Annotated in this window: 50 protein-coding genes and 1 pseudogene (1 of these 51 cut by a window edge); 43 read left to right on the forward strand and 8 right to left on the reverse strand. The window is 66.0% G+C overall.

Going from position 1 to position 53,850, the window contains the following annotated elements:
* On the forward strand, positions 1–5 hold the 3' portion of the coding sequence (gene zapE / locus C6P61_RS00235) for a cell division protein ZapE (protein ID WP_105727915.1). The gene continues 1,126 nt to the left of window position 1, outside the view; the window shows 5 of its 1,131 coding nt (coding positions 1,127–1,131); its start codon lies beyond the left edge, outside the window; it ends in the stop codon at positions 3–5.
* 76 nt (positions 6–81) lie between these two features.
* On the opposite strand, the gene C6P61_RS00240 is transcribed toward zapE, so the two are convergent.
* Positions 82–897, reverse strand: a complete 816-nt coding sequence (locus C6P61_RS00240; protein WP_105727916.1) for an outer membrane protein assembly factor BamD — start codon at positions 895–897, stop codon at positions 82–84.
* A 77-nt stretch (positions 898–974) separates the two neighbouring features.
* On the opposite strand from C6P61_RS00240, the gene C6P61_RS00245 reads away from it, so the two are divergent.
* From C6P61_RS00245 to C6P61_RS00390, 30 genes are all read left to right on the forward strand, one after another.
* Positions 975–1,979 carry an RluA family pseudouridine synthase gene (locus C6P61_RS00245; protein WP_244908693.1) on the forward strand — a complete coding sequence of 335 codons (1,005 nt, stop codon included), beginning with the start codon at positions 975–977 and terminating at the stop codon, positions 1,977–1,979.
* 99 nt (positions 1,980–2,078) lie between these two features.
* Positions 2,079–2,735 carry an SMC-Scp complex subunit ScpB gene (scpB, locus tag C6P61_RS00250; RefSeq protein ID WP_105727917.1) on the forward strand — a complete coding sequence of 219 codons (657 nt, stop codon included), beginning with the start codon at positions 2,079–2,081 and terminating at the stop codon, positions 2,733–2,735.
* Positions 2,732–4,063, forward strand: a complete 1,332-nt coding sequence (locus C6P61_RS00255) for a pseudouridine synthase (protein WP_105727918.1) — start codon at positions 2,732–2,734, stop codon at positions 4,061–4,063. The genes scpB and C6P61_RS00255 overlap by 4 nt, the downstream gene beginning before the upstream one ends.
* Positions 4,064–4,161: 98 nt before the next feature.
* Positions 4,162–4,587, forward strand: coding sequence for a nucleoside-diphosphate kinase (gene ndk / locus C6P61_RS00260; RefSeq protein ID WP_105727919.1), 426 nt, complete (start codon positions 4,162–4,164; stop codon positions 4,585–4,587).
* Positions 4,588–4,594: 7 nt separating this feature from the next.
* Complete coding sequence (rlmN, locus tag C6P61_RS00265; protein ID WP_105727920.1) at positions 4,595–5,728, forward strand: dual-specificity RNA methyltransferase RlmN; 1,134 nt, start codon at positions 4,595–4,597, stop codon at positions 5,726–5,728.
* Positions 5,728–6,531, forward strand: coding sequence for a type IV pilus biogenesis/stability protein PilW (gene pilW, locus C6P61_RS00270; RefSeq protein WP_105727921.1), 804 nt, complete (start codon positions 5,728–5,730; stop codon positions 6,529–6,531). Before rlmN ends, pilW begins: the two co-directional genes overlap by 1 nt.
* Positions 6,532–6,556: 25 nt before the next feature.
* On the forward strand, positions 6,557–7,459 hold the full coding sequence (locus C6P61_RS00275; RefSeq protein WP_170067296.1) for a helix-turn-helix domain-containing protein: 903 nt from the start codon (positions 6,557–6,559) through the stop codon (positions 7,457–7,459).
* Between the two features lie 3 nt (positions 7,460–7,462).
* A complete protein-coding gene (gene ispG, locus C6P61_RS00280; protein WP_105727923.1) occupies positions 7,463–8,740 on the forward strand; it encodes a flavodoxin-dependent (E)-4-hydroxy-3-methylbut-2-enyl-diphosphate synthase in 1,278 nt (425 codons plus the stop codon).
* A gap of 37 nt (positions 8,741–8,777) precedes the next feature.
* A complete protein-coding gene (hisS, locus tag C6P61_RS00285; RefSeq protein WP_105727924.1) occupies positions 8,778–10,073 on the forward strand; it encodes a histidine--tRNA ligase in 1,296 nt (431 codons plus the stop codon).
* A gap of 90 nt (positions 10,074–10,163) precedes the next feature.
* Positions 10,164–10,832: a YfgM family protein gene (locus C6P61_RS00290; protein ID WP_105727925.1), complete on the forward strand. Its 669-nt coding sequence runs from the start codon at positions 10,164–10,166 to the stop codon at positions 10,830–10,832.
* A 5-nt stretch (positions 10,833–10,837) separates the two neighbouring features.
* Positions 10,838–11,980, forward strand: a complete 1,143-nt coding sequence (gene bamB / locus C6P61_RS00295; RefSeq protein ID WP_105727926.1) for an outer membrane protein assembly factor BamB — start codon at positions 10,838–10,840, stop codon at positions 11,978–11,980.
* Positions 11,977–13,305, forward strand: coding sequence for a ribosome biogenesis GTPase Der (gene der / locus C6P61_RS00300; RefSeq protein ID WP_105727927.1), 1,329 nt, complete (start codon positions 11,977–11,979; stop codon positions 13,303–13,305). The genes bamB and der overlap by 4 nt, the downstream gene beginning before the upstream one ends.
* 65 nt (positions 13,306–13,370) lie before the next feature.
* On the forward strand, positions 13,371–13,643 hold the full coding sequence (hfq, locus tag C6P61_RS00305; RefSeq protein ID WP_105727928.1) for an RNA chaperone Hfq: 273 nt from the start codon (positions 13,371–13,373) through the stop codon (positions 13,641–13,643).
* A 6-nt stretch (positions 13,644–13,649) separates the two neighbouring features.
* Complete coding sequence (gene hflX / locus C6P61_RS00310) at positions 13,650–14,834, forward strand: GTPase HflX (RefSeq protein WP_202428292.1); 1,185 nt, start codon at positions 13,650–13,652, stop codon at positions 14,832–14,834.
* A 28-nt stretch (positions 14,835–14,862) separates the two neighbouring features.
* The gene (hflK, locus tag C6P61_RS00315) at positions 14,863–16,197 is read left to right on the forward strand and encodes an FtsH protease activity modulator HflK (protein WP_105727929.1); all 1,335 of its coding nucleotides are present in this window, start codon (positions 14,863–14,865) and stop codon (positions 16,195–16,197) included.
* A 19-nt stretch (positions 16,198–16,216) separates the two neighbouring features.
* A complete protein-coding gene (hflC, locus tag C6P61_RS00320; RefSeq protein WP_105727930.1) occupies positions 16,217–17,113 on the forward strand; it encodes a protease modulator HflC in 897 nt (298 codons plus the stop codon).
* A 68-nt stretch (positions 17,114–17,181) separates the two neighbouring features.
* Positions 17,182–18,342, forward strand: a complete 1,161-nt coding sequence (locus C6P61_RS00325) for an ATP phosphoribosyltransferase regulatory subunit (RefSeq protein ID WP_105727931.1) — start codon at positions 17,182–17,184, stop codon at positions 18,340–18,342.
* A gap of 27 nt (positions 18,343–18,369) precedes the next feature.
* A complete protein-coding gene (locus tag C6P61_RS00330) occupies positions 18,370–19,758 on the forward strand; it encodes an adenylosuccinate synthase (protein WP_105727932.1) in 1,389 nt (462 codons plus the stop codon).
* A gap of 90 nt (positions 19,759–19,848) precedes the next feature.
* Complete coding sequence (locus C6P61_RS00335) at positions 19,849–20,376, forward strand: phosphoribosyltransferase (protein ID WP_105727933.1); 528 nt, start codon at positions 19,849–19,851, stop codon at positions 20,374–20,376.
* Between the two features lie 140 nt (positions 20,377–20,516).
* Positions 20,517–21,626 carry a hypothetical protein gene (locus C6P61_RS00340; RefSeq protein WP_105727934.1) on the forward strand — a complete coding sequence of 370 codons (1,110 nt, stop codon included), beginning with the start codon at positions 20,517–20,519 and terminating at the stop codon, positions 21,624–21,626.
* Between the two features lie 22 nt (positions 21,627–21,648).
* Positions 21,649–23,277, forward strand: coding sequence for a dynamin family protein (locus tag C6P61_RS00345; protein WP_105727935.1), 1,629 nt, complete (start codon positions 21,649–21,651; stop codon positions 23,275–23,277).
* An 18-nt stretch (positions 23,278–23,295) separates the two neighbouring features.
* Complete coding sequence (locus C6P61_RS00350; RefSeq protein ID WP_105727936.1) at positions 23,296–23,775, forward strand: hypothetical protein; 480 nt, start codon at positions 23,296–23,298, stop codon at positions 23,773–23,775.
* 96 nt (positions 23,776–23,871) lie between these two features.
* Positions 23,872–25,371, forward strand: coding sequence for an AAA family ATPase (locus tag C6P61_RS00355; protein WP_105727937.1), 1,500 nt, complete (start codon positions 23,872–23,874; stop codon positions 25,369–25,371).
* On the forward strand, positions 25,368–26,921 hold the full coding sequence (locus C6P61_RS00360) for an ATP-binding protein (RefSeq protein ID WP_105727938.1): 1,554 nt from the start codon (positions 25,368–25,370) through the stop codon (positions 26,919–26,921). Before C6P61_RS00355 ends, C6P61_RS00360 begins: the two co-directional genes overlap by 4 nt.
* A complete protein-coding gene (locus C6P61_RS00365; RefSeq protein ID WP_105727939.1) occupies positions 26,914–28,134 on the forward strand; it encodes a PLP-dependent transferase in 1,221 nt (406 codons plus the stop codon). Before C6P61_RS00360 ends, C6P61_RS00365 begins: the two co-directional genes overlap by 8 nt.
* Positions 28,135–28,379: 245 nt before the next feature.
* Positions 28,380–29,201: a mechanosensitive ion channel family protein gene (locus tag C6P61_RS00370; RefSeq protein ID WP_105727940.1), complete on the forward strand. Its 822-nt coding sequence runs from the start codon at positions 28,380–28,382 to the stop codon at positions 29,199–29,201.
* A gap of 112 nt (positions 29,202–29,313) precedes the next feature.
* The gene (locus C6P61_RS00375; protein ID WP_146114940.1) at positions 29,314–29,697 is read left to right on the forward strand and encodes a hypothetical protein; all 384 of its coding nucleotides are present in this window, start codon (positions 29,314–29,316) and stop codon (positions 29,695–29,697) included.
* Positions 29,698–29,854: 157 nt separating this feature from the next.
* A complete protein-coding gene (locus C6P61_RS00380; protein ID WP_105727942.1) occupies positions 29,855–30,556 on the forward strand; it encodes a Bax inhibitor-1/YccA family protein in 702 nt (233 codons plus the stop codon).
* An 82-nt stretch (positions 30,557–30,638) separates the two neighbouring features.
* Positions 30,639–31,964: a hemolysin family protein gene (locus tag C6P61_RS00385; protein ID WP_105727943.1), complete on the forward strand. Its 1,326-nt coding sequence runs from the start codon at positions 30,639–30,641 to the stop codon at positions 31,962–31,964.
* 56 nt (positions 31,965–32,020) lie between these two features.
* Positions 32,021–32,449: a hypothetical protein gene (locus tag C6P61_RS00390; protein ID WP_105727944.1), complete on the forward strand. Its 429-nt coding sequence runs from the start codon at positions 32,021–32,023 to the stop codon at positions 32,447–32,449.
* A 62-nt stretch (positions 32,450–32,511) separates the two neighbouring features.
* On the opposite strand, the gene C6P61_RS00395 is transcribed toward C6P61_RS00390, so the two are convergent.
* Positions 32,512–33,189, reverse strand: a complete 678-nt coding sequence (locus C6P61_RS00395) for an arylesterase (RefSeq protein WP_105727945.1) — start codon at positions 33,187–33,189, stop codon at positions 32,512–32,514.
* Between the two features lie 49 nt (positions 33,190–33,238).
* On the opposite strand from C6P61_RS00395, the pseudogene C6P61_RS00400 reads away from it, so the two are divergent.
* The 3 genes and pseudogenes from C6P61_RS00400 to C6P61_RS00410 form a co-directional block, all read left to right on the forward strand.
* Positions 33,239–33,877, forward strand: a pseudogene (locus C6P61_RS00400) (ABC transporter ATP-binding protein); the annotation flags it as partial.
* A gap of 51 nt (positions 33,878–33,928) precedes the next feature.
* Entirely contained in the window at positions 33,929–34,672 is a 744-nt protein-coding gene (gene rlmB, locus C6P61_RS00405; RefSeq protein ID WP_105727947.1) for a 23S rRNA (guanosine(2251)-2'-O)-methyltransferase RlmB, read from the forward strand.
* A gap of 14 nt (positions 34,673–34,686) precedes the next feature.
* Positions 34,687–35,025, forward strand: a complete 339-nt coding sequence (locus tag C6P61_RS00410) for a hypothetical protein (protein WP_105727948.1) — start codon at positions 34,687–34,689, stop codon at positions 35,023–35,025.
* Between the two features lie 48 nt (positions 35,026–35,073).
* Here the strand turns inward: C6P61_RS00410 and C6P61_RS00415 are convergent, their stop codons facing one another.
* Genes C6P61_RS00415 through fabG form a run of 3 tightly spaced genes read right to left on the reverse strand, consistent with a single transcriptional unit; the run spans position 35,074 to position 37,047 of the window.
* The gene (locus C6P61_RS00415; RefSeq protein WP_105727949.1) at positions 35,074–35,667 is read right to left on the reverse strand and encodes a chromate transporter; all 594 of its coding nucleotides are present in this window, start codon (positions 35,665–35,667) and stop codon (positions 35,074–35,076) included.
* Positions 35,664–36,281: a chromate transporter gene (locus C6P61_RS00420; protein ID WP_105727950.1), complete on the reverse strand. Its 618-nt coding sequence runs from the start codon at positions 36,279–36,281 to the stop codon at positions 35,664–35,666. The genes C6P61_RS00415 and C6P61_RS00420 overlap by 4 nt, the downstream gene beginning before the upstream one ends.
* Positions 36,282–36,303: 22 nt before the next feature.
* A complete protein-coding gene (gene fabG, locus C6P61_RS00425; protein ID WP_105727951.1) occupies positions 36,304–37,047 on the reverse strand; it encodes a 3-oxoacyl-[acyl-carrier-protein] reductase in 744 nt (247 codons plus the stop codon).
* Positions 37,048–37,245: 198 nt separating this feature from the next.
* Between fabG and C6P61_RS00430 the strand changes: the two genes are divergently transcribed.
* From C6P61_RS00430 to C6P61_RS00440, 3 genes are all read left to right on the forward strand, one after another.
* Positions 37,246–37,785: a metal-dependent hydrolase gene (locus C6P61_RS00430; protein WP_105727952.1), complete on the forward strand. Its 540-nt coding sequence runs from the start codon at positions 37,246–37,248 to the stop codon at positions 37,783–37,785.
* An 84-nt stretch (positions 37,786–37,869) separates the two neighbouring features.
* Positions 37,870–38,886: an asparaginase gene (locus tag C6P61_RS00435; RefSeq protein ID WP_105727953.1), complete on the forward strand. Its 1,017-nt coding sequence runs from the start codon at positions 37,870–37,872 to the stop codon at positions 38,884–38,886.
* A 60-nt stretch (positions 38,887–38,946) separates the two neighbouring features.
* Positions 38,947–39,981 (forward strand): ketopantoate reductase family protein, encoded by a 1,035-nt coding sequence (locus C6P61_RS00440; protein ID WP_105727954.1) that lies wholly within the window; start codon positions 38,947–38,949, stop codon positions 39,979–39,981.
* Between the two features lie 85 nt (positions 39,982–40,066).
* On the opposite strand, the gene C6P61_RS00445 is transcribed toward C6P61_RS00440, so the two are convergent.
* Positions 40,067–41,065, reverse strand: coding sequence for a Bug family tripartite tricarboxylate transporter substrate binding protein (locus C6P61_RS00445; protein WP_105727955.1), 999 nt, complete (start codon positions 41,063–41,065; stop codon positions 40,067–40,069).
* 348 nt (positions 41,066–41,413) lie between these two features.
* Here C6P61_RS00445 and C6P61_RS00455 point away from each other — a divergent pair, with 348 nt between their 5' ends.
* Positions 41,414–42,595: an isovaleryl-CoA dehydrogenase gene (locus C6P61_RS00455; protein ID WP_105727957.1), complete on the forward strand. Its 1,182-nt coding sequence runs from the start codon at positions 41,414–41,416 to the stop codon at positions 42,593–42,595.
* 16 nt (positions 42,596–42,611) lie between these two features.
* Here the strand turns inward: C6P61_RS00455 and C6P61_RS00460 are convergent, their stop codons facing one another.
* Positions 42,612–43,712 carry an AraC family transcriptional regulator gene (locus C6P61_RS00460; protein ID WP_105727958.1) on the reverse strand — a complete coding sequence of 367 codons (1,101 nt, stop codon included), beginning with the start codon at positions 43,710–43,712 and terminating at the stop codon, positions 42,612–42,614.
* 110 nt (positions 43,713–43,822) lie between these two features.
* Between C6P61_RS00460 and C6P61_RS00465 the strand changes: the two genes are divergently transcribed.
* From C6P61_RS00465 to C6P61_RS00485, 5 genes are read left to right on the forward strand one after another with little or no spacing between them, the layout of a single operon-like run.
* Positions 43,823–45,547: an AMP-binding protein gene (locus C6P61_RS00465; RefSeq protein WP_105727959.1), complete on the forward strand. Its 1,725-nt coding sequence runs from the start codon at positions 43,823–43,825 to the stop codon at positions 45,545–45,547.
* Positions 45,548–45,598: 51 nt separating this feature from the next.
* Positions 45,599–47,206: a carboxyl transferase domain-containing protein gene (locus C6P61_RS00470; protein ID WP_105727960.1), complete on the forward strand. Its 1,608-nt coding sequence runs from the start codon at positions 45,599–45,601 to the stop codon at positions 47,204–47,206.
* Positions 47,207–47,213: 7 nt separating this feature from the next.
* Complete coding sequence (locus C6P61_RS00475; RefSeq protein WP_105727961.1) at positions 47,214–47,993, forward strand: enoyl-CoA hydratase/isomerase family protein; 780 nt, start codon at positions 47,214–47,216, stop codon at positions 47,991–47,993.
* 11 nt (positions 47,994–48,004) lie between these two features.
* Positions 48,005–50,032 (forward strand): acetyl/propionyl/methylcrotonyl-CoA carboxylase subunit alpha, encoded by a 2,028-nt coding sequence (locus C6P61_RS00480; protein ID WP_105727962.1) that lies wholly within the window; start codon positions 48,005–48,007, stop codon positions 50,030–50,032.
* A gap of 18 nt (positions 50,033–50,050) precedes the next feature.
* Complete coding sequence (locus C6P61_RS00485) at positions 50,051–50,962, forward strand: hydroxymethylglutaryl-CoA lyase (RefSeq protein ID WP_105727963.1); 912 nt, start codon at positions 50,051–50,053, stop codon at positions 50,960–50,962.
* Between the two features lie 136 nt (positions 50,963–51,098).
* On the opposite strand, the gene C6P61_RS00490 is transcribed toward C6P61_RS00485, so the two are convergent.
* A partial coding sequence (locus tag C6P61_RS00490) for a beta strand repeat-containing protein (RefSeq protein ID WP_146114941.1) occupies positions 51,099–53,850 on the reverse strand: 2,752 nt, incomplete at its 5' end.

The raw sequence follows: 53,850 nt of genomic DNA on the forward strand, positions 1-53,850 counted from the left end.
GCTGAACCAGACCAGCGCGCTCGCGCTGGCTGGCGGCGCGCGCTGCGCCGCCAAGGGTTTCAGTGTTTCAGTTGCGCGGCGTCAGAACAGCTTCCACCAGGGAGCCTTGCGCGGCTGGTCGGCCTGGGGTGCGTTGGCCGGGTAGTTCTTCTCGAGCACGCGGCGCGCATCCTGTGCCAGATCCTGCATCCCCATCGCCTCGTAGGACTTGACCAGCAGGGTCAGGGCTTCCTTGGCGGCAGGCACGCCCTGGTATTCGGTCAGCGCGAGCTGGGCCCGGTTGACCGCCGCCACATAGGCGCCGCGCTGGTAGTAATAGCGCGCCACATTGACCTCGGACTCGGCCAGCGAATTGATCACATAGGTCATGCGCAGGCGGGCGTCGGGCGCGTATTTCGAATCGGGGAAGCGCTGCACCAGTTCACGGAACGACTCGAACGACACCTTGGCCGCCTTCTGGTCGCGCTCGGACAGGTTCTGCTCCGACAGGCTGCTGAACAGGCCCAGGTTGTCGTTGAAGTTCACGATGCCCTTGAGGTAGAGCGCGTAGTCGAGTGCCGGACTGGCCGGATGCAGCTTCATGAAGCGGTCGAGCGTCGCGACCGCCTGCGGCTGCTCGCCGTTGCGGTAATGCGAGTAGGCCTTCTCGAGCTGGGCCTGCTGGGCCAGCGGCGTGCCGGCGGCACGGCCCTCGAGTTTCTCGAACTGCTGGATCGCTTTTTCGAACAGGCCGTTGCTGCGGTTGTCCATTGCCTCGGCGTAGATCTTCTCCGGGCTCCAGTTCGCCGTCTCGTCGATCGGCTTCGGGCTGGCGCAAGCGGTCAGCAGCGCGGTGGCCAGCAAAACCGTTAGGCGCGGGCGCAACGGGAACACAGCGGATAATCGGGGCAGAAACATCGTGCGTACACCTTTGCAGCAGCAGGAAAATCGGATTGACTCAGGAAATTATATCGACCCCCCTACAGGAGCCCGGCTTGCCGGCCTGGAGCCCCACCGACGAAATCGACGAGCTCGAGCAGGCGCCCGAGCGGCGCTGCTTCGTCGTCGACGCGCATGAGCATGGGCTCAGGATAGACAAGTTGCTGGCCCTGCGCTGTCCCGAATTCTCGCGCGGCTATTTTCAGCATTTGCTGCAGGAAGGCGCCGTGCAGTTGGCCGGGCGCGTGCTGTCCAAGGCCGCGGCCAAGGTCAGGGCTGGCGAGCCGGTCGAGGTCGAGCTCAGGCCCACCGCCCAGGCGATGGCCTTCTTGCCCGAGGCGATGGCCTTGCAGGTGGTGTACGAGGACGAGCATCTGTTGGTGATCGACAAGCCGGCGGGCCTGGTGGTGCACCCGGCCGCCGGCAACTGGACCGGCACCTTGCTCAATGGCTTGCTGGCCTATCATGCCGCTGCCGCGCGCCTGCCGCGCGCCGGCATCGTGCACCGGCTAGACAAGGACACCAGCGGGCTGCTGCTGGTCGGCAAGACGCTGCCGGCCTGCGAGGCGCTGGTGCGCCTGATCGCGCAACGCAGCGTGCACCGGATCTATGTCGCGCTCGCGCATGGCGCCTGGCGCGGTGGCGACGAGATCGAGGTCGAGCGCTGGGTTGGCCGCGACCCGCGCAACCGCCTGCGCATGGCGGTGCTGGCGCCCAACAGCGGCGGCGCCAAGGAAGCCAGGACCACGATCCGGCGCCTGGACGCCGGCGATGACTACTGCTGGGTCGGCTGCAAGCTGCACACCGGCCGCACGCACCAGATCCGGGTCCACATGACCAGCCTGAACCATGCGCTGGTCGGTGACGTGACCTATGGCGGTCGTCTGCTGCTGGGCATGCAGCGCCAGGCCTTGCATGCGCACCGGCTCGCGCTGCCGCATCCGATCACGGGGCAGGCGCTGCATTTCGAGTGCGCGCTGCCGGCCGATCTGGCGCAGGCGGTCGAAAACGCCGGACTGCACTATAATCTCGATCACCTATGGCAGGTGAGCGATACCTGACCGACTTTTTATTACGCCATTAGCCGCCTCGCCGGCCTGCGGTCCCGGAGCTTTCCCGGCCGACCTCCTTGATCAGTTCCGGACCTCGGACCCAACACCATGAACACCGCGGATGCGCGTCGCATCCTCGAGACTGCATTGCTTTGCGCACAGGAACCCCTGAGTCTGCGCGAGATGGCTGTGCTTTTCGAGGGCGCGCTGTCATATGACACCTTGCGCCGGCTATTGACCGAGCTGCAGCGTGCCTGGGACAATCGTGGCCTGGAACTGGTCTGTCTGGCCAGTGGCTGGCGCTTCCAGAGCCGGCCGGAGCTGCGGCCGTTCCTGGAGCGGCTGCATCCTGAAAAGCCGCCCAAGTACAGCCGGGCCGTGCTCGAGACACTGGCGATCATCGCCTATCGCCAGCCGGTCACCCGCGGCGATATGGAGGAGATCCGTGGCGTCACGATCAATTCGGCCATCATCAAGCAGCTCGAGGACCGCGGCTGGATCGAGGTCATCGGTTACCGCGAGACGGTCGGGCGACCGGCGCTGTTCGCGACCACGCGGACCTTCCTGGATGACCTGGGACTGGCCGCGCTGGACGCCTTGCCACCGCTCGAGGCGGTGTCAGCACCCGTCGACGCCCTGGCGGCGCTGACGCTGCAAGCGCCGAGCCCCAGCCCGACCGGGCCGCATGCCGATGAAGGCGCTGCGCCGGTCCCCCCCAATATGCCCAACGAAGGCCTGCAAAGGCCTGCAGAATCAGAAACATGAACCAGATGCCACAAGCCCCCTCCGACGCCGAACCTTCGGTTGCCACCGCTGCCGCCGCGCCCGCCGAGGGTCAGTTCGACCTGGAGCAGGAGCAGCAGCTGTTCGCTGACCTGGTCTCGGGCGAATTCGATGCCGAGCAGGACGCCGAGCTGCCCGACGAGGGCAAGCGCGTGCTGCTGCCGCAGGCCGACGCGCCCAAGCTGCACAAGGTGCTGGCCCAGGCCGGCCTGGGTTCGCGCCTCGAGATGGAACGCCTGATCCAGGACGGCCGGGTCACGGTCAACAATGAGCCGGCCCATGTCGGCCAACGCATCCAGCACGGCGACCAGATCAAGATCAACGGCAAGCTGGTCCGGGTGCGCATCGCGCCGCCGCCGCCGCGCGTGCTGGCCTATCACAAGCCGGCCGGCGAGGTCGTCACCCATGACGACCCGCAGAACCGCCCGACCGTGTTCCGCCGCCTGCCGCGCCTGTACAACGGCAAATGGCAGTCGGTCGGACGGCTCGACCTCAACACCGAAGGCCTGCTGCTGTTCACCGATTCGGGCGAACTGGCCAACAAGCTGATGCACCCGCGTTTCGGCCTGCAGCGCGAATACGCGGTGCGCGTGCTCGGCGCCCTGAGCAACGACGAGAAGGCACGCCTGCTCGACGGCGTGCGCCTCGATGACGGCATGGCGCAGTTCCAGAGCATCGAGGACGGCGGTGGCGACGGCGCCAACTGCTGGTATCGCGTCACGATCGCCGAGGGCCGCAACCGTGAGGTGCGCCGCATGTTCGAGGCCGTCGGCCACGCCGTCAGCCGCCTGATCCGTATCCGCTACGGTGCCGTCGTGCTGCCGCGCGGCCTGCGTCGTGGCGTCTGGACCGAGCTCGACTACCGCGACATCGAGCGCCTGACCCTGGCCGCCGGCATGCGCCGCACCGACGAGCAGGCGCAGGACTCGGCGCGCAAGGCCGCCAGCCGCAACCCGCCGCCGCGCCGCAACAAGGGATCGGGCCCGCGCCCGAGCGCGCCCAAGCTGGTCGAGGGTCCGGCGATCTCGCGCAGCAGCGGCCGCGCCATCCGCGAGCCGCGCTACGGCCATGACGAGCAGGGCTACGGCGAACAGCAAGCACCGTTCGGCCGCCAGGCCGATCCGCGCGACCTGCGCGATACACGCGGTCGCGGCCTGGGCCAGCCCGACCCGACCCAGACTGGCTACGGCTACATCGGCGCCGAGGCCGGCCAGAAGCGCAAGGGCCCCGGCCTTTACGCCGGCGGCAAGAGCGGTCGCCCGGGTTCGCCGGGCGGGCAGGGCGGCCCGCGCAAGGGTCCGCGCCGCTGAGCAGGCAAAGCCCCGACACCCGGCCCTGTGCGGCCGGGCGCAGTCATGACTAACAGTTAGAATCAGCGACTTTCCAAACCAACCCACAAGGTATAAAAATGGCTATCGAACGCACCCTGTCCATCATCAAGCCCGACGCCGTCGCCAAGAACGTCATTGGCCAAATCGTCAGCCGCTTCGAAAACGCCGGCCTGAAGATCGCTGCCGCCAAGCTGGTCCAGCTGTCGCGCGCCGAAGCCGAAGGCTTCTACGCTGTTCACGCTGCACGTCCCTTCTTCAACGACCTGGTCAACTTCATGATCTCGGGTCCGGTCTTCGTGCAAGTGCTCGAAGGCGAAGGCGCGATCCTGAAGAACCGTGAACTGATGGGCGCTACCGATCCGAAGAAGGCTGAAGCCGGCACCATCCGCGCTGACTTCGCCGAGTCGATCGACGCCAACGCCGTGCACGGCTCCGACGCTCCGGAAACCGCAGCCGTCGAGATCGCCTACTTCTTCCCGGCCCTGAACGTCTACGCACGTTAATTGGCATATGACGGCCAATCTGCTCGACTACGACCTCGAGGGCTTGGCCGCCTTCTGTGAACGGCTCGGAGAGAAACGTTTCCGAGCCGTCCAGCTTTACCGCTGGATCCACCAGAAAGGCGTGGCCCGCTTCGAGGACATGACTGACCTGGCGCGCAGCCTGCGGGAAAAGCTCCCCGGGGTGTGCGAAGTGCGCGGCCTGCCCGTGCTGACACAACAGATTTCGACCGACGGCACCATCAAGTGGCTGTTCGATGTCGGCGGCGGCAATGCCGTCGAAACCGTATTCATTCCGGAAGACGACCGGGGCACGCTGTGCGTGTCCTCGCAGGCGGGTTGTGCCGTCGGCTGTCGCTTCTGTTCCACCGGCCACCAGGGTTTTTCCCGCAACCTGGGAACGGGCGAGATCATCGCCCAGCTCTGGTATGCCGAGCATTTCCTGCGCCAGCGCTTCAAGACCAGCGAACGGGTGATCTCGAACGTGGTCATGATGGGCATGGGCGAGCCGCTGCAGAACTACGGCGCCCTGGTGCCGGCGCTCAAGACCATGCTCGACGACCATGGCTACGGCCTGTCGCGCCGGCGCCTGACGGTCTCGACCTCGGGCGTGGTGCCGATGATGGACCGCTTGAGCCAGGACTGTCCGGTCGCGCTCGCGGTCTCGCTGCACGCGCCCAATGACGAGTTGCGCGACCACCTGGTGCCGCTGAACCGCAAGTACCCGCTGGCCGAGCTGATGGCGGCCTGCAAGCGCTACTTGCCGGCGGCGCCGCGCGACTTCATCACCTTTGAGTACTGCATGCTCGAGGGTGTCAACGACCAGCCCGAGCACGCGCAGCAACTGGTCGCGCTGGTGCGCGCACATGGCGTGCCGTGCAAGTTCAACCTGATTCCGTTCAATCCCTTCCCGGATTCGGGCCTGAAATGCTCAGGCAAGGCGGTGGTCAAGGCCTTTGCCGAGCAGCTCAACGCGGCCGGCATCGTGACCACGGTGCGCAAGACCCGAGGTGACGACATCGACGCCGCCTGTGGCCAGCTCGCAGGCGACGTGCTCGACCGCACCAATGCGGCCGAGCGCATGGCGCAGCGCCGTGGCGAGGTCGAGCAGGTCGTGGTCTGGCAACCCCGGGAGAAGACCTGATGAAGTCGATCCTGACCTGGCTGTTGCTGGGCGCTGCTGCGGCCAGCCTGTTTGGCTGTGCCTCCCGTCCGAGCGAACCCGAAGTGGCCGCCAGCGGCAAGGAATGGGTCACCGAGTCGGATGAACCCGAAGCGCAGCGGCGCGCGCGCCTGCGGATCGAATTGGCCTCGGGCTACTTCGAGAAGGGCCAGGTCACGGTCGCGCTCGACGAGGTCAAGCAGGCGCTGGTGGCTGATCCGAACTACGCTCCGGCGCACAACCTGCGCGGCCTGATCTACCTGCGGCTCAAGGAGCCCAAGCTGGCCGAGGCCAGCTTCCTGCAGGCGATCAAGCTGGCACCGCGCGACGGCGACAGCTGGCATAACCTGGGCTGGATGCATTGCGAAGCCGGCAAGCATGCCGAGGCGATTGCCGCCTTCGGCAAGGCCTTGCAGACGCCGCAATATGCGGCCGCCTCCAGGACCTGGATGAGCCAGGGCATCTGCCAGGCGCGCGCCGGTCAGCCGCTCGAAGCCGAGCGCAGCCTGTTGCGCGCCTTCGAGCTTGATCCAGCCAATCCGATCGTCAGCTACAACCTCGCCTCCCTGCTGATGCAGCGGCGCGAGTATCAGCGTGCCCAGTTCTATATCCGGCGCCTGAACAATTCCGAGCTCGCCAATGCCGAGTCGCTCTGGCTTGGGGTCCGGGTCGAGCGCAAGCTCAACCAGCTCGGCACCGCACGCCAGCTCGGCGAGCAATTGCGCAGCCGTTATCCCGAATCCCAGGAGGCCGCCAACTACGAGCGCGGCGCTTTCGATGACTGAAGACTCCTCCCCAACGTCCGCCCCCTTGCCCGCATCGGCTGGCCCGTCCGAGGCTGCGCCGCCTGGCGAGCTGCTGCGCCAGGCGCGCGAGGCCGCCGGCTTGCAGATCGCTTCGCTGGCCGCCATGCTCAAGGTGCCGGTCGAGCGCCTGCAGGCGCTCGAGGCGGGCCGCTATCAGGAGCTGCCCAACCTGACCTTCGCGCGGGCGCTGGCTTCCAGCATCTGCCGCGTGCTCAAGATCGATCCGGCACCGGTGCTGCAGGGCTTGCCGCATGGCGGCGAGGTCAAGCTCGGCACCGACCGGCCGATCCAGGCCAGCTCTTTCGACTCGCACCGGCGCGGCCTGTTCCGCCTGCCAGGCGGCCTTCATCTGGGCTCGCCGCTGGTCCTGTCGCTGCTGGTGCTGGTGCTGGCGGTCGCGCTCTGGTGGTGGTTGCCCCAACGTGAGGCCGAGCCGGCTGCCGATGTCGATACCGCGGCCCAGGTGGACGAAGCACCGCTTGAATCGGTGGTCATCGAGCCCCCGCTGCCGGCTGTCGCCGACTCTCCAGCCGTGGTGACGCCGGCGGCCGAGCCTGTGCCGGCTGCGCCCACCGCTGTCTTGCCTGCACCGGTCGCGCCAGCTCCTGCTGCCTCTGTCCCGGTGGCTGCCATCCCCGCAGCGGCTGCTGCGGCCCAGCCCGCCGTCGGCCAGCCCCTGCTGCAGCTGCGCGCGCGTTCGGCGACCTGGATCCAGCTCAAGGATGGCGCCGGCAAGGAATTGCAGCAGCGCACGCTGCAGCCCGGCCAGACGCTGGACTACGACGGCGCTGCGCCGTTGCAGGTCGTGCTCGGTCGAGCCAGCGGGGTCGAGGTGATCGTGCGGGGCCAGGTCTTCGATACCTCGGCCTACGCTCCCAACAAGGTCGCGCGTTTCGAGGTCAAGTGAAGCATGAGCGAATTCGATTCAACGGTTGAGCCGCAGCCCCCGGTCCTCTCGGGCATCCCGCGGCGCAAGTCGCGCCAAGGCGTGGTCGCCTGGGGCGACAATCGGGTCACGGTCGGCGGCGACGCCCCGGTGCGGGTGCAGTCGATGACCAACACCGACACCGCCGATGTGATCGGCACCGCGATCCAGGTCAAGGAGCTGGCCCAGGCTGGCTCCGAGCTGGTCCGGATCACGGTCAACAACGAGGAAGCCGCGCGCGCGGTGCCGCATATCCGCGAGCAGCTCGATCGCATGGGCATCGATGTGCCGCTGATCGGCGACTTCCACTACAACGGCCACACGCTGCTGAGCGAATTCCCGGACATGGCGCAGGCACTGTCCAAGTACCGCATCAACCCCGGCAACGTCGGCCGTGGCGACAAGAAGGACCGTCAGTTCGCGCAGATGGTCGAAGCCGCCGTGCGCTGGAACAAGCCGGTGCGCATCGGCGTCAACTGGGGCAGCCTGGACCAGGACCTGCTGGCCGGCATGATGGACGAGAACGCCCGCCGCGCCCAGCCCTGGGACGGCAAGCAGGTGATGTACGAGGCGCTGATCGCCTCTGCGCTCGGTTCGGCCACGCGCGCCGGGGAACTCGGCCTGGCGCCCGAGAACATCATCCTGTCGTGCAAGGTCAGCGGCGTGCAGGACCTGATCGCGGTCTACCAGCAGCTGCACCAGCGCTGCGACTATCCGCTGCACCTGGGCCTGACCGAGGCCGGCATGGGCACCAAGGGCACGGTGGCGTCCAGCGTGGCGCTCGCGGTGTTGCTGCAGCAGGGCATCGGCGACACGATCCGCGTCTCGCTGACGCCCCAGCCGGGCGAGGCTCGCACGCAGGAAGTGGTGGTCGCGATGGAGATCCTGCAGGCGCTCGGCCTGCGCAGCTTCGTGCCGAGCGTGACGGCCTGTCCGGGCTGCGGTCGCACCACCAGCACCACCTTCCAGGAGCTGGCCAAGCAGATCGACGACTATCTGCGCGGCTCGATGCCGCAATGGCGCGAGCGCTATCCCGGGGTCGAGAACCTCAAGGTGGCGGTCATGGGCTGCATCGTCAACGGCCCGGGCGAGAGCAAGCATGCCGACATCGGCATCAGCCTGCCCGGCACCGGCGAAGCGCCGGCCGCGCCGGTCTTCATCGACGGCGAGAAGGCGCTGACCTTGCGCGGTGCCGGCATCGCGCAGGAGTTCCAGCAGGTCGTCGAACAGTACATCCAGAAGAAATTCGGCGTGTCGGCCTGATCCGGCGCGCCCTGCAAGCAGCTTAGCAAAAGAATCCATGGCAGAAAAACTCAGTGCCGTCAAAGGCATGAACGACATCGCGGCGCCCGAATCGGCGCATTGGGAATGGCTCGAGGCCAAGGTCCGTGCGCTGATGAGCCGCTACGGCTACCGCAACATCCGCACGCCGATCGTCGAGCCGACCGGCCTGTTCGTGCGCGGCCTGGGCGAGGTCACCGACATCGTCGAGAAGGAGATGTATTCCTTCGAGGACCGGCTCAACGGCGAGCAGCTGACCCTGCGCCCCGAGGCGACTGCCGGCGTGGTGCGTGCCGCGATCGAGCACAACATGCTGTACGACGGCCCCAAGCGCCTCTACTACATGGGCCCGATGTTCCGCCACGAGCGCCCGCAGCGCGGCCGCTATCGCCAGTTCCACCAGATCGGCTCCGAGGCGCTGGGCTTTGCCGGCCCCGATGTCGACGCCGAGCAGATCACCTTGGCCTGCGACCTCTGGGCCGAGCTGGGCCTCGGCGACGTGACGCTCGAGATCAACAGCCTGGGCCAGCCGGCCGAGCGCCAGCTGCACCGCGCCGCGCTGATCGCCTATCTGGAGCAGCACCAGCAGCAGCTCGACGAGGACGCCAAGCGCCGCCTCTACACCAATCCGCTGCGCATCCTCGACACCAAGAATCCGGCCATGCAGGCGCTGGTCGAGGGCGCACCGAAGCTGATGGACTACCTGGGCGCGGAGTCGCTGGCGCATTTCAACGGCCTGCGCGCGCTGCTCGATGCCCAGGGCATCAGCTACCGCATCAACCCGCGCCTGGTGCGCGGCATGGACTACTACAACCTGAGCGTGTTCGAGTTCGTCACGACCTCGCTCGGCTCGCAGGGCACGGTCTGTGCCGGCGGTCGCTATGACGGCCTGATCGCGCAGATCGGCGGCAAGCCGGCGCCGGCGGTCGGCTGGGCGCTCGGGGTCGAGCGCATCCTCGAGCTGCTCAAGGCACAGAGCCTGCTGCCCGCGGTTCCGGTGCCCGACTGCTATGCGGTGGTGCCGCAGGTCGAGGCCATGCCGCAGGTGATGCCGGTGCTGCGCGCGCTGCGTGCGGCCGGGGTCTCGGTCCAGATGCATGCCGGCGGCGCCGACGGCCACGGCAGCATGAAGTCGCAGTTCAAGAAGGCTGATGGCAGCGGCGCGCGCTATGCGCTGATCTTCGGTGCCAGCGAGCTCGAGGCCGGCCAGGTCGCGGTCAAGCCGCTGCGCGAGGGTGCCGGCGCCATCAGCGAGCAGACCCAGTTCGCGCTGGCGCAGGTCGCACAATGGGCGGCGCAGCTGCGCCAGGCCTGAGCGCGGCCGCATTTCGGCCGCATCGGCCTACAATGCCCGTCGAGGGTCCGCCTGGCGGGCCCTCTCGTATCACCCTTTTCGATTGAGCCCATGGCCTCCCATCTCGACCTGGAAGAGCAGGAACAGCTCGCCAACTTCAAACATTTCTGGTCCCAGTACGGCAACCTGATCAGCTGGGTGCTGATTGCTGCTCTGACGGGCCTGGCCGCCTTCAACGGCTGGCAGTACTGGCAGCGCAAGTCGGCCCAGGAAGCCGCCGCGCTGTATGACGAGCTCGAGCGCGCAGTCCAGGCCGGCGAAGCCGACAAGGTGCAGCGCGTCTGGGCTGATGTGCAGGCCAAGGCCGGTCGTGCCCAGCAAGGCCAGCAGGCCGGACTGCTGGCGGCCAGTTCGCTGCATGGCGCTGGCAAGAGCGAGGAAGCCCGCAAGGCGCTGGCCTGGGTCATCGACCAGTCGTCCGATTCGGCCTTGATCGCCGTCGCGCGCCTGCGCCTGGCCGGCCTCGAACTCGAGGCCAAGGACTACGAGCGCGCGCTCAAGACGCTGGATTTCAAGGCCAGCCCCGAATTCGCCCCGCTGCTGGCTGACCGCCGCGGCGACGTGCTGCAGGCCCAGGGCCAGTCCGACGCGGCGCGCACCGCCTACCGCAGCGCCTGGGACGGGCTGGCGAGCGCGCCTGAATACCGCCGCATCGTCCAGGCCAAGCTCAATGCGCTGGGCTTTGATCCCGAGTCGGCTTCCACCCCCACCCAGGAGTAAGTTCCGTGACGTTCAGCCTCAGTCGCGCCACCCCGCGCCTTGCCGTCGCCACCGCTGCGGTCCTGCTGGCCCTGGCCGGTTGTTCCTCCAGTCCGACCAAGCCCAAGCCCGCGGCGTTGAAGTCCTTCGATGCCAGCCTGCCGGCCCGCCAGGCCTGGAAGGTCCAGCTCGGCGCGCCCGCGCCGCAATCGGTGCCGGTGCTGGCCGGGCGCGAACTGGCGCTGGCCAGCGCCGCCGGTCGGGTGCTGGTGCTCGATGCCGACAGCGGCAGCGAGCGCTGGCGTGCCGAGCTCGGCACGGCCGTGTCGGCTGGCGTCGGCTACGACGGTGAAACCGCTGCGGTCGTGACCCAGGACAACGAACTCGTCGCCATCGCGCTGGGCAAGGTGCAGTGGCGCGTGCGTCTGGCTGCGCGTGCCTTCAGTGCGCCGCTGGTGGCCGGCCGGCGCGTCTTCGTGCTGGCGGGCGACCGCAGCGTCTCGGCCTATGACGCGCGCAACGGCGCCAGGCTCTGGACTCAGGCCGCGCGCGGCACCGAGCCGCTGGTGCTGCAGCAGCCCGGCGTGCTGCTGGCGGTTGGCGACACCCTGGTGGCTGGCATGGGCGCGCGCCTGAGCGGCCTCAACCCGGGCAACGGCCAGCCGCGCTGGGAGGTCCCGGTGGCCTCCGCGCGTGGCGTCAACGAAATCGAACGCCTGCTCGACCTGGTCGGTCCGGCGGCCCGCGTGCAAGGCAATGTCTGCGTGCGCGCCTTCCAATCGGCCATCGGCTGCGTTGACGCCCAGCGCGGCGCGCTGCGCTGGACCAAGCCGGCCAACGGTGCGGTCGGCCTGGCCGCCGATGGCGACCGCGTCTACGGTGTCGAAAGCAACGGCCGCCTGCTGGCCTGGAAGCTCGACAACGGTGAAGTCCAGTGGCAATCCGACCTGCTGCTGAACCGTGGCCTGAGCGCCCCGCTGGTGGCTGGCCGCTCGCTCGCGATCGGCGACGCCCAGGGCTATGTGCATGTGCTCGCTCGCGAGGACGGCAAGCTGCTGAATCGACTGGAGACTGACGGCTCGGCCATCGTCTCCGCCCCCCTGCTGGCGGGTCAAAACCTGCTGGCCCTGACACGCAAGGGCGTTCTCTACGCCTGGCGCCCCGAATGAAACCTGTGATCGCCCTGGTGGGCCGACCCAACGTCGGCAAATCCACCCTTTTCAACCGCCTGACCAAGACGCGCGACGCCATCGTTGCCGACTTTCCCGGCCTGACGCGCGACCGCCACTACGGCAACGCCCGTCTGGGCAAGCGCGAATTCATCGTGATCGACACCGGCGGCTTCGAGCCCGATGCCGGCAGCGGCATCTTCAAGGAGATGGCCAAGCAGACCCAGCAGGCCGTCGCCGAGTCCGATGTCGTCGTGTTCGTGCTCGACGCCCGTGGTGGCCTGAGCGCGCAGGACCACGACATCGCGAACTACCTGCGCCGCCTCAACAAGCCGACGCTGCTGGTGGCCAACAAGGCCGAAGGCATGAAGGAGGGCTCGCAACTGGTCGAGTTCTACGAGCTCGGCCTGGGCGATGTGCTGCCGGTCTCGGCCGCGCACGGCCAGGGCGTGCGCCCGATGCTCGAGGCCGCGCTCGACAAGCTGTCCTGGCCCGACGAGGAAGACGCCGTCGCGCCCGACGAGAGCGTGATCAAGCTGGCCGTTGCCGGTCGGCCCAACGTCGGCAAGTCGACGCTGATCAACGCCTGGCTCGGCGAGGAGCGCCTGGTCGCCTTCGACATGCCGGGCACGACGCGCGACGCGATCTCGGTGCCGTTCGAGCGCAACGGCCAGAAGTTCGAGCTGATCGACACCGCCGGCCTGCGCCGCAAGGGCCGTGTCTTCGAGGCGATCGAGAAGTTTTCGGTCGTCAAGACGCTGCAGGCGATCGAGAACGCCCATGTCGTGCTGCTGCTGCTCGACGCGACCGAAGGCGTGACCGACCAGGATGCGCATATCGCGGGCTTCGCGCTCGAGAGCGGTCGCGCCGTGGTGCTGGCGATCAACAAGTGGGACGCGATCGACAGCTACCAGCGCGAGACGCTGCAGCGCTCGATCGAGAGCCGGCTCGGCTTCCTGAAGTTTGCGCCGCTGCACATGATCTCGGCCAAGAAGCGCCAGGGCATCGGTCCGCTCTGGACCTCGATCGCCAAGGCCTACGCCTCGGCCATGGTCAAGATGCCGACGCCGCTGCTGACCCGTCTGCTGCAGGAGTCGATCGTGCTGCAGGCGCCCAAGCGCGGCGGCATGTACCGCCCCAAGATGCGCTATGCGCACCAGGGCGGCATGAACCCGCCGGTGATCGTGATCCACGGCAACTCGCTCGACAACGTCGACAACGCCTACAAGCGCTTCCTCGAGGGCCGCTTCCGCAAGGCCTTCGACCTGGTCGGCACGCCACTGCGCATCGAGTTCAAGACCGCGGCCAACCCCTACGACGAATGACCCCAGCCGCCGCCGGCCCGCAGCAAGCGGGCGGGCTGTGGTAAGGTCGCCATCCCTCAACTCTTTTGAACACGGAGCATATCGTGAGCAATAACAAAGGCCAACTCTTGCAAGATCCTTTCCTGAACCAGCTGCGCCGCGAGCACGTGCCGGTGTCGATTTACCTGGTCAACGGAATCAAGCTGCAAGGCCAGATCGAGTCGTTTGACCAGTATGTCGTGCTGCTGCGCAACACCGTGACCCAGATGGTCTACAAGCACGCGATCTCCACCATCGTTCCGGGCCGTCCGGTCCAGTTCAGCGCTGCCGCGCCTGATCAGCCTGTTGCTGCTGCCTGATCCTCCTTGAACGACAGTCAGAAATCCCCTTCCGCGCTGCCCGGCGTCGTGCTCGTCGGAGTCGACCTGGGCCTGCCGCATTTCGACGCCGAACTCGAGGAGCTGGCCCAGCTCGCCGAGACCGCTGGCTACCGTGTCGTTGACCGGGTGGCCTGCAAGCGGCGCGCCCCCGATCCGGCCCTGTTCATCGGTTCTGGCAAGGCCGACGAGATCAAGGCGCTGGCGCTGGGCCATGGTGCGACCGAAATCCTGTTCGACCAGGCACTGAGCCCGTCGCAGCAGCGCAACCTCGAGCGTCACATGGGGCTGCCGGTCAACGACCGCACCCTGCTGATCCTCGAGATCTTCGCCCAGCGCGCGCGCAGCCACGAGGGCAAGTTGCAAGTCGAGCTCGCGCGCCTGCAGTACCTGAGCACCCGCCTGGTGCGGCGCTGGTCCCACCTCGAGCGCCAGAGCGGCGGCATCGGCATGCGTGGCGGCCCGGGCGAGACCCAGATCGAGCTCGACCGCCGCATGATCGGTGACTCGATCAAGCGCACCCGCGAGCGACTCGAAAAGGTCAAGCGCCAGCGCAGCACGCAGCGGCGCCAGCGCGAGCGGCGCGAGACCTTCACGATCTCGCTGGTCGGCTACACCAACGCCGGCAAGTCCTCGATCTTCAACGCGCTGGTCAAGGCACGCGCCTATGCGGCCGACCAGCTGTTCGCCACGCTCGACACCACGACGCGCCAGCTCTACCTCGGCGAGGTCGAACGCACGGTGTCGCTGTCCGACACGGTGGGCTTCATCCGCGACCTGCCGCACGGCCTGGTCGAGGCCTTTGCCGCCACGCTGCAGGAAGCGCGCGACGCCGACTTGCTGCTGCATGTGGTCGACGCCTCGAACCCCGACCATCCCGAACAGATCACCGAGGTGATGCGGGTGCTGCGCGAGATCGGTGCCGACGACCTGCCGCAGATCCTGGTCTTCAACAAGCTCGACGCGGTCGAGCCCGAACGCCAGCCGCTGCAGCGCATCGACCAGATCGAGCTCGACGGCCAGACGGTGCCGCGCATCTTCCTGAGCGCACACACCGGCGACGGGCTGTCCGACCTGCGCGGCCTGCTGGCTGAGCGGGTGCGGGCCCGCTTCGGTGTTCGCCCGCCCGAGTCTCCCGACAGCGGCGTCGGCCTCGAGGATTCGGCACAATAGCCTATTTCCACCGCAAGCCAAAACCTACATGAACTTCAATTTGTTGAGCCTGCGTGCGGTCCGCTGGGACCGGCTCAAGGGCATGTTCAACCTCAACGATCCCCGCTGGGGCCGTGGTGACGAGAGCAAGCCCGATGCCGGTGGCTCCGGCGAGGAACAGCGTTCCAAGCGTCCGGCCGGTCCGAACCAGGGGCCGCCCGATCTCGATGAGCTCTGGCAGGACTTCAACCGCAAGTTGTCGGGGCTGTTTGGTGGCGGTGGCGCAGGCGGTGGCAAGCCGGGTGGCCAGTTCCCAGGCTTCAAGCCCGGACCCAAGGGCACCGGCATCGGCGTGGGCGTGATCGCTGGCGGCTTGCTGCTGGTCTGGCTCGGTACCGGCTTCTTCATCGTGCAAGAAGGCCAGCAGGCCGTCATCACCCAGTTCGGCCGCTACCAGAGCACGGTCGGCGCCGGTTTCAACTGGCGCCTGCCTTATCCGATCCAGCGCCACGAGACCGTCAACGCGACCCAGATCCGCTCGGTCGATGTCGGCGGCGACGCCGTCATGCGCGCCACCGGCCTGCGCGAGTCGGCGATGCTGACCGAGGACGAGAACATCGTCGAGATCAAGTTCGCGGTCCAGTACCGCCTGAGCGACGCGCGTGCTTTCCTGTTCAACAGCCGCGACCCCGAGGACGCGGTGCGCAAGGCCGCCGAGACCGCCGTGCGCGAGGTGGTGGGCAAGATGAAGATGGATGCGGCCCTGGCCGAAGAGCGCGACCAGATCGGTCCGCGCGTGCGCACTCTGATGCAAGCCATCCTTGACCGCTACGAGATCGGCATCGAGGTCGTCGGCATCAACCTGCAGCAAGGTGGCGTGCGTCCGCCGCTGGAAGTGCAGGCCGCCTTTGACGATGTGCTCAAAGCCGGCCAGGAGCGCGAGCGCTCGAAGAACGAGGCCGAGGCCTACGCCAACGAGGTCGTGCCGCGCGCCAAGGGCACGGCTTCGCGCCTGTTCGAGGAAGCCGAGGGCTACAAGGCCCGCATCGTCGCGCAAGCCGAGGGCGATGCCCAGCGCTTCAAGCTGGTGCAGGCCGAATACGCCAAGGCGCCGCAGGTCACGCGCGAGCGCATGTACCTCGACACGATGCAGCAGGTCTACGGCAACGTCAGCAAGGTGCTGGTCGATACCAAGCAGGGCTCGAACATGCTGTATCTGCCGCTCGACAAGGTCATGCAGCTGAGCGCCCAGGCCGAGCCGACTGCCGCAGTCGCCGCTCCGGCGGCGCCCGCTGCCGTTTCCAATGGTTCGCCGGCGAACGCGGGCGCTGCCGCCTCGCGCAGCCGCGAGAGCGATCGCTCGCGCGACCGCGACGTCCGCTGAAGGCCCTGAGGACCAGAATATGAACAGAATCGGATTCATCCTGTCTTCCCTGCTGGTGGCGCTCGCGCTGGCCAGCTCGATGCTCTTCGTGGTCGACCAGCGCCAGTTCGGCGTGGTCTATGCGCTGGGCCAGATCAAGAGCGTGATCACCGAGCCCGGCCTGCATGTCAAGCTGCCGCCGCCGTTCCAGAACGTCTCCTACGTCGACAAGCGCCTGCTCACGCTGAAAAGCAGCGACACCGAGCCGACGCTGACGGCCGAGAAGCAGCGCGTCGTGATCGACTGGTATGTGCGCTGGCGCATCTCCGACCCGCAGGCCTATATCCGCAACGTCGGTCTCGACGAGCGCGCCGGCACCGACCAGCTCAAGCGCGTGGTGCGCAACAGCTTCCAGCAGGAAGTCAACAAGCGCACCGTCAAGGAGCTGCTGTCGAGTCAGCGCGAGCAGCTGATGGCCGACGTCAAGCGCGAGGTGCTGGCGGCCGTGCGCGGCGCCGACAAGCCCTGGGGCATGGACGTGGTCGATGTCCGCATCACCCGGGTCGATTACGCCGAGACCATCACCAAGTCGGTCTATGACCGGATGGAGGCCGAGCGCAAGCGGGTCGCCAACGAGCTGCGCTCGACCGGTTCGGCTGACGGCGAGAAGATCCGCGCCGACGCCGACCGCCAGCGCGAGGTGCTGGTGGCACAGGCCTTCCGCGATGCGCAGAAGATCAAGGGCGAGGGCGATGCCGAGGCGTCGCGCATCTATGCCCAGTCCTTCGGCAAGGACCCGGCCTTTGCCCAGTTCTACCGCAGCCTCGAGGCCTACAAGTCCAGCTTCGCCAACAAGTCCGACATGCTGGTGCTCGACCCGTCGAGCGAATTCTTCAAGGCCATGCGCTCGAGCGGATCGGCCGCCGCGGCGCGCTGAGCGCTCCTTTTACCGGGTGCCTCGCCGCACCCGGTAAAATCCCTTTTTTAACAGCTCCCGATACCCTCATGTCTGCCTGGCTACTGCCGGATCAAATTGCCGACGTCCTGCCCTCCGAGGCCAGGCATATCGAAGACTTGCGCCGGGCGCTGCTCGATACCGCGCGCGCCTACGGCTACGAGCTCGTCATCCCCCCGATGATCGAGCACCTGGATTCCCTGCTGACCGGTACCGGTGAAGCGCTCGACCTGCAGACCTTCAAGCTGGTCGACCAGCTGTCGGGCCGCTCGCTGGGCTTGCGCGCCGACACGACGCCGCAAGTCGCGCGCATCGATGCCCATCTGCTGAACCGCAAGAGCCTGACGCGCCTGTGCTATTGCGGCCCGGTGCTGCATGCCCGCGTCGACCGGCCCTTCGGCACGCGCGAGCCGCTGCAGCTCGGCGCCGAGATCTACGGCCACGCCGGCCGCGAAGCCGACCTCGAGATCCTCGAGCTCGCGCAAGCCAGCCTGGCCGCCGCCGGCCTGCAGCAGCAGACCATCGACCTGGGCGACGTGCGCATCGTCGACTCGCTGCTGGCGGGTCTGGCGCTGGAGCCGGCTGCGGTCGCCCGCATCCACGCTGCGCTGGCAGCCAAGAACAGCGCCGAGCTCGACCTGCTGAGCCGCGAGTTGCCGGCCGAGGTGCGCAGCAGCCTGCTGGCGCTGCCCGAACTCTATGGCGGCCCGGAAATCCTGGCCGAGGCCGCCCGCCGCCTGCGCCCGAGCCCCTTGCTCGAGCGCGCGCTGGGCGACCTGCGCTGGCTGGCCGACCAGCTGTCGGGCGCCAACCTGTCGTTCGACCTGGCCGACCTGCGCGGCTATGCCTATTACACCGGCGTGCGCTTTTCGCTCTTCGGCGGCCAGACCGGTCGTCTGCAGGAGCTGGTGCGCGGCGGCCGCTACGACGAAGTCGGCGGCGTGTTCGGGCGCAAGCGTCCGGCCGTCGGCTTCAGTCTGGACTTGAAGGAACTGGTGTCGGCAGCCGCCGCACCGGCGCTGCAAGCTGCGATCCGGGCCCCCTGGGGTCAGGAGCCGGGCTTGCGCGCTGCCATTGCCGGTCTGCGTGCAGCCGGCGAAACCGTGGTCTGCGTCCTGCCGGGCCATGAACATGAGGTGGACGAGTTCCATTGCAACCGCGCGCTCGTCGCGCAAGACGGCGCGTGGCTGGTGCAGCCCCTGGCAGCCTGACCCCGTAACGATGAAATCGGTATCTGTATGAGCGAAAACAATTTCAAGGCCCAGCCTGGGCGTAACGTCGTGGTCGTCGGCACCCAGTGGGGCGACGAGGGCAAGGGCAAGCTGGTCGACTGGCTGACCGAGACCGCCAAGGGCGTGGTGCGCTTCCAGGGCGGCCACAACGCCGGCCACACGCTGGTGATCAATGGCGTCAAGACCGCACTGCACCTGATCCCCAGCGGCATCATGCGCCCTGAAGTCAAGTGCTACATCGGCAACGGCGTCGTGCTGTCGGTCACCAAGCTGCTCGAAGAGATCGAAGGCCTCGAGAAGGCCGGCGTCGAGGTTCGCTCGCGCCTGCGCATCAGCGAGGCCTGCCCGCTGATCCTGCCGTTCCACGCCGCGATCGACATCGCGCGCGAGGCCGCCAAGACCCGCGCCGGCACCGAGAAGATCGGCACCACCGGCCGCGGCATCGGCCCGGCCTACGAGGACAAGATCGCCCGCCGCGCGCTGCGCGTGCAGGACTTGAAGCACCCCGAGCGCTTCGCGACCAAGCTGCGCGAGCTGCTCGAGCTGCACAACCATGCGCTGACCACTTATCTGGGCAGCGCCGACATGCAGTGGGACGCCGCGCTGTCGCCCTTCATCGTCGACGGCAAGATCCAGTTCGAGCCGGTGTTCGAGCAGGCGATGGCGCAGGCCGAGCAGATCAAGCCGATGATGGCCGATGTCTCGCGCGAGCTCAACGAGGCGCACAAGGCTGGCGCCAACCTGCTGTTCGAAGGCGCGCAGGGCACGCTGCTCGACGTCGACCACGGCACCTACCCGTTCGTGACCTCGAGCAACTGCGTGGCCGGTAACGCCGCCGCCGGTGCCGGCGTCGGCCCGGGCCTGCTGCACTATGTGCTGGGCATCACCAAGGCCTACTGCACCCGCGTCGGTGGCGGCCCGTTCCCGACCGAACTCGAGTGGGAAAAGGAAGGCACGCCGGGCTACCACATGGCCACCGTCGGCGCCGAGCGCGGCACCACCACCGGCCGCTCGCGCCGCTGCGGCTGGTTCGACGCCGCGCTGCTCAAGCGCTCGGCCCAGGTCAACGGCCTGTCGGGCCTGTGCATCACCAAGCTCGACGTGCTCGACGGCCTGACCGAGCTCAAGCTCTGCGTCGGCTACGAGCTCGATGGCGAAAGCATCGACCTGCTGCCGATGGGTGCGGACGAGATCGCACGCTGCGTGCCGGTCTACGAAACCCTGCCGGGCTGGACCGAGACCTCGGTCGGCGCGACCCGCTACGCGGACTTGCCGGCCAACGCCCAGGCCTACCTGCGCCGGATCGAGGAAGTTACCGGCGTGCCGATCCACGTCGTGTCGACCAGCCCCGATCGCGACCACACCATTCTGGTGCAGCACCCCTACGCGGCCTGATGTGAAGTGAACAAGCGGCCCTTGGGGGCCGCTTTTTCGCATCCATTGCGTACCGAACTTTTACAAGAAACAAGCAGAAGCGGAGCCGACATGCTGAGCGAAGACGGCAAACACCTCTACGTCACGGACGACGAATACCACGGGTTGATCGAACGGCTCGCGATCCAGGTTTACCAGTCCGGCTGGGAATTCGACACCATCCTCTGCCTCGCGCGCGGTGGCATGCGTCCGGGCGACATTCTGTCGCGCATCTTCGATCTGCCGCTGGCGATCATGTCGACCAGCTCCTACCGCGCCGAAGCCGGCACGGTGCAGGGCCATCTCGACATTGCGCACTACATCACCACGCCCCGGGGCCAGATTGCCGGGCGCGTGCTGCTGGTCGACGACCTGGCCGATTCGGGTCACACCCTGCGCGCCGTGATCAACCAGCTGCGCAACAACTATGCGCCGATCACCGAGCTGCGCAGCGCGGTGATCTGGACCAAGGCCTGCTCGGTGTTCCAACCTGACTACTCGGTCGAATTCCTGCCGACCAATCCCTGGATCCACCAGCCCTTCGAGAGCTACGACAGCCTGCGTCCGCAGGACCTGCTGGCCAGGCAGCAGCAGGGCTGAGCCCAGCCATGCCGACATGGTCGGCAATCACAAGGGGAGCCTGCGGGCTCCCTTTTTCATGTGCATCGTCGTCAAACGACATGGGTTGTCGTCCGGGCTTCGTATCATGTGAAATTCTTCCGCAAATTGATTGCCCTGCCATGTCCGATTCCACCGTCATCCATCCCGGCGTTGCCGACATCCTGCCGCCCGCCCAGCCCCTGGCCGAGCTACTGGCCAGCCTGGTGCTCGATTACGCCCGCCGCGATGGTCGCCTGTCGCTGAACGACTGGCTGGCCGACACCTTGACGCAGCGCGCCGGTGTCGATCGTGCTGCCGCGCTCGATACCGCCAGCCAGTTGCTGGTGTATCTGGAAGACAGCCATAGCCTGCGCCAGGATCTGCGTCAGCACCTGGACAAAGGCAAGTCGCGCAGCAGCTGGATCGCGCGTCAGGTCGAGCAGATCGCCCGCAACACCCAGTCCGCGCCTGCCGAAGTGGCTGCCTTGGGGGAGCTGCTGACCGGCAAGGCCCTGGTGTCGGGTGAGCCCGTGACATTGCCAGACTGGAACGAGATGAGCCGCATCGCGTTGGCCAAGGGCATCGAGCAGCAGAACCTGCTGCAAGTTGCCAGCGATGTGGTCGCGGATGGTGCGCGTCAATGGGCGGGTCAGTCCATCAGTGGGTTGCTCAAGGACCATCCGGACAGTGCCCGGTTGGCGCAGCAGTTCATCGCGGGCGAGCTCGACCTCGGCAGTCGCGCCGGCCTGCAGGCGACGCTGGCTGCCGGCACCGAGATCGCCGTGCGCCGAGGCCTGCTCGGTCCTGAGCTCAAGCGCGCGCTCGACGACGGCGTGCTGATCCCGGCCTGGTTCGCGCACCAGACTTTTATCGGCACCGAGAATGCCAGCCTGCTGCACGCTGCCGGTACAGGTCAGCTCGATCCGGCCGAGGCGCTTGATCAGATGGTCGATGTGGCCACCGCCGCCGTGACCCAGACTACGCGCGAGGTCTGCGAGCGCGTTGGCGGCCAGATCGGTCAGGCGATCGCGCTAAAGGTTCCTGTTGTCGGGGCGTTCCTGGCGCCGGTGGCGAGCCAGGTTGGCGAGATGGTTGGGACGGCGGTCGGCGTGGTGGCGGGCAGCGTCGCCGGAGCCGCGATCAAGAAGGGCGTCGAAGTGGTCACGAAGGTGGCTACCAAGGTGGTATCAGGTGTAACCAAGGCAGCCCAGAAAGTTGCCAGTCTCCTGTCATTCGGCCTTCTTGCTTGAAATTTGCAGTTACCCCATCAACATGAAACTCATCAAGTTCGATCTGCCGATCAACGGCACCAAGGTCAAGACTCTCGAAGAACTGCGCGACAACCTGACCGATGAAATCCTCGCGCTGGCGCGTAGCAGTCAGCTGGAGCACAGCAGCCAGCTTGAGCGCTGGCTCAGGACGCGCCAGCTTCCAGATCAGGCGCAGGCCGTCGCGGAGGCCGTGAAACGGGAAGGCACCGACAAGGGCCTGTTCCTGGCGCTGTGCAAGGTGCTGGACGTCGAGGCGCATCCGGATGACGTGAAGGCGATCTTCGATGCGCCGCCAGCACCGGGGAATTCCATTCATAAGGCTAGATATTTTGAGATGTACGAGGCACTAAAAAATCGCTTCGAAAAAGAACAAGTTATCAATAAGAGGATAAAATCTGCTGTAGCCCACCACGCAGATCGCGAAAAACTTTTTAGTTCATTTCAGTTGCTACAGTCACGATTCAGCATCGTACTTGAGCAAGAAAAAATACATAAAAATTATTTTAATGTATTTTTTCAAAATTTTATGCTTCGAATTTCTAATAATCTGACGCTTGTGCTTGAAAAATATCAAGGTGGTAAAAAATACGACTCTTATATGATTAAGCTTGTTGATCTAATTAATTCATTTCGAGATGACTTGGATAAACGATTGGCAGAGCTGGAGCAGGCCTTGAGATTTCAGGATTCGCTGTTAGTTTTCATCACCGGTAAGGTTAAGTCTGGTAAAAGCTCGCTTGGAAACTACATGGCATGGGGATATACCGATCCCGACGAGGAATTGAAACAGCAGGTTACTCCTCATCAGGTACCTATCTATTTCTCGCATGAAAACAATGCCGTCGATGGTGGTGATGCAAAAGACGAAGCGGAGCAGTGGCGTGAGTTTGGTATCGGCCCCACCGAGTCGATCCAGGGCTTCAAGCTGCCAGGCCTGACCTGGGTCGATTCGCCCGGCTTGCACTCGTTCAAGGAGAAGAACGAGAAGCTGGCCCGCGACTACGTCGAGCACGCCGACCTGATTCTTTACACGATGAAGTCGGATGCGCCAGGACGCGCCAGCGACCTCGCCGAGATCCAGCAACTGCTGGGCAAGGACAAGAAGGTTCTGCTGCTGCTGACGGGTAGCGATGACGTGGAGGAAGACTACGACGATGAGACGGACAGTTTGGTGCAAACCGTCGTAATGAAAGACGCGAACCGTCGTGAAAAACAGCACGCCTATGTACGAGAAGCGCTGCGGGAGTTAGCGAACGGCAGCAGTGATAGCCGGATTGCCAATCTCGAAATCGTCTCGATTTCGGCGCGTTACGCGCAGCTCAACGCCGACGATCCGGCCGCCTTCTCCGAAAGCGGAATGGGGCTACTGTATCAGATCTTGCACAGGATTGCGCAATCGGATAGTGTTCGAATAAAGCAGCGTGCTCCGATTGAAAATATGTGTAAATTTATGAGCAGTTGTTGTGATGACCTAATATATTTCCGCGAACTGTTGTCGAAATTTTTTCGGCAGAGCAGAGATTTGACTGAATCAATATGGTTGTCGTCGATGCATGAAAGTCTAATGCTGGAGATATCTGAATTTGAAAATAAACTGAGGCAGATGCTTCAGGTCGCTCGAAGCTCATGAAAATCCGTTTGGGCGAAAATGAAACTATTAAAATTCGACCTGCCGATCAACGGCGCCAAGGTCAAAAATCTCGAAGAACTACGCGACAACCTGACCGACGAGATCCTGACGCTCGCGCGTAGCAGCCAGCTGGAGCGCTGGCTCAGGACGCGCCAGCTGCCAGATCAGGCGCAGGCCGTCGCGGAGGTAGTGAAGCGGGAAGGTACTGACAAGGGCCTGTTTCTGGCGCTGTGCAAGGTGCTGGACGTCGCGGCGCATCCGGATGACGTGAAGGCGATCTTCGATGCGCCGACGGCGCCAGGAAGATTCATTCCAGGGGCGCGTTACGCTGAACTTTATGAGCAGATAAGGCTGCAGCTATTGGAGAAAAAGGAAGAGTCTGAGAAACCTATTGCCTTAAAAATAGATTTGGAGACTAGGAGAGGGAAAGCTTTGAAAGAAGCTATGTCGATTTCACATATGATGAGTGGTTCGAAAAGAATTTCCGATCAATATTAGATTAAAAATATTTAATGAATCTAGAAATGAACTCTGTAGAGATAATAAAAAACATGAGTTTTTATGAAGATAATTTTATTGTGAATATTTTATAAAATGAAGCTGATACTCAAAGAATCATTGCGCGCCCACGCGCTATCGCATTACCCCATCCTCTACCTGCTGACGCACGACGACACCGAGGCTGACGAACTGATTGCCAACCTCGACCTCAAGCCGAAGCGCCAGATCATTGAATGGAACATGGCGCGTGGCCTGGTCGATTTCGGCACCAAGCGGCCGCTGCTGGCCTGGTGCGACTTGGCGACGGCGCTCGACCAGCTGCTCGATCACGACAACCTGAAGCACCACTTCATCGTGATCCGCGACGCGCACCTGGGTCTGCGCGACAGCCCGCTCGCGGTCGCGCGGCTCAAGGCCCTGATGACCCGGGTGCGCGAAGACTCGGAGGCCGAGGTCACGGTGCTGCTGGTCTCGTCCGAAAAATTCATTCCGCGCGAACTCGAGAAGTTCATCACGCTGTTCGAACTGCCTCTGCCCGACGAGGCTGCGATACGTGCCATCATCCAGGCACATGCCGAGGCCTATGGCGTGGTGGTCGACAAGTCGGAATTGAGCCAGCTGGCACTGGCCTTCCAGGGTTTGAGCCGCTACGAGATCGGCCAGCTGATCAACCGTGGCTTCCAGCAGGATGGTCTGATCGGTGCCAAGGACATCAAGCTGGTGCAGGCCGAGAAGAAGCAGATTATCCAGAAAAGCGGCCTGCTCGAAATGCTTGAGGTCCGCGAGCGACTGGACGACATCGGCGGGTTGGACCAGCTCAAGCCCTGGCTGCAGCAGAAACGCCAGGTGTTGTCCGACTGGCCGGCCGCGCGCGATTTCGGCGTCGAGCCGCCCAAGGGCGTGCTGATCGTCGGCATGCCGGGCTGCGGCAAGTCGCTGACCGCCAAGGCCACGGCTGCGCTGTTCGGCTTGCCGCTGCTCAGAATGGACCTGGGCTCGCTGATGGGCAAGTATGTCGGCGACAGCGAGGCCAACATGCGGCGCGCGATTGCCGTTGCCGAGGCGGTCAGTCCCTGCGTGCTGTGGGTCGACGAGGTCGAGAAGGCTTTCGTCGGCATCGGTGGCGGTAGCGCGGGCTCCGAGGTCGCGACGCGACTGTTCGGCTACTTCCTGACCTGGATGCAGGAGAAGACCCGCCAGGTGTTCGTGGTCGCCACGGCCAATGACATCTCGGCGCTGCCGCCCGAGTTGCTGCGCAAGGGCCGCTTCGACGAAATCTTCTTCGTTGATTTTCCGACCGAGTCCGAGCGCCAGACCATCTTCAAGGTGCATCTGGACAAGCGCAGGAAAGCGGGCGCCCGCATCGATGTCAGGCAGCTGGCCGGCAAGACGAATGGCTATTCGGGCGCCGACATCGAAGCGGTGGTCAAGGAGGGCATCGAGCAGGCTTTTGTCGATGGCCGAGCCGAGCTCACGACCGAGCGCCTGCTCAAGGTCATCCAGGCTACCCAGCCGCTCAGCGTCGTCATGAAGGACAAGGTCGAGCAATACCGCAAGCGGTTCGGGGACATGAAGATCAAACCGGCATCATGACGCGCCGCAAACTCCCGATCGGCATCCAGACCTTCGCCAAGCTGCGCCAGGAGGGCTGCTACTACGTCGACAAGACGCCGTTGCTGTTGCGACTGGTTCGGGAGGGCTCGTTCTATTTCCTGAGCCGGCCGCGCCGCTTCGGCAAGAGCCTGCTGATCGACACCCTGGCCGAGCTGTTCGAGGGCAACCGTCTGCTGTTCGACGGCCTGCACGCCGAGGCGCACTGGGACTGGTCCAAAAGCTATCCCGTCATCCGCATCAGCTTTGCCGATGGCGTGCTGCACAGTGCCGAACGGCTGCAGCAGCGCATCCTTGACAACCTGCGCCAGAACGCCGAACGCCTGGGTGTGACCTTCCCGTCGGGCCTGGACGTGCCGGGCCAGTTCGGCGAACTGATCCGCCAGGCCAGGGCCAGTCACGGCCAGCGCTCGGTGGTGCTGGTTGACGAGTACGACAAGCCGATCCTCGACAACATCACCGAGCCAGCAATCGCGCGCCAGATGCGCGACGGGCTGCGGGACCTGTACTCGGTGATCAAGGGCCAGGACGCGCATATCCAGTTCGCGATGCTGACCGGGGTCAGCAAGTTCAGCTTGTTTTCGGGGCTGAACAATTTGCGCGACATCACGGTCTCGGCCGATTACTCTGCCATCTGCGGTTACACCGACGAGGATGTCGATACCGTGTTCGCCCCGGAACAGCCGGGCCTGGATCGGGCGCAGATCCGCACCTGGTACAACGGCTACAACTGGACCGGCACCAGCGTCTACAACCCGTTTGACCTGCTGCTGCTGTTCGACAAGCGCGAGTTCCATCCCTACTGGTTCGAGACCGGCACGCCGACCTTCCTGATCGACGTGCTGACGCAGCGCGGCGTGTTCACGCCGCAACTGCAGGCCTTCGTGGCGCAGGAGAACCTGCTGGGCAGTTTCGATGTCGAGCAGATGACCACCGAGGCGCTGCTGTTCCAGACCGGCTACCTGACCGTGGGCAGCATCTGGCGCATTCCGGGTCGGGCCGAGTTCACGCTCAAGTATCCGAACCTGGAAGTGCAGGCCAGTCTCAACGACAGCCTGCTGCAGCGCCTGAGCGGCGACCCGTCGGTGCCGGGCGTGCAGGTCAGCCAGCTCTACCGCCTGCTGCAGGCCAGGAACTTTTCTGGCTTGCAGGCCTTGTTCACCGCCTTCTTCGCCAGCATTCCGCACGACTGGTACCGCAACTCTCCGGTGGCGCAGTTCGAGGGCTATTACGCCAGCATCTTCTACAGCCACTTCGCCGCGCTGGGCCTCGATATCCGGCTCGAGGACGTGACCAACCGGGGCCGCATCGACATGACGGTGCTGTTCGACGGCCAGGTCTGGTTGTTCGAGTTCAAGGTGGTCGAGCTGGCGCCCGAGAGCCGGGCGCTGCAGCAGATCAAGGACCGGGCCTATGCCGACAAGTACCGCGCGCGCGGCGAGCCGATCCACCTGATCGGGGTCGAGTTCAGCAAGGCGCAGCGCAGCGTGGTCGGCTTCGAGGTCGAGACGCTACCATGCGGTCATGTCTGATCTTCAAGCCACCGCTACCCTGGTTCCCGCGCTGTCGCAGCCAACCGTGCTGATCCACCACAGTTACCGGCCACCGGCCGATTTCGAGGCTCCGGCACCGGGCGTGCACAAGGCCTCGACCGTGTTCTTTCCCAGCGTGGCGGCGCTGCGCTCGCGTGACTGGAAGGACAAGTCGGCCTATACCTATGGCCTGCACGGCACGCCGACCACCTTCACGCTCGAGGAGCACATCGCCACCCTCGAGGGCGGCGCGCATTGCGTGCTGGTGCCCAGCGGCCTGGCCGCGATCGCGCTGGTCGACATGGCCTTGTTGCGTGCCGGCGACGAGTTGCTGATTCCGCACAACGCCTACGGCCCCAACAAGTCCTTCGCTGCAGTCGAACTGGCGGGCTGGGGCATCGTGGCGCGCTACTACGACCCGATGAACCCGGCCGACCTGGCGGCGCGCATCAGCGACAAGACGCGGCTGGTCTGGCTGGAGGCAGCCGGTTCGGTCACGCTCGAGTTCCCCGATCTGCCGGCGCTGACGGCCATCGTCCGCCAAGCCAGCGCGGGAAGGGCGCGCCCGATCGTGAGCGTGCTTGACAACACCTGGGGCGCGGGCGTGGCGTTCTGCGGCTTCGACCTGGGCGCCGACCTCGTAATGCAGGCGCTGACCAAGTACCCGAGCGGCGGCGGCGATGTGCTGATGGGCTCGGTCGTCACGCGCGACCCGGCCTTGCACCGCGAGCTGCTGCTGACGCATATGCGGCTAGGCCTGGGCGTGGGTGCCAACGACGCCGAACTGGTGCTGCGCGGCCTGCCCTCGATCGCGTTGCGCTACGCGGCGCAGGATGCCGCCGCGCGCGAACTGGCCGGCTGGATGCAGGCGCAGCCCGGCGTCAAGCAGGTGCTGCATCCGGCACTGCCGGGTTCGCCTGGCCACGAGACCTGGCAGCGCGATGCGCGCGGCGCGGCCAGCCTGTTCACTGTCGTGTTCGATGATGCGATCGCGCCCGAGCGGGTGGTGGCGTTCTGCGATGCGCTCAAGCTGTTCCGGCTCGGCTACAGCTGGGCCGGCCCGGTCAGCCTGTGCGTGCCCTATGAGCGCTCCGAGATGCGCGGGCGCGACTGGCCGCATGCCCATGGTCCGGTGCGCCTTGCGGTCGGGCTGGAGTCGGTGGCGGACCTGCGCGCGGATCTGGCGCAGGCGCTGCGGGTGCTGAACGCCTGAAAGGTCTCCGCCCAGCGCAACAGGGCGACCCTGTCCCAGCAATGAAAGCCTCTGGGCATCAGACCCTTCCGCTCTGGATCGCTGGGCCGGGGTAATCCAAGGAGGAACTGGACCGGACGATTGACAAGTGGACTGCACGTTGTTGCCGGCCCACAGCTGACCGCTCCGAATTCATACCATCGAGAGACTTTACTTGGGAGAATCAGAGTAGCCAATCAGGCTGGAAATCACCAAGGGAGTCAAACATGAAAGAAGATCTTGCGCGCTACCAGGATATCCTGCTTTCAACGATGACAGAGGTCGGGCTCAAGGTCCTGGCCGCAGTCGCATTCTGGGTCATAGGCCGCTGGCTGATCGGTGTCGCGTTCAACTTGGTGCGCAGTTCGCTGGAGCGGCAGAAGTTCGATCCGACCGTGCTGCGCTATGTTGGCTCTATCGTCACCGTGACGCTGAACGTCCTGCTGGTCGTCGGTATCCTGGGCTATTTCGGTATTCAGACAACCACTTTCGCCGCGCTGATCGCAGCTGCGGGTGTTGCGATCGGAATGGCATGGTCTGGCCTGCTGGCGCATTTCGCCGCCGGTGCCTTTCTGGTTGTGCTGCGCCCGATGAAGGTAGGCGACTTTGTCAGCATCGCCGGAGTGACTGGGACGGTGGTTGAGCTCGGCCTGTTCACGACGGTGATCAACACGCCTGACAACGTCCACACCATCATCGGCAACAACAAGATATTTGGCGAGACGATCCAGAACTTCTCGGCCAATCCGTTCCGCCGCGTCGACCTGAAGTGCCAGCTCTCGGGCGCGGCAGATCACCGGGCGGCGGTTGCGCTGTTGCGCGAGAAGATTGCTGCAATCCCCAACGTGCTGGCCGAGCCCATGGTCGATGTCGAGATCCTGGACTTCACGCTGGTCGGGCCGGTGCTGGCGGTACGCCCCTATTGCCACAACGACCATTATTGGCAGGTGTATTTCGACACCAATCGGGTGCTGCGCGAGGCGCTGGCCGAAGCCGGCTTCCCGGCTCCCATGCCGGCGCAGAGCGTAATCGTGACTCAGGCCGCCTGACGCGTCATCGCACAGATTGTGCTTGCGCTACCAGCAGCACAGCCACCCCCATGTACCGGACGCGCATCACTTGCACCGCCACTGAAAGGCTGTGATCGCCCTGGGCTGAGTTTTGCACAGTCCCTATAATGGAGTGGTAATGGTACGTCGGCTGGTCACGGTCTTTTCACTGATGTTCTTTCTCAGCGCAGGTCTGTCCGCGTTCAGCTTGAGCATGGACCCGCGCAGCGTGAACGCTGGCGACACCCATCTGCTGTTTGATCTCGACGGACAGGATCTGGCCGATGAACTGGTCCAAGCGGATGCCGACCCCGACTCTCCCAACGACAACCTGTTGAGTGTCGAGTGGTCCGATTGGCCTGACCTGTCTGATCGCCTGTCACCGTTTCCATCCTTGAGTCAAGGGCTGGTGCTGCAGAGATTCCTGCTCGCAGCGCCCTCATTGCCCTGGCCGTTCCTGGCAGCGCTGCAGCGCCCGCCCAGCTTCACCGCTTGACGACCCTGGCCTGAGCCCACCGGGCTCTGCATGGCCTTGCGTCTGACCTTGTCCGTGTTGGCCGCTCCGTGAAGGCCGGGCATGCGACGACTGCACCGAGCAAACCCCCGCTTGTTCTGACCGCCCACCGGTTAGTCACTCACTAATAGTTTTTATTATGAACACTCATCTCGATACTTTTTCAAGTCCGACTCATGGCGCCTTGGCCTTTGGCGCCGAACAACGCCACCGCGTGCTGCGCAACACCTACTGGCTGCTGGCGCTGTCGATGGTGCCTACCGTGCTGGGCGCCTGGATCGGCGTCGCCACCGGCCTGGCTGCGGCGATGTCGCCTGGCATCAGCATGGTGGTGTTCCTGGTCGGTGCCTTCGGCTTCATGTTCGCGATCGAGAAGACCAAGGACTCGGCCGCTGGCGTGCCGATGCTGCTGGCCTTCACCTTCTTCATGGGGCTGATGCTGTCGCGCCTGATCGGATCGGTGCTGGGCCTGGCCAATGGTGCCAGCCTGATCATGACGGCGTTTGCCGGCACGGGTGCCATCTTCCTGGGCATGGCGACCTTGTCCTCGGTCATCAAGCGTGATCTGAGCTCGATGGGCAAGTTCCTGTTCATCGGCGTCATCTTGTTGCTGGTGGCCGGCATCGCGAACTTCTTCATCCAGTCCAGCGCGCTGATGATCACGCTGTCGGTGCTGGCGATCGGCATCTTCTCGGCCTTCATCCTGTACGACCTCAAGCGGGTGCAGGATGGCGAGGAGACCAACTACATCACGGCCACGCTGGGCGTCTACCTGAGCCTGTACAACGTGTTCCAGTCGCTGCTGGCACTGCTGGGCATCTTCGGTGGTCGTGACGACTGATCACCCACCCCAGACCGCCGAGCCAGACCCGTCAGTGACGGGTCTTCTTTGCCTGCACAGCAGGCCCTGACAAAAGATTTCAATGGAAATAGCAATACTTTTCGCGCTGATCGTCCTCAATGGCCTGTTCGCAATGTCGGAGATCGCGCTGGTCACCGCGCGCAAGGCGCGGATGCAGAAACTGATCGACGAAGGTGACAAGGCCGCTGCGGCTGCCGTCAAGCTGGGGGAAGACCCAACCCGGTTTCTGTCCACCATCCAGATCGGTATCACCTCGATCGGTGTGCTCAATGGCATCGTGGGTGAAGCGGCACTGGCCGCACCCTTGGCCATCTGGCTGGTGACCCTGGGTTTGCCTGAGCCAGCCAGCCAGTTGCTGGCCACCGGGCTGGTGGTGCTGCTGGTGACCTATTTCTCGATCGTGATCGGAGAGCTGGTGCCCAAGCGCATCGGTCAATCCAATCCGGAAATGCTGGCCCGTCTGGTGGCGCGTCCGATCGACTTGCTCGCGATAGCGACCAAGCCCTTCGTCTTGCTGCTGTCGGTGTCCACCCGTGCCCTGCTCAAGCTGCTGGGGGTCAAGGAATCCAATGCCAATGCCGTCACCGAGGAGGAAATCCACGCCATGCTGGAAGAGGGCACCACGGCCGGGATCATCGAGTCGAATGAACACACCATGGTGCGCAACGTGTTCCGCCTCGATGACCGCCAGATCGCCTCCTTGATGGTGCCGCGCAGCGACGTCGTGGTGCTGGACCTTGATCTGCCGTTCGAGCAGAACATGGCCCGGGTCGAGGCATCCGACCACCCGCGCTATCCCGTCGTCAATGGTGACTTGAACAACGTCGTCGGCGTGGTCCATGCCAGGAAATGGCTGTCCCAGGCCCTTAGGGGAGAAGACCGCGAGTTGCAGAGCCAGAAACTCCAAGCGCCCCTGTATGTGCCTGAAACCATCACCGGCATGGAGCTGCTCGACAACTTCAGGTCGTCTGACGAGTACATGGCTTTCGTGATCGACGAATACGGCGAGATCCAGGGCATCGTGACCCTGCACGACCTGATCGAAGCCATCACCGGAGAGTTCCGCCCGCGCGATCCGCACAATTCCTGGGCCGTGCAGCGCGAGGATGGCAGCTGGCTGCTCGATGGCCTGATTCCGGTGCCGGAGCTCAAGGATCGACTGGAGCTGGACAAGGTGCCGGACGAGGAGCGTGGCCGCTACCACACACTCAGCGGCATGATGATGCTGCTGACCGGGCGCCTGCCCAAGGTCGCCGACACCGTGCAGTGGGAAGGCTGGCAGCTGGAAATCGTTGACATGGATGGCCGCACGATTGACAAGGTGCTGGCCAGTCGCCTGCCGGCATCAGAGGATGCGGTGAGGGCGAGTGCTGAGCCTGCGTCATGACAGATGAATGCCCTGCGCGGTTGCCAGGCCATCATCTGTCAACAAGGAGCAGGCAGTTGGGCGCCGTCATCGGCCTGGCCTGGCTTTGCGCTTCCTGCGCGGATGGCTACGCCCCCAACCAAGCACCGCGGATACTGGATTTCAGCATGTCGCAGCAGGAGGCGTTGAAAGCCCTGAACCTGATTGCAGAGTCTCCGCTGGTCGACCAGCCGATACGCTTCAAGTCGGAATCGGCCTGCGCGTTGCAAGGGGAGCGCAAGCGCTTGATCGGATGGAAATCCCTGCGCTCGATTCCCCTTCAGGGATCTAAGGCTGAGTTGAGCAAATCCGGATACGAAGAAAGCTACAGCGTTTCGATGAAGCCAGCCCAGGGCGGTGAGGCCTTGATCATGGAGGGATTACCCCTGTTTGAAGCCTTGGATGTCAAATGGATTGTTAATCACTTGCAAAGCTTGTGTGTCAGTGGCGTGCAAAAGACGCTGTAGCTGAATTCCAGCCTTGAATCCGTCGCCCATCTTGGGTAGAACCAGCAAAGCCCGTGCGAGGCTCAGGGTTTCAGCAGCCGCCTCAATTCGCCCCAGACGTTCTCGAGCATCCTGGGCTGGGCCGCCTCGTTCGGGTGTATGCGGTCGGCCTGGAACAGCGCGGTCGGGTTGGCGCCGTCGGCCACGCCCGCGAGGAAGAACGGCAGCAGCGCGGCTTTCTCGGCCTTGGCGACCTCGGCATAGAGCTGGCGGAACTGTTCGGCGTGGCGCGCGCCGTAGTTCGGCGGCACCTGCATGCCCAGCAGCAGCACGCGCGCGCCGGCTTGCCTGGCGGCGCGCGCCATGGCGCGCAGGTTGTCGCGCGTCATCTCGAGCGGCAGGCCGCGCAGCGCGTCGTTGCCGCCGAGCTCGATCACGACCACCGCCGGGCGGTGCTGCTGTAACAGCGCCGCCAGGCGCGACTGGCCGCCCGCGGTCGTGTCGCCGCTGATGCTGGCGTTGACGACCTGCCAGCCTGGCTGGCGCGCGTCGAGGCGTTGCTGCAGCAGCGCGGCCCAGCCGGTGCCGCGCTGCAGGCCGTATTCGGCGCTCAGCGAGTCGCCGACGATCAGCAGCCGGCGCGGCTCGGCCGCCTGGGCCAGCGCAGACCCCAGCAGGCCGGACGCGCATGCCCCTGCCAGCAGCGCGCGACCCAGGCCCGAGTTAAAGTAGCGACGAGTCAATTGAGGAATTTTGTCCATGTCCGATGCGATCATTGCCGTGCAGCGCCTGTCCAAGTCCGTGACCGATTCCGGCGGCACGTTGGACATTTTGCGCGATGTCGAGTTCGAGCTGCAGCGCGGCGAGACGGTAGCCATTGTCGGCGCCTCGGGTTCTGGCAAGAGCACGCTGCTGGCTATCCTGGCCGGGCTCGATACGCCGAGCCGCGGACGCGTGCTGCTGGCCGGCCAGGATCTGTTCGCGCTGGCCGAGGACGACCGCGCTGAGTGGCGCGCGCGCCAGCTCGGCTTCGTGTTCCAGAGCTTCCAGCTGCTGACCAACCTGAGCGCGCTCGAGAACGTGATGCTGCCGCTCGAGCTCGCGGGCCGGCGCGATGCGCGCGCTGCCGCGACCCGCATGCTGCAGCGCGTCGGCCTGGGCGAGCGGCTCGGTCACTACCCCCGGCTGCTGTCGGGCGGCGAGCAGCAGCGTGTCGCGCTGGCGCGTGCCTTCGTGGTCGAGCCGGCGGTGCTGCTGGCCGACGAGCCGACCGGCAGCCTGGATTCGGCCACTGGCGACAAGGTCATGGAACTGATGTTCGAGCTCAACCGCGAGCAGGGCACGACGCTGGTGCTGGTCACGCATGACCGCGAGATCGCGCGCCGCTGCGAGCGCCGGATCACGATCGAAGCCGGCCGCGCCCACGAACTGCCGGCTGTGGTCGACTGAAGCCGCCAGGCAAAACACAGCGGCGGCGGCGCAGGCCTGATAATCGGGGCTATGTCCTCTCCCAAAGTATTGTTCGGCTTCCATGCCGTCGGCGTGCGCCTGAAGACCGCGCCGCAGTCCATCATCGAGATCTATTACGAGAGCAGCCGGCGCGACGCGCGCATGCGGCAGTTCATCGACCGTGCCAAGGAGGCCGGCGCCCGCCTGATCGAGGCCGACAGCCTGCGCATCGCCAAGCTCTGCGGCAGCCACGGCCACCAGGGTGTCGCGGCCCGTGTCAACGAGGTCGAGCAGGTCAGGTCGCTCGACGAGTTGCTCGAGCAGCTTGAGGCCGACGGCATTGCGCCGCTGCTGCTGGTGCTCGACGGCGTGACCGATCCGCACAACCTCGGCGCCTGTCTGCGGGTGGCCGACGGCGCTGGTGCCCATGCGGTGATTGCGCCCAAGGACCATGCGGCCGGCATCAACGCGACGGTGGCCAAGGTCGCCAGCGGCGCAGCCGAGACCATGCCCTATTTCATGGTCACCAACCTGGCGCGCACCTTGAACGAACTCAAGGAGCGCAATATCTGGATCATCGGCACCAGCGATGACGCCGACAAGACCGTCTATCAGGTCGACCTCAAGGGCCCGGTCGCGCTGGTGCTCGGCGCCGAGGGCCAGGGCATGCGCCAGCTCACGCGCAAGACCTGCGACGAGCTCGTCAGCATCCCGATGAAGGGCGCGGTCGAGAGCCTGAACGTCTCGGTCGCCAGCGCGGTCTGCCTCTACGAATCGCTGCGTCAACGCGGCTGAAGAAAGAAAACCCCATGAAGCGATTCACCCTCACCCTGGCGGCAGTCGCGCTGGCGCTGCTGGCCGGCTGCACCCAGGAGCAGCAGAACAAGCTCGGCCGCGGCATCCAGAACTGGACCGGCACCGACGGCGTGCTCGAGGTCTATGCCGGCGACAAGCTGGTGCGTCGCTTCCTGAAGGTCGACAAGATGAGCACGGCGCTCGGCACCGACGACAAGACCCCGCGTGCCTATCGCTACGGCTATGGCGTGCTCGACGAGAACCTGAACATGGTGGCCGACTCGGGCGAGAAGCGGGTCTATTTCGAGATCAGCGACTACACCAACGCGGTGTTCTTCGACAACCCGCACTGACCCGACTGACGCGTCTGTAAGCGTGGTCGGGCCGGGCCGCGCGCGGGTTCAGACCAGCCCGAAGGCGCCCAACAGCGCACCGGCGCCCATCAGCAGCAGCAGGTGGAGCCGGGTCTGCCAGACCAGCAGCGTGGCGATGGCTGTCAGCAGCCAGAGCCGCCAGTCGCCGGGCCGGTCGTGCGAAGCGCTCAGCAGCCAGCCGATCGAGATCAGCAATCCGATCACGACCGGCGCCATGCCGGTCTTGAAGGCGCGCACGGCCAGCAGGTGCTGGTTGCGGTGCGCCCAGCGCGTGGCCAGGTAGTTCAGCGTGCACGAGGGCAGCAGGCTGCCCAGCATGGCCAGCGTCATGCCGAGCAGGGCCAGCCACCAGGCTGTCGCGCCCGCGCCCATGCCGCCGGCGGCGTTGAGGCCGACGTTCCAGCCCATCAGCGCGATGAACAGGATGTTGGGCCCGGGCGCGGCTTGCGCCAGGGCGATCGAGCTGCTGAACTGCTCCTGGCTCAGCCAGTGCTGCTGCAGCACCAGGAAGCGCTGCATCTCGGGGGTGGTCGTGATCGCGCCGCCGACGCCCAGCAGCGACAGGCTGGCGAAATGGCCGGCCAGTTGCAGCCAGTCCGAGGGGGTCATCATGGTGTTCATCTTGGCTCCTGGCGCGGTGCGATGTCGCGCAGGCGATAGGCGGCCCAGCCGCAGGACAGCCCGCCGACGATCAGCAGTACCCAGGCCAGCGGCAGCCGCAGCCAGGCGATCGCGATGAAGCTCAGCGTGGCTGCCAGCGCGGCGGCGGCCAGACCCATGGGACTGCTGCGCAGCGCCGGTGCCAGCTTGAGGCCGGTGGCAGCGATCAGGCCGGCCGATACCGCCCCCATGCCGCGCAGCGCGCCCTGGGCGACCGGCGTGTCGGCGACGCTGCCGTAGAGCACCGCCAGTGCCAGCACCAGCAGCAGTGGCAACGCCAGCAGGCCGCTGGCGGCGGCGAGCGCGCCTGACAGACCGAAATGGCGTCCGCCCAGCACCATGGCCAGGTTGAGCACATTGGGGCCGGGCATGATCTGCGCGACCGCCCATTCCTCGAGGAACTGCTCGCGCGTGAGCCAGCGCTTCTTTTCTACCAGTTCGCGCTGCACCACGGCCAGCACGCCGCCGAAGCCCTGTAGCGCCAGCCAGGTGAAGGTCCAGAACAGGTCGGCGCGTGAGCGCGGTCGCGGCGCTGCGTCGTCAGCAGGCAGGGCAGTGGAGAGGGCAGATTTCATTGCCCCCGATTTTCGCCCAGGATCAGAGCGTCAGGCCGCCGTCGACCTCGATCACCGCGCCGGTGATGTAGCTGGCCTCGTCGCTGGCCAGGAAGGCGTAGGCGTTGGCGATTTCCTCGGCCTGGCCCAGGCGCTTGAGCGGCACTTTCTGCGCCAGCTCGTCGAGCACCTTGTCCGGTACCGTGGCGATCATCGGCGTCTTGATGAAGCCCGGTGCGACCGCGTTGACCCGCACGCCCTTGGGGCTGAGTTCGCGGGCCCAGGTCTTGGTGAAACCGATCACGCCGAACTTGGTCGCGGCGTAGTTGGTCTGGCCGAAGTTGCCGTAGAGACCGACCACGCTCGAGGCGTTGAGGATCACGCCGCTGCCCTGCTGCGTCATGGGGCCGGCCACGGCCTGGGCGCAATGGAAGACGCCGCGCAGGTTGACGTCGATCACGCGGTCGAATTGCTCGAGCGTCATCTTCTGCAGCCGCGCGTCCTGGGTGATGCCGGCGTTGTTGACCAGCACGTCGATGCGGCCATGCGCCGCCATTACCTGGGCCACGACCGCATCGACCTGAGCCCGGTTGGTCACGTCCATCACCTGGCCCTCGGCCTGGGCTCCGGCGGCGCGGCAGGCTTGCGCCACCGCGTCGACTTGCTCTTGCTTGAGGTCGCAGGCGATCACGACCGCGCCCTCGCGCGCGAACTTGAGCGCGGTGGCTTCGCCTATGCCCTGGCCGGCGCCGGTGATCAGACAGACTTTTCCTTCGAGCCGCTTCATGCAATCTCCTGCTGGTGGTTGAACTTCCATCATGCCAAAGAACGGCTGGCCTGGTGCAGGCGCCGAGGCGCTTGTTTGACCTCGGTCAAGCAGGGCTGTTGGCGCCGGCTGCCATGGCTCGTGTCCTAGGAGTGTCATACTCGCGACCTCGAAGCAGGGCAGGACTGCGCTTGCCTACCCTAGTTATTTTGCAGAATCATGACTCTTACCGGGCATCGCGCCACCAGCCTGGGTGCCGCCGCCATTGCTTATTCGATTGCGCATGCCTATCACGGCCTGCCTTGGCTGGCGGCTGCGCTGGCCATTCCGGGCGCCACGGCCCCTGACTGGCTCGAGATCGCCTGGTTCAAGAAGGGCATTCGCCACAGCCTCATCCCGCACCGCACCTGGACCCACTGGCTCTTGCTCTGGGGGGCGCTGTTCAGTTGGGCCTTGCAGTCGCTGCAGCAGGACCTCTGGGCCTCGGCCTGGCTGGGTTTTGCGGTCGGTGCGCTGCTCCATCTGGTGATGGACCTGCCCAACCCTTCCGGCATCCGCTTCCTGCATCCGTATCGCCAGCGCGTGACGCTCAACTGGTGGCGCGGCGACCAGATGGTGTGGCCGATGGTATGGTTCAGCTGGCTGGCAGGCGCCCTGTCGCTGCATTGGGTCGGCCTGATCAACCTGCAGCCGCCGCTCCAGCTCCAGGCCTGGCTGTTCCAGGTCTGGGACCTGTCGCTGCAGCGCCTGCGTTCCTGATCCTGCGCCGCTGAGCCGCAGGGCAGGGCCGGGTATTACCCCTGTCCATTTCGTCCACGCCTTGTGCGTCATAGGAGACCTGTCATGAACTTGAACTTCGAGCCGCAAGACCCTCCGCCCCGGCCCGACCGGCTGGTGGTGCTGGGCACCGGCGGCACGATCGCGGGCCGGGCTGCCCAGCGCGACGACCATGTCGGCTACCGCGCCGGCGAGGTCGCGGTGGCTGACCTGCTGGACGGAATTCCAGTGCCGCCAGGCTGGCGTGTGCAGGCCGAGCAGCTGGCGCAGATCGACAGCAAGGACATCGGGCCCGGGGTCTGGCGCCTGTTGCTGGCGCGCGTGCGCGACTTGCTTGGTCAACCCGATGTCGGTGGCCTCGTGATCACGCATGGCACCGACACGCTGGAGGAAACCGCCTACCTGCTGCAGCGCGTGCTGGCGCCGACCAAGCCGGTGGTGCTGACCTGTGCCATGCGCCCGGCCACGGCGCTGGTGCCCGACGGGCCGCAGAACCTGGCCGATGCGCTGGTCGTGGCCGCCGAGCCGGGCGCGCGCGGCGTGGTCGCGGTCTGCGCCGGGCGCATCCACTCCGGGTTGGCGCTGCGCAAGGTCCATCACTACCGGCTCGATGCCTTCGATTCGGGCGATGCCGGGCCGCTGGGACTGGTGGAGCAGGGCGCCTGTGCCCTGTTCCAGCCCTGGCCTGTGGCCGAAGCAGCAGATTGCAGCCGGCGCCCGGTCTGGCTCGATCGCCTGCTGGGTCCGCAGCCCTGGCCGCGCGTCGAATGCCTGTTCAGCCACGGCGCTGCTGATGGCTGGCTGGTGCGCGCGCTGCTGGCGCAGGATGCACTGCAAGGCCATGACCGGCCCGACCGCCTGCAAGGGCTGGTCGTCGCCGGCACCGGCAACGGCACTTTGCATGCGGATTTGCTGGCCGCCTTGCGCGAGGCGCAGGCGGCCAGCTTACGGGTCTGGCGCACGACGCGCTGCGCCTCGGGCCGGGTCTTGTTGGCAGGCTCCAGCCCGGACCCGATACCGCCCGTGGCCCTGCCGCCGGCGCAGGCTCGGCTGGCGCTGCTGCTGGATCTGCTGACCGCCTGAGCTACCGCCCCGTCCCGCCTCTGCTCCTGCTCCTGCTCCTGTCCGGTACAGTCACTTCCCATGAAGCGATACCTCATCATTGGCGCTGGTGCCATCGGCGCCAGCCTGGCCGCGCAGTTCGAGCTCAACGGCATTCCCTATCGGCTGTTCGGCCGCGGCGAGCAGATCCGGCATATCCAGGCCCATGGCATCCGCTATGTCCGGCCCGAAGGGACCCGCAGCATCAGGCTACAGGCCTGTGCCGACCGCAGCGAGCTGGCGCTGACGCAGCATGATCGGCTGATCTTCACGACCAAGACCCAGGACCTGGAGCGGGCCTGCGCCGACTGGGCCTGGTTGCCGGTGCCGGGCGACGGTCCGGCACGCACTGCCTCCGGGCTGCCGGTGCTGACGCCGCAGAACGGCATGGCCGCCGAGCGCATCGCCCTGCGCTGGTTCAGCCAGGTCTATGGCGCCAGCGTCAACACGCCGGCGCGCTATACCGAGCTCGGCCAGATCGTGGTCGGGGGCGACCCCGAGCCGGGGCTGATGGTGGTCGGTCGCTTTCCGCAAGGCGAAGACAAGCTGGCGGCCGAGATCGCCGCCGACCTGTGCCGGGCCGGCTATCTGGCCGAGGCCCAGCCCGACATCCTGCGCTGGAAGGCGGCCAAGCTGATCAACAGCGTCAGGAACAATGCGCTGGATCTGTTCGAGGGCCCGGCCGGGCTGCTGCAGGCCTATGCCGCAGAGCTGGCGCAGGAGGCGATGGCGGTGTTCGGCGCCATGGGCATTGCGCCGGCGCGCGCGCAGGAGCGCCGCCAGCGGGTGTCGCACTGGGGCATTGCGCCTGGCTGCGGCATCGAGCCGGGCCAGCAGTCGACCTGGCAGAGCCTCGCGCGCGGCGCCTCGCACGAGGTCGATTTCCTGAATGGCGAGATCGTGCTGCTCGGGCGCCTGCACGGGGTCGCGACGCCGTTCAACCAGGCGATACAGCAGGCGATCGGCCAGCTGTGCCAGTCGTCCCACAGCGCACCGGGCGGCGCGCACCGGGGCGTCTGCCTGGGCCAGGTCGAGTCGCTGTTTACAGTGGCGCGGGAGCTGGCTGCCAGGACCTGAGGCACGGGCCGCTGCCCGGACTCGGTCGGCCAACCGGCGACACAGGCAGGGTCCTGGCTGGGGCCGGGGCGGGCCGGGTCGGGTGTTACTCGGCGCTGATGTTCTTGTCGCGGATCAGGCCCGAGAGCTGCTTGGCTTCGCTGGCGAGCAGGGCCTTGAAGTCGGCGGTGTCGAGTCCGACCGGCTCCGCGCCCAGCGCGTCGTAGCGCTCCTTGCTCTGCGCCTGTGTCAGCGCCTTGGCGATCTCGCGCGCCATGCGGGCGTTGATCTCGGTCGGCGTGCCGTTGGGCGACCACAGGCCGAACCAGATGTCGAGTTCGGCCTTGAAGCCGAGCTCGCTCAGCGTCGGCACGTTGGGGAAGAATGGCGAACGCCGGGAGCCGGCGACCGCCAGCATATGCGCCTTGCCCGACCTGACATGCGGGAAGGCGATGCCGGGGTCCATCACATAGTCGGCCTGGCCGCCCAGCACATCCTGCAGGGCCGGAGCGGCGCCACGGTAGGGAATGTGCACTGCGAAGATGCCTGCGGCCTGCTTGAACAGTTCAGCCGCCAGATGCGGCGGCGTGCCCGATCCGGCCGAGGCGTAGGACAGCTTGCCCGGGTTCTTGCGTGCGAATTCGACCAGTTCGCGCGCGTCCTTGAACGGTGACTGCGGCTTGACGACCAGGTACATCTGGCTGCGGCCGATGCCGGCGACCGGGGTCAGGTCTTTGGCCGGATTGAGGGTCTGCTTGAACAGGAAGGGGTTGGCAGTCTCGACCGAGGTCGGCGCGACCAGGAAGGTGTAGCCGTCGGGCTGGGCGCGCACGACTTCGCTGGCGGCCACGTTGCTGCTGGCGCCGGGCTTGTTGTCGACCACCACGCTCTGGCCCAGCGATTCGCTGAGCGACTTGGCGACGATGCGCGCCATCACGTCGGTGGTGCCGCCCGCGGCGAAGCCGACCACCAACCGGATCGGCTTGGCGCTGGGCCAGGCGGCAGTCTGGGCTTGCAGAGGGCCGAGCGCACCGAAGGTGCACAGGGCGGCCGCTGCCGCTCCGATGAGGCGGCGGCGCAAGGGCTGGCGTGGGAAGGGCTTCATGTCTTTGTCTCCTGTCATGTTGGTGTCCGTGGCCTGCTGTCCAGGGAGCAGCGGGCGCATCGGCTTTTTTATGCCCGCAGATGCAGCCGGTTGCAGCGTCTGCTGCTGGCGCTGGTGCGGGTCTGGGCATGGTAGGCAGCGCCGCCTGAAAATATCTGCCATTCAGGTAGCAATTCACGCCATCCGCTGCGGGAGGCAGCCGGACCGTTGACCGCCGGCATGTCGGCGGTGCTGGGCGGTGCTTGGCGCGAATTGCAACCAATCTGGCGCATGGCCGGGGCCGGGCTTGCGTAATATTTCAGGCAATTGCCAACCGATTGCCCACCACTACAAGACCAGGAGACAAAGATGCTGCAGATTCCAGGACTCGACTTCATGCTCGGCGAAGACATCGATGCGCTGCGCGACGCGGTGCGCGATTTCGCACAAGCCGAGATCGCACCGCGCGCGGCCGAGATCGACCGAACCGACCAGTTTCCGATGGACCTCTGGCGCAAGATGGGCGAGCTGGGCCTGCTCGGCATCACGGTCAGCGAGGAATATGGTGGCGCCGGTATGGGCTATCTGGCGCACATGATCGCGCTGGAGGAAATCAGCCGCGCCTCGGCCAGCGTCGGCTTGAGCTACGGCGCCCATTCCAACCTCTGCGTGAATCAGATCAAGCGCAACGGCAGCGAGGCACAGAAGCGCCAGTACCTGCCCAAGCTGATCAGCGGCGAGCATGTCGGTGCGCTCGCGATGAGCGAACCCGGCGCTGGCTCGGATGTCGTCAGCATGAAGCTGCGTGCCGAGGACAAGGGCGGCTACTACCTGCTCAACGGCAACAAGATGTGGATCACCAACGGCCCCGACGCCGACACGCTGGTGGTCTATGCCAAGACCGAGCCAGAATTGGGTGCCAAGGGCATCACGGCCTTCATCATCGAGAAGGGCATGAAGGGCTTTTCGGTGGCGCAGAAGCTCGACAAGCTTGGCATGCGCGGCAGTCATACCGGCGAGCTGGTGTTCGACAACGTCGAGGTGCCGGCCTCCCAGATCCTGGGCGGGCTGAACCAGGGCGTCAAGGTGCTGATGAGCGGGCTCGACTACGAGCGCGCCGTGCTCGCGGCCGGCCCGATCGGCATCATGCAGTCGGTGCTGGACAACGTCGTGCCCTATATCCACGACCGCAAGCAGTTCGGCCAGAGCATCGGCGAGTTCCAGCTGGTGCAGGCCAAGGTGGCCGACATGTACACCGTGCTGCAGGCCGGCCGCGCCTTCTGCTACCAGATCGGCAAGAACCTCGACGCCCTCGGCGACGGCCACGCGCGCCATGTGCGCAAGGACTGCGCCAGCGTGATCCTCTGGTGCGCCGAGCAGGCGACCAAGATGGCCGGCGACGGCATCCAGCTCTTTGGCGGCAATGGCTACATCAATGAATACCCGCTCGGGCGGCTCTGGCGCGATGCCAAGCTGTACGAGATCGGCGCGGGAACGAGCGAGATCCGCCGCATGCTGATCGGGCGCGAGCTGTTCGCCGAGACTGCCTGAGCCAACCGGATCGCCCTCAGTCCGGCGGCACGCGCAGCGCAGCGAGCTCGCGCTGCTGCTGGCGGTATTCCGCCGGCGTCTGTCCGGTCCAGCCGCGAAAGGCCCGGATGAAGCTCTTTTCGCTCGTGAAGCCGGTCGCCTCGGCCAGCTGCTTGTTGGGCTTTTGCGTGCGCAGCAGCAGCTCGATCGCGCGCTCGCGCCGCACCGCGTCTTTCAGCGCCTGCAGCGAGCTGCCGAGCTCGTGCAGCTGGCGGTGCAGCGTGCGTGGCGAGACATGCAGCAGCGCCGCCAGTCCCTCGGCGTTGTGCGCGTCCTGTGGCCGGCTGCGCAGCAACTGGCGCACGCGCTCGAGCAGCAGCCGGTCGCGCCGGTAGGACTGCACCATCAGCGGCAGCGCATTCTTTAGCAGCTGATTCATGGCGGCTTCGTCGCGCCGCAGCGGCAAGTCCAGATAGCGCGCATCGAAGCGCAGTGCGGTCTGCGCCGCCGAAAACTGCACCGGCCCCGGGAACAGCACCGCGTAGCTGTCGCGATGCGGTGGCGCCGCGAAGCTGAAGCTCGCCCCCAGCAGCGGGATGCGCGAGTCGCTGTACCAGCAGGCCAGGCCGTGGATGTTGCGCAACACCGAAACATGGCAGAACTCGCGCGTCGGCAGCGGGGGGCGCGGGTCGGCCAGGGTGATTTCAGCCACCCCGTCGGCCTCGGTCACTTTCAGTTCGATGTCGTCGGCCAGCAGCCCGTGGTGGCGGCACCAGCGTTTGAGCGCCCGCCGCAGCGTCGGCGCGCCCAGCGAGGCGCGCGCCAGCATGCCGTAGCTGCCCCAGGGCAGGCGACGAGCAAACCAGCCCAGTGCCTCGTCGTCGAGCTCGCGCATCGCATGGCCCGACAGGCGCTCCATCTGCAGCGCGCTGATGCGCGCTTGCGGGTCATCGATACGCTCTGGCGGGATTTGTGCCGCCGCCCAGGCTCCGGCCGGATCGAGTCCACGCCTGGCATAGGCGCAGGCAATGGCCTGGACGAAGGCCATTGGCGTCACGGCCTGGCCGGCCTGCCGGGCGTTGACTGGCTGCTGCTGGCCGCCGTCCGGCGGGCGGGGGGAGGCGCTGATGAGGGGCATCTGAAGGGCGCACCTTGATGGCATGAATTGCAACCATTGTGGCACACGCCAGCCGCTGCGCGTCCCTACCATGGCGGCATAAGAACCATCAGTGACAGCAGGAGACCAGCATGCAGCAAGACAACCTTACCGCGGATCAACCCTTGGCCCTGGCACAGGGCGCCACCGACCAGCCCCTGATCGAGCAGACCATCGGCGCCTGTTTCGATGCCATGGTGGCGCGCCAGCCCGAGCACGAGGCGCTGGTCAGCGTGCACCAGGGCCGACGCTACAGCTATCGGCAATTGCAGCAGGCCGCGCGCCAGCTCGCCAGCGCCTTGCTCGGGCTGGGCCTGGAGCCGGGCGACCGGGTCGGCATCTGGTCGCACAACAATGCCGAATGGGTGTTGCTGCAGCTGGCCACGGCCCAGGTCGGCCTGGTGCTGGTCAACATCAACCCGGCCTATCGCACGGCCGAGGTCGAATACGCGCTCAACAAGGTTGGCTGCCGCGCGCTGGTGACCATGAGCCGCTTCAAGAGCAGCGACTATCTGGCCATGCTGCAGCAGCTGGCGCCGGAATGGGCCCATGGCCAGCCCGGCGCGCTCGAGTCGGGTCAGCTGCCGCATTTGCGCAGCGTGGTCTGGATCGATGTGCCCGGCCAGGGCGAGGAAGTACCGGGCCTGCTGCGCTTTTCCGAGCTGATGACGCGCGGGCGCTCGGACGACGCGCGAATCGACCGCATCGCCGCCACGCTGAATCCCGATGATGCGATCAACATCCAGTTCACCAGCGGCACCACCGGCTTCCCCAAGGGCGCGACGCTGACGCACCGCAACATCCTGAACAACGGCTTCTTCATCGGCGAGGCGATGCGCCTGAACCCGGCTGATCGGCTCTGCATCCCGGTGCCGCTGTATCACTGCTTCGGCATGGTGCTGGGCAACCTGGCCTGCCTGACGCATGGCTCGACCATCGTCTATCCGAACGACGCCTTCGATCCGCTGACCGTGCTGCAGAGCGTGCAGGACGAACGCTGCACCGGCCTGCACGGCGTGCCGACCATGTTCATCGCCGAGCTGGACCACCCGCGCTTTGCCGAGTTCGACCTCTCGACCCTGCGCACCGGCATCATGGCCGGCTCGCCCTGTCCGATCGAGGTCATGAAGCGGGTCGTCAGCGACATGCACCTGGACCAGATCACGATCGCCTACGGCATGACCGAGACCAGTCCGGTCAGCTGCCAGAGCCGCACCGACACGCCGCTGGACAAGCGGGTCTCGACCGTCGGCCAGGTCCAGCCCCACCTCGAGGTCAGGATCGCCGACCCCGAGACCGGCGCCACGCTGGCGCGCGGCCAGGCCGGCGAGCTCTGCACCCGTGGCTATTCGGTCATGCAGGGCTACTGGGGCGACGAGGCCAAGACGCGCGAGGCGATCGATGCCGCGGGCTGGATGCACACCGGCGACCTCGCGACCATGGATGAGCAGGGCTACATCAACATCGTCGGCCGCATCAAGGATATGGTGATCCGCGGCGGCGAGAACATCTACCCGCGCGAGATCGAGGAGTTCCTCTACCGCCTGCCACAGGTGCAGGACGTGCAGGTGGTCGGCGTGCCCGACGAGCGCTTCGGCGAGGAGCTGTGCGCCTGGGTGGTGCTCAAGCCGGGCCAGAGCCTGTCCGAGGACGAGCTGCGCGAGTTCTGCCGCGGCCGCATTGCCCACTACAAGATTCCGCGCCATATCCGCTTCGTCGAGGGCTTCCCGATGACGGTGACCGGCAAGATCCAGAAGTTCAAGATCCGCGAAGCGATGAAGGCCCAGCTCGGCCTGCAGGAAGCCAGGACGGCTTGACGCTGACCTGAAAGCCGTCCCCTTCACGATCCGACACAGAAAGCCCCCCAGATGAGCACACTCGGCACCCAACTCAATCCGCGCAGCGCGGACTTCCAGGCCAATGCCGCCGCGATGCGCGCGCTGGTCGATGACCTGCGAGAGCGCATCGAACAGATCGCGCAGGGCGGCGGCGACGCCGCGCGCGCCAAGCACCTGGCGCGTGGCAAGCTGCTGCCGCGCGAGCGCGTGCAGATGCTGCTCGACCCCGGCACGCCCTTCCTTGAACTCGCGCCGCTGGCCGCGCTCAATATGTACGGCAACGAGGCGCCTGGCGCCGGCCTCATCGCCGGTATCGGCCGCGTCGCCGGCATCGACTGCCTAGTGGTCTGCAACGATGCCACGGTCAAGGGCGGCACCTATTACCCGCTGACGGTCAAGAAGCACTTGCGCGCGCAGGAGATCGCCGAGCAGAACCGACTGCCCTGCATCTACCTGGTCGACTCGGGCGGCGCCAACCTGCCGAACCAGGACGAGGTGTTCCCGGACCGCGACCACTTCGGCCGCATCTTCTACAACCAGGCCAATATGAGCGCGCAGGGCATCGCGCAGATCGCGGTCGTCATGGGCAGCTGCACCGCGGGCGGCGCCTATGTGCCGGCGATGAGCGACGAGACCATCATCGTCAAGAACCAGGGCACGATCTTCCTGGGCGGTCCGCCGCTGGTCAAGGCCGCCACCGGCGAGGAGGTCAGCGCCGAGGACCTCGGCGGCGGCGACGTCCATACCCGACTGAGCGGTGTGGCTGACCATCTGGCGCAGAACGATCTGCATGCGCTGAAACTCGCGCGCGAGGCGGTGGGCCACCTGAATCGGGCCAAGCAGTCCGAGATCCCGCTGCGCGAGCCACGCGCGCCGCTGTTCCCGGCCGACGAGCTCTACGGCGTGATCCCGACCGACACCCGCAAGCCCTTCGACGTGCGCGAGATCATCGCGCGCCTGGTCGACGGCTCCGAGCTGCACGAGTTCAAGCCGCGCTTTGGCACCACGCTGGTGTGCGGCTTTGCGCATATCGAGGGCATGGCGGTCGGCATCATCGCCAACAACGGCATCCTGTTCTCGGAGTCGGCCTTGAAGGGCGCGCATTTCATCGAGCTGTGCTGCCAGCGCAAGATCCCGCTGGTGTTCCTGCAGAACATCACCGGCTTCATGGTCGGGCGCAAGTACGAGAACGAGGGCATCGCGCGCAACGGCGCCAAGATGGTGACTGCGGTCGCGACCGCGCAGGTGCCCAAGTTCACCGTCATCATCGGCGGCAGCTTTGGTGCCGGCAACTACGGCATGTGTGGTCGTGCCTACTCGCCGCGCTTCCTCTGGATGTGGCCCAACGCGCGCATCAGCGTGATGGGCGGCGAGCAGGCCGCCAGCGTGCTGGCGACCGTGCGGCGCGATGGCATCGAGGCCAAGGGCAAGCAGTGGAGCGCCGAGGAAGAGGAAGCCTTCAAGGCACCGATCCGCCAGCAGTACGAGCAGCAGGGCCACCCCTACTACGCCAGCGCCCGGCTCTGGGACGACGGCGTGATCGACCCGGCCGACACGCGCCGCGTGCTGGCGCTGGGCCTGTCGGCCAGCCTGAACGCGCCGATCCCCGAGACCAAGTTCGGCATCTTCCGCATGTGAGGCCGTGATGAGCAATCTGAACATCAAGGTCGAGGCGCAACGCGCCACCCTCACGCTGACCCGGCCCGAACTGCGCAACGCCTTCAATGACGAAGTGATTGCCGAACTCACCCAGGCCTTCACCGAGCTCGGGGCCCGCGAGGACGTGCGCGCCATCGTGCTGGCTGCCGAGGGACCGGCCTTCTGCGCCGGCGCTGACCTGAACTGGATGCGCCGCATGGCCGACTATGACCGCGAGCAGAACCTGGCCGACGCGGCGCGCCTGGCCGAGATGCTGCGCGTGATCCACCACTGCCCGAAGCCGGTCGTGGCGCGCGTGCAGGGCGATGTCTACGCCGGCGGCATGGGACTGGTGGCCTGCTGCGACATTGCGCTCAGCATCGATTCCGCGCATTACTGCCTGAGCGAGACCCGGCTCGGGCTGGTGCCAGCCACCATCAGCCCCTATGTGATGCGTGCCATGGGGCCGCGCGCCGCCCAGCGCTACTGCCTGAGCGCCGAGCGCTTCGATGCCGCCGAAGCGCTGCGCATCGGCTTCGTGCACGAGGTGGTGCCGGCCGATCAGCTCGATGAGCGGATCGATGCGGTCGCCCAGGCGCTGATCCATGCGAGCCCGGCCGCGGTGCGTGCCTGCAAGCGCCTGCTGCAGGATGTCGCGCAGCGCGAGATCGACGCCGCGCTGATCGCCCAGACGGTCGAGGCCATTGCCGACATCCGCTCCAGCACCGAGGGCAGGGAGGGCGTGCAGTCCTTCCTGCAAAAACGTCAGCCAGCCTGGCTGGCCTGAGGAAACAAGCCATGTTCAAGAAAATCCTGATTGCCAACCGTGGCGAAATCGCCTGCCGCGTTGCTGCTACCGCGCATCGCCTCGGCATCAAGACCGTCGCGGTCTATTCGGACGCCGATGCCGGCGCCAAGCATGTCGCGGCCTGCGACGAGGCGGTGCACATCGGCGGTAGCTCGCCCAAGGACAGCTATCTGCGCTGGCAGGCCATCCTGGCAGCGGCCAAGGCGACCGGCGCGCAGGCGATCCACCCCGGCTACGGCTTTTTGAGCGAGAACGAGGAATTCGCCCAGGCCTGCGCCGATGCCGGGCTGGTTTTCATCGGCCCGCCGCCCTCTGCGATCAAGGACATGGGCCTGAAGGCCGAGTCCAAGCAGCTGATGGAGCGCGCCGGCGTGCCGCTGGTGCCCGGCTACCACGGCGCCAACCAGGACCCCGCACTGCTGCAGGCTGAGGCCGACCGCATCGGTTATCCGGTGCTGATCAAGGCCAGTGCGGGCGGCGGCGGCAAGGGCATGCGCGCAGTGGACCGCAGCGAGGACTTCGCCGCTGCGCTGGCCTCCTGCCAGCGCGAGGCGCGCAACAGCTTTGGCGACGACGCGGTGCTGATCGAGAAATATGTCCAGCGCCCGCGCCACATCGAGATCCAGGTCTTTGGCGATACGCACGGCAACATCGTCTACCTGTTCGAGCGCGACTGCTCGGTGCAGCGCCGGCACCAGAAGGTGCTCGAAGAAGCGCCGGCGCCCGGGCTGACGCCTGAGCTGCGCGCGCAGATGGGCCTGGCGGCGGTCGCGGCCGCGCGCGCGGTGAATTACGTCGGTGCCGGCACGGTCGAGTTCATCGTCGAGCAGCGCGCCGGCGGCGACATGAATTTCTTCTTCATGGAGATGAACACAAGGCTGCAGGTCGAGCACCCGGTGACCGAGGCCATCACCGGGCTCGATCTGGTCGAGTGGCAGCTGCGCGTGGCCGCCGGCGAGCCGCTGCCCTTGCGCCAGGACCAGCTGCAGATCAAGGGCCACGCGATCGAGGCCCGCATCTGCGCCGAAAACCCCGAACGCCAGTTCCTGCCCGCCACCGGCCGGCTCGACCACTACCGCAAGCCCGCGCACGACAGCTTCCAGATTGCCCCGCTGCGCTTCGACGACGGCGTGCGCGAGGGTGACGCAATCAGCCCCTTCTATGACTCGATGGTGGCCAAGCTGATCGTGCATGGCGACACGCGCGAGCAGGCGCTGGCCCGGCTTGACGACGCCCTGGCCCAGACCCATATCGTCGGCCTGGCGACCAATGTCCAGTTCCTGCGCCGCGTCTTGCGCAGCCCCTCATTCGCTGGCGCCGACCTCGACACCGCGCTGATCGAGCGCGAGCGCGCCGTGTTGTTCGGCCGAGACGAGGTCGGCCTGCCGCTGGCCATTGCTGCCGCCGTGGCGCAGACCTTGCTGGCCGAGCGCGCCGCCGAAGGCGCTGACCCGTTCAGCAGGACCGACGGCTGGCGCAGCCACGGTGTTTTCGCGCGCCGCTTCGCTTTCGACTACCTCGGCGAGCGCGTGGCCGCCACGCTGTCCTATCACCGCGATGCTGATCTACAGCTGACCGTGGGCGAGGGCGCGGCAGCTGTGGTGGGACCGTTGCAATTCGTGCCGCGCCAGGACAGCGACTGGGCGCTCGACATCCGCTTTGGCACGCAGCGCAGCCTGGCCACCGTCTACCTCGATGGCGAACGGGTCGAGGTCTTCACGCCGCAGGGCGCTGCCCAGCTGGTCGAGATCGACCTGCTGGCGCATGCCGGCGACAGCGGCGCCGAGGCCGGGCGCCTGACCGCGCCGATGCCCGGTAAGATGGTCGCCTTCCTGGTTGCGGCCGGCGAGCGCGTCGCCCAGGGCCAGCCGCTCGCTGTCATGGAAGCCATGAAGATGGAGCACACCATCGCCGCGCCCGCCGCTGGCGTGGTGACCGAGCTGCTGTACGCGGTCGGCGACCAGGTCGGCGATGGCGCCGAACTGCTCAAGCTCGAACTCGAGCTGGCACCGGCCTGAAACCGCACAGGAGTCCGCATGAGCATCCACTACCCCTTGAGCGTCCGGCTGGTCGAGGTCGGCCCGCGCGACGGCTTGCAGAACGAGAAGCAGCCGCTGCCGGCCGCGGTCAAGATCGAACTGGTGCAGCGCCTGCAGGCTGCCGGCCTGCGCGAGATCGAGGTCACGAGCTATGTCAGCCCGAAATGGGTGCCGCAGATGGCCGACAACCACCAGGTCATGAGCGGCATCCAGCGGCGCGCCGGCGTGCGCTATTCGGTGCTGACGCCCAACCTCAAGGGCTTCGAGGCCGCACTGGCCGACCGGCCCGACGAGATCGTGGTCTTCGGCGCCGCCAGCGAGGCCTTCAGCCAGAAGAACATCAACTGCAGCATCGCCGAAAGCATGGAGCGCTTCGCGCCCGTCGTGCAGGCCGCGCTGGCTGCCGGCATCCAGGTGCGCGGCGCCATGAGCTGCACGGTCGGTTGTCCCTACGAGGGCGAGATCGCCCCTCAGCGGGTCGAAATGCTGGCCAGGTTGATGAAGGGTATCGGTGTGCAGCGGGTCGATGTCGCCGACACCATCGGCGTCGGCACGCCACTCAAGGTGCAGCGCGCGATCGAGGCCACGCTCAAGGTCTACGAGCTCGACCAGGTCAGCGGCCATTTCCATGACACCTATGGACAGGCCCTGAGCAACACGCTGGCCGCGCTGCAGCTGGGGGTCTGGAACTTCCAGTCATCGGTCGCCGGGTTGGGCGGCTGCCCCTATGCCAAGGGCGCGACCGGCAACGTCGCGACCGAGGACCTGGTCTACCTGCTGCACGGCATGGGAATCGAGACCGGCATCGATCTCGAGGCACTGGTCGATGCGGGCGCCTTCATCAGCGCGGCGCTGGGCCTGCCGACCGGTTCGCGCGTGGCGCGGGCCTTGCTGGCCCGGCAGAGCTGATCAGCCTAGCCGGGCAAGGAGGCACCGGTCATTGCCGTGGCTTCTTCTGACGGTACATGCGGCCAACGTCTGATGGGAATACCCGGTGGGTTGCCGGGTATTCGAGTTTGTCAATCGTTGACCTTTGCCGAATAGCTCACAGGATCACATCCGCACTCGCCAGGGTGGTCACGCCGGTTAGCAGGATTTCGAACTCTGCATCGAGGTCCGTATCGGTGTTGAGGTAGACGATGCCGTTACCCTTGCCGTCAGCGGCAAATCTTGCTTGACCCGTCGTCGTCGTGAAGCCCGTCACCCAGCTGAATGCCTGATCAGCCGCCAGCGCCGCGTTCGCATCAATCAGCGACAGGTCCAGCTTGTCGCCTTCGGCGCTCTTGAAGTCGGTGATGACGTCGTGCTGGCCCGCGCCCAGCCCCAGATCGTTCAGCCCTGTGAATACGAACTTGTCGCTGCCGGCTCCTCCCGTGAGCGTGTCGGCACCGCCGTGACCCAGCAGGGTGTTGGCCTTCGCGTCGCCCACGATCATGTCGCTGAATGCCGAGCCGCGGATGCCCTCGATGTTGAGCAGCGTGTCGCTTGTGCCATGGCCGTCGTCCGCGCTGCCCGCCGCCAGGTTCACGTTGATGCTGCCAGGCGTGCTCAGGTAGTCGGCAAAGTCCATGCCGCCGCGTCCGTCGATCACATCGTCGCCCGCGCGGCCCTCGAAGAACTCGAAATAGCCGTCGCTCGCATAGCTGTCCCGGTTGCTGCCGCGCAGCAGGTCATCGAAGTCCGAGCCGCGAATGCCCTCGATGTTCCTGAGGATGTCGATCCAGCCCAGGCCATCGCTGACAACGCCGGTTACGGTGCCCGCAGCATCCATCTTCAGGGTGGCCACGATGCCTGAGACCGCGATGGTGTAGTCTGCGCGGTCGAAACCGACACCACCGTCGATAGTGTCATCGCCGAACCCGCCCTGGAAGACTTCCTTCTTGAGTTGGTCCGCCTGGTAGTTCGCCCCGTTGGCCGTGTTGCCGCCTGTCAGGGTGTCGTTGAAATTGGAGCCGAATACCCCCTCGATGTTGAGCAACTTGTCCGTGCCGACGTTGTATCCCGTGGCGATGCCGGTGACCAGGTTCACATTGACGCCGATGCCGCTGTCGACTTCGCCGCCATTGAAGTAGCGTGCGATGTCAAAGCCGCCGCGGCCGTCGATGACGTCATCGCCGCGGCCCCCTTCAAAGCCCTCCGCCAGCGTCGTGGTGTCGCTGCCGTAGAGCGTGTCGTTGTAGGACGAGCCCAAGACCTGGGTGATGTTGCTCAGCTGGTCGTTGCCGCCGCCTCCGCTGGCCGTGCCCGCCTTGAGGTCCACCGTCACGGAGCCCACTGCCGAACCGTAAGCGGCGCGGTTGTTGTTGGCATGGGTGACTGGATCAACCGCGCCGCCGTCTATGGTGTCGTCGCCCAGTCCGGCGTCGAAGACTTCGAGGATCATGGCGCTGCTGCCCAGCAGCCGGTCGTTGCCGGCGCCCGTGGTGACGCGGTTGATATTGGCCACGGTGTCGACCCCGACGCTGCCATCGCTCGACGTCACCCGGCCCACGCCGATGCTGCCGTCGCCCGTGATGCCGCGCAGATCAACCGTCAGGTCGGCACTGCCTTCGTAGCGGATGCCATTGTTGTCGGAGTTGTTGGCGCGATCGGTCACGATGCCGCCGTCGATCGAGTCGTCGCCCGCCTCGATGGCGAACCAGTCCGCACCCGCACCGCCGAGCAGGGTGTCGTTGCCCGCTCCGCCGCTGATCCAGTCGTTGTAGGCGACGCTGATGTTGAAGGGTGCCGATGCTCCAGCATCAATGTAGTCATTGCCATCACCGCCAAGGAGGATGTCCCGGCCTTCGCCGCCATAGATGGTGTCGTTGCCCGCGCTGCCGTTGATCGTGTCCAGACCCGAGCCGCCCTGGTAGAGGCCGCCGACCAGCGCCGTCGGGGTGCTGGTGATGCTTTCCTGCGTGCCCTGCAGATCCTGGTAGCTGGTCACCACGCTGATCGCGTGGCCGGCAGCGGCCTGTGTCAGCGTCACGGTCTTGGCTGTCGCGCCGGCAATCGCCACACTATCGGCCAGCCACTGGTACGTCACGCCCGTGGTCGGCACGCCATCAACATCCACCACCGTCGCTGTCAGCACCTGGCCTTGCGTGGCCTTGCCGCTGACCGTGACCGTACCCACGTCGTTGACGTTGACCACCTTGGTCGTCGCACTGCTGATCCGGCTCTCTGCCGTGCCCAGCAAGTCGGTGTAGCCGGCCTTGACACTGATCGCCTTGCCCACCTGCGCCTGGCCCAGCGTCAAGGTCTTGGCCGTCGCGCCGGCGATCGTCACCCCATCGGCCAGCCACTGGTAGGTCACGCCCGTTGTCGGCAGGCCGTCGGCATCCGCCACCGTCGCCGTCAGCACCTGACTTTGCGTAGCCGTGCCGCTGACTGTGACCGTGCCCGCGTCGTTGACGTTGGCCACCTTGGCCGTCGTGCTGCTGGTCCGGCTCTCTGCCGTACCCTTGCCATCGATGTAGCTGGCCTTGACACTAAGGATCTTGCCTACCTGTGCCTGGCCTAGCGTCAAGGTCTTGGCCGTCGCGCCGGCAATCGCTACCCCATCGGCCAGCCACTGATAGGCAATCGTGCCCAGGCCATCCACATCAGCCAGGGTGTTCGAAGCGGTCAGGATCTGGCCCTGCTTGGCAGTGCCGCTGAGGGTGACCGACCCCGTCAGTGCGTCGTTGACCGCCGCGACGTTGAGCGCCATCGTGTACGCGCTGGCCGAGCTCAGGCTGCCGTCGCTGACCTTGAAGCCAAAGCTCGCGTAGCCCGCCCCGTTGCCGTTGGCCAGCGGGGTGTAGGTCAGCTTG

It is taken from the genome of Malikia spinosa, from assembly GCF_002980625.1.
Taxonomy (GTDB): Bacteria; Pseudomonadota; Gammaproteobacteria; order Burkholderiales; family Burkholderiaceae_C; genus Malikia; species Malikia spinosa.

Coding starts and splice junctions, on each gene's coding strand:
- C6P61_RS00445 (WP_105727955.1), bottom strand. CDS start 41,065: ATGAAGCCCTTCCCACGCCAGCCCTTGCGCCGCCGCCTCATCGGAGCG.
- C6P61_RS00365 (WP_105727939.1), top strand. CDS start 26,914: ATGTCTGATCTTCAAGCCACCGCTACCCTGGTTCCCGCGCTGTCGCAG.
- C6P61_RS00330 (WP_105727932.1), top strand. CDS start 18,370: ATGAGCGAAAACAATTTCAAGGCCCAGCCTGGGCGTAACGTCGTGGTC.
- hflK (WP_105727929.1), top strand. CDS start 14,863: ATGAACTTCAATTTGTTGAGCCTGCGTGCGGTCCGCTGGGACCGGCTC.
- C6P61_RS00325 (WP_105727931.1), top strand. CDS start 17,182: ATGTCTGCCTGGCTACTGCCGGATCAAATTGCCGACGTCCTGCCCTCC.
- scpB (WP_105727917.1), top strand. CDS start 2,079: ATGAACACCGCGGATGCGCGTCGCATCCTCGAGACTGCATTGCTTTGC.
- C6P61_RS00380 (WP_105727942.1), top strand. CDS start 29,855: ATGAACACTCATCTCGATACTTTTTCAAGTCCGACTCATGGCGCCTTG.
- C6P61_RS00360 (WP_105727938.1), top strand. CDS start 25,368: ATGACGCGCCGCAAACTCCCGATCGGCATCCAGACCTTCGCCAAGCTG.
- C6P61_RS00240 (WP_105727916.1), bottom strand. CDS start 897: ATGTTTCTGCCCCGATTATCCGCTGTGTTCCCGTTGCGCCCGCGCCTA.
- fabG (WP_105727951.1), bottom strand. CDS start 37,047: ATGAAGCGGCTCGAAGGAAAAGTCTGTCTGATCACCGGCGCCGGCCAG.
- C6P61_RS00455 (WP_105727957.1), top strand. CDS start 41,414: ATGCTGCAGATTCCAGGACTCGACTTCATGCTCGGCGAAGACATCGAT.
- C6P61_RS00345 (WP_105727935.1), top strand. CDS start 21,649: ATGAAACTCATCAAGTTCGATCTGCCGATCAACGGCACCAAGGTCAAG.
- C6P61_RS00480 (WP_105727962.1), top strand. CDS start 48,005: ATGTTCAAGAAAATCCTGATTGCCAACCGTGGCGAAATCGCCTGCCGC.
- C6P61_RS00440 (WP_105727954.1), top strand. CDS start 38,947: ATGAAGCGATACCTCATCATTGGCGCTGGTGCCATCGGCGCCAGCCTG.
- C6P61_RS00415 (WP_105727949.1), bottom strand. CDS start 35,667: ATGAACACCATGATGACCCCCTCGGACTGGCTGCAACTGGCCGGCCAT.
- C6P61_RS00370 (WP_105727940.1), top strand. CDS start 28,380: ATGAAAGAAGATCTTGCGCGCTACCAGGATATCCTGCTTTCAACGATG.
- ispG (WP_105727923.1), top strand. CDS start 7,463: ATGAGCGAATTCGATTCAACGGTTGAGCCGCAGCCCCCGGTCCTCTCG.
- pilW (WP_105727921.1), top strand. CDS start 5,728: ATGAAGTCGATCCTGACCTGGCTGTTGCTGGGCGCTGCTGCGGCCAGC.
- C6P61_RS00290 (WP_105727925.1), top strand. CDS start 10,164: ATGGCCTCCCATCTCGACCTGGAAGAGCAGGAACAGCTCGCCAACTTC.
- C6P61_RS00410 (WP_105727948.1), top strand. CDS start 34,687: ATGAAGCGATTCACCCTCACCCTGGCGGCAGTCGCGCTGGCGCTGCTG.
- C6P61_RS00460 (WP_105727958.1), bottom strand. CDS start 43,712: ATGCCCCTCATCAGCGCCTCCCCCCGCCCGCCGGACGGCGGCCAGCAG.
- C6P61_RS00430 (WP_105727952.1), top strand. CDS start 37,246: ATGACTCTTACCGGGCATCGCGCCACCAGCCTGGGTGCCGCCGCCATT.
- C6P61_RS00395 (WP_105727945.1), bottom strand. CDS start 33,189: ATGGACAAAATTCCTCAATTGACTCGTCGCTACTTTAACTCGGGCCTG.
- C6P61_RS00475 (WP_105727961.1), top strand. CDS start 47,214: ATGAGCAATCTGAACATCAAGGTCGAGGCGCAACGCGCCACCCTCACG.
- der (WP_105727927.1), top strand. CDS start 11,977: ATGAAACCTGTGATCGCCCTGGTGGGCCGACCCAACGTCGGCAAATCC.
- C6P61_RS00255 (WP_105727918.1), top strand. CDS start 2,732: ATGAACCAGATGCCACAAGCCCCCTCCGACGCCGAACCTTCGGTTGCC.
- rlmN (WP_105727920.1), top strand. CDS start 4,595: ATGACGGCCAATCTGCTCGACTACGACCTCGAGGGCTTGGCCGCCTTC.
- C6P61_RS00350 (WP_105727936.1), top strand. CDS start 23,296: ATGAAACTATTAAAATTCGACCTGCCGATCAACGGCGCCAAGGTCAAA.
- hflC (WP_105727930.1), top strand. CDS start 16,217: ATGAACAGAATCGGATTCATCCTGTCTTCCCTGCTGGTGGCGCTCGCG.
- hisS (WP_105727924.1), top strand. CDS start 8,778: ATGGCAGAAAAACTCAGTGCCGTCAAAGGCATGAACGACATCGCGGCG.
- C6P61_RS00355 (WP_105727937.1), top strand. CDS start 23,872: ATGAAGCTGATACTCAAAGAATCATTGCGCGCCCACGCGCTATCGCAT.
- C6P61_RS00335 (WP_105727933.1), top strand. CDS start 19,849: ATGCTGAGCGAAGACGGCAAACACCTCTACGTCACGGACGACGAATAC.
- C6P61_RS00485 (WP_105727963.1), top strand. CDS start 50,051: ATGAGCATCCACTACCCCTTGAGCGTCCGGCTGGTCGAGGTCGGCCCG.
- C6P61_RS00435 (WP_105727953.1), top strand. CDS start 37,870: ATGAACTTGAACTTCGAGCCGCAAGACCCTCCGCCCCGGCCCGACCGG.
- C6P61_RS00385 (WP_105727943.1), top strand. CDS start 30,639: ATGGAAATAGCAATACTTTTCGCGCTGATCGTCCTCAATGGCCTGTTC.
- ndk (WP_105727919.1), top strand. CDS start 4,162: ATGGCTATCGAACGCACCCTGTCCATCATCAAGCCCGACGCCGTCGCC.
- rlmB (WP_105727947.1), top strand. CDS start 33,929: ATGTCCTCTCCCAAAGTATTGTTCGGCTTCCATGCCGTCGGCGTGCGC.
- C6P61_RS00470 (WP_105727960.1), top strand. CDS start 45,599: ATGAGCACACTCGGCACCCAACTCAATCCGCGCAGCGCGGACTTCCAG.
- C6P61_RS00420 (WP_105727950.1), bottom strand. CDS start 36,281: ATGAAATCTGCCCTCTCCACTGCCCTGCCTGCTGACGACGCAGCGCCG.
- C6P61_RS00340 (WP_105727934.1), top strand. CDS start 20,517: ATGTCCGATTCCACCGTCATCCATCCCGGCGTTGCCGACATCCTGCCG.
- C6P61_RS00465 (WP_105727959.1), top strand. CDS start 43,823: ATGCAGCAAGACAACCTTACCGCGGATCAACCCTTGGCCCTGGCACAG.